This is a genomic window from Komagataeibacter nataicola, from assembly GCF_003207795.1.
GTDB lineage: Bacteria > Pseudomonadota > Alphaproteobacteria > Acetobacterales > Acetobacteraceae > Komagataeibacter > Komagataeibacter nataicola.
This window is the reverse complement of record NZ_NIRT01000018.1, coordinates 1-57,671: the sequence shown is the minus strand read 5'-3', so window position 1 is coordinate 57,671 and position 57,671 is coordinate 1. Positions and strand designations below refer to the sequence as shown.

The following is a 57,671-nucleotide window of genomic DNA, read 5'->3' as shown; positions in this document are numbered from 1 at the left end:
ATTCCCCGACAATTCCCAAAGACAGCATCTGCAGGCCTGTCATGAAGAAAAGCACGATAATGACCAGCGACCAGCCGGATACATAGCCCTCTAGCATCCAGTATGCGATTGCGCACAGAACGAGCAGGACCGAAATGGCGCCGATTCCCGCACCCACAAATGTAATCAGCCTGAGGGGGCTGACTGTCATGGACGTGATGCCCTCCATGGCCAGGGCAATCATTTTCCGTAAAGGATACTTGGAAATGCCGGCCTTGCGTTCCTTGCGGTCGTAAAAAACTTCTTCTGCCGGAAAGCCGACGAGGGGCACAAGGCCGCGAATGTAGATGTTGCGTTCATGATATTCCAGCAGGGCCGCGCAGGCACGCTGGCTGAGCAGGCGGAAATCCGCATGATTGAAAACCTGCTTCACACCCATAAAGGTCATCATGCGGTAGAAGAGTTCCGCTGTCGTGCGCTTGAAGGCCGTATCGGTCTGGCGGGAGGCCCGCACGCCATAAACGACTTCATGTCCAGCCATATAAGACTGCACCATCCTGCCGATGGCGTTGATGTCATCCTGCAGGTCGGCGTCGATGCTGACAATGGCATCGGCCTGCGTCGCGTTGGCCAGGCCCGCCAGAAGTGCCGCCTGGTGGCCCTTGTTGCATGAGAGCTTGAGGCCACGGACAAAGGAGTGTTCTTTTGCGGCCGCACTGATCTGCTGCCATGTATCATCCCGGCTGCCATCGTCAACGAACAGGATGTAACTTTCCGCCTGTACCAGGTTCTGCCGGATCATGTCATTCAGATAATCCCCCATTTCGCGCAGGCAGAAGGGGAAAACTTCTGACTCATTATAACACGGGATGACAATGGCAAGACGCGGAGCGGGGTTGGGCTTCAGGTTCATATATTTGTATATCTATAACGATGGAGGGGAATATATAAATAAAAATGATTGACTTTTGTATATGCATTTAATTGTGCGGAAAGTCAAAAAATAATCTGGTCATGGACCGCCATCCGTCTGGTCCCCTCAGCACATGCAGGTCCGGCTGTATCCGCCACACAGGCAGGAGATGCGGGGCGCGGAGCGTGCATGAACGGAACATGAAGGGCAGGGCAGTGTTCTGTCTCCGCAACCCGCACGCATGACACGACATAGCCGTAGCTGGCCGGGTATTTTATCGGTGCGGCAAAATGGAAGTGTTAAGGAACTTTTTGCTTTCTGTCCCTACCTTTGGCCCCATCAATAGACAGAGCGTGCAACGCAAAGGGGTGCCGTGGGCCATCCAGACCAAGCAGGTGATGGCGTCGGGGGGCAGGCCGCGCCACGGCGCGCGCCGGAACTGATCCGCCTGCAGGCCGTGCTGTGTGCGGCGCGCTTTCATGGCATTGACCTCGACGTGCGCGATTTTGCCGCGGAGGAGGGCGAGGCAGCCCCCTCCATTCCCGCCCTGGCGCGCTGGGTGGAGGAAAACGGCGGCACGGCACGGGGCATGCGCCTGCAATGGGCCGACCTCGTGCGCCTGCGTGACGTGCCGCCGGTGGTGCTCATGTTTGCCGATGGCTCGGCGGGGCTCATGGTCGGCGTGGATGAAGCGGGTGGCGTGGTCTGGCTGGCCGATCCTTTCGCCAGCCCCGATACGCCGCCGGTGGCAGTCGATGCCCTGCGGCTTGAAGCCGTGTGGACGGGCGACGTGCTGCTGGTGCGCGGGCAGCGTGACAGCACGCGCCCCGAACCCCCGGTCGATTTCGCGTGGCTGCGCCGCCTCGTGCTGGGCGAGCGCAGGCTGCTGCGTGATGTGGTGCTGTCCTCCATGGTCATCAGCGTGCTGGCCATCTTCCCGCCGCTCATCGTCATGCAGGTGATCGACCGGGTGGTGACCTTCCATTCCATGGCCACCCTGGTCTCGCTCACCGGTCTTGTCGTGGTCATGGCGGTGTATGAAATCCTGCTCACCCACGCGCGGCGCGAGATCACGCTGGTACTGACCACGCGGCTGGACACGCGCATCTCGCTTGCGGTGTTCGACCGGCTGCTGGCCCTGCCGCTGGAGTTTTTCGAGCGCGAGCAGGCAGGCAACATCATTGGCCGCATCAGCGCCATCTACAAGGTGCGGCAGTTCATGACCGGCAAGCTGCTGGGCACCTTCCTCGACCTGTTCACCCTGCTGGTGGTGCTGCCCTTCCTGTTCTGGCTCAGCACCGCGCTGGCATGGATGACCGTGGTGAGTGCCGCGCTGATCGGTGTCATCATCCTGCTGGCCATGCCCACCGTGGGGCGGCTGATCAACCGGCAGGTCCGCGCCGAGATGGCCCGCAGCGCAGCACTGTATGAAACGGTGGCCGGCATCCGCACCGTCAAGACACTTGCGCTCGAGCCGGTGCGCCGCGCGGTGTGGGATGAAAAGACCGCCGATGTCGTCACCGCCTCGCTCGATGCCGGGCGCATGGGCAACTGGGTGGGCACGGCGGTCATGCCACTCGACCTGTTCATCAATCGCGGCATTATCCTCATCGGGGCATATATGGCCATTACCTCCACCACGTCGGGCATGGAGGCGGGCGCGCTGATGGCGTTCATGATGCTGGGCGGCCGCGTGGCCTCGCCGCTGGTGGGCATGGCCCGCCTGATCGATGACTTCAACGAGGTGCGTGCCGCACTGGCCGAGACCGGCTCCGTCCTCAACCGCCCGACCGAGACCCGTGCGCTCACCACCGGCCTGCGCCCGCCGCTGCACGGGGCGCTGTCGTTCAGCAATGTGTGCTTTACCTATCCCGGCGCCGCCGCGCCTGCGCTTGATGACATTACTTTCAGCGTGCCTGCGGGCACCATGCTGGGGCTGGTGGGGCGCAGCGGTTCGGGCAAGTCCACCATCACGCGCCTGCTGCAGGGGGTGAGCCGCAGCTATACCGGTCATCTGCGGCTTGATGGCATCGACCTGCGCGAGATCAACCTGACCTATCTGCGCCGCTCATGCGGCGTGGTGCTGCAGGACAACTTCCTGTTTCGCGGCACCATCCGCGACAACATCATCGCCGGTCGCCCGGGCCTGACGCTCGAGGATGTGGTGCGTGCCGCCCGCCTTGCGGGGGCGGAGGAATTCATCGAGCGCATGCCCGCAGGCTTCGATACCTGGATCGAGGAGGGCTCGACCAACATTTCCGGCGGCCAGCGCCAGCGCCTTGCCATTGCGCGCGCGGTGATCTCCGACCCCAAGCTCATGATCCTTGATGAAGCCACCTCCGCGCTCGACCCCGAGAGCGAGGCGGTGGTCAACGCCAACCTGCGCCACCTCGCGCGCGGGCGCACCATGGTGATCGTGTCGCACCGGCTGGCCTCGCTGGTGGAATGCCACCAGATCTGCGTGCTTGACCACGGGCGTGTCGTCGATATCGGCACGCATGCCGAACTGCTGGCGCGCTGCACCATCTACCGCACGCTGTGGATGCAGCAGAACAACCTGCCCGAAACCGGTGACAACGCCGCAGCGCTTGCCACTATCCAGGGCGATGCAGCATGAGCGGGCAGGCGCTGATCCCCCCGCCTGATGCGCAGGGCGGCCCTGCGGAAGGAGCGATCCTGTCGGTGCTGCCTCCGCCCACGGCGGATGTGCCAACCGACCTGCCACCCGCGCTGCTGTCCTTTTATTCGCCAAGTGCGGCACTGGTTGGCCTGCCACCATCGGATGCGGCGCGTTACGTGGTCTGGCTGATCGCGGCACTGGCGGGGGCGGCGCTTCTGGTCATGACCTTCCTGCCACTTGACCGGGTGGTGAGCGTAAACGGCAGGCTGACCCCGTTTGACGAGACGATGGTCATCCAGCCACTCGAAACCGCGATCATCCGCTCGATCGACGTGCATGAGGGCGACAGCGTGCGCAAGGGGCAGGTGCTGGCCCGTCTCGACCCCACCATGACCGATGCTGATGTGACCAACCTGCACCGGCAGGTCATGGCCTATCGCGCCGAGGTGGCCCGCCGCACCGCCGAGGCCGCGGGCCAGCTTTACAGGGCGGATGTCAATGACCCCGCTTCCGTGCAGGAGGCGGCGGCCTTTTTGCGGCGTGAAGCTGAATACACGGCCCAGATGGCCAATTACGACCGGCAGATCGCGGGGCTGAAAAGTGAGTTGCAGGGCTATGAGGCCAGTGCCGCGATGTATGCCGCCCGCGCCCGCGTGGCGCGTGATGTGCAGGACATGCGCATGCGCCTGCAGCACGAGCAGGTGGGCAGCAGGCTTTCCACGCTCGCGGCGCAGGACAGCCTGATGGAGGTGGTGCGCTCGCAGGTTTCCGCCCGGCACGAGGCGGACAGCACGCGCGCCCGCCTTGACGGCATGGTGGCGCAGCGTGATGGCTATGCCAGCAACTGGCACGCCACCGTGTATCAGGATCTTGCCCTGGCGCAGCACCGTCTGGCCGATGCCGAGGGCAGTTACAGCAAGGCCATGCTGCACCACGACCTTGTCATCATGCGTGCCGAGCGTGATGCGGTGGTGCTGAGCATCGCCCATCTTTCCGCAGGTTCGGTCATACAGGCCGCCAGCCCTCTCATGACACTGGTGCCCGCTGCCGCCCGGCTTGATGTCGAGGCCACGCTGCGCGGGGTGGATGCGGGTTATGTGCGCGCGGGCGATCATGCGCTGCTCAAATTCTCGGCCTTCCCCTACACGCAATACGGCGGGGGCGACGCCACGGTGCGCGTTATCAGCCCCGATGCGTTTACCGATGCATCAGGCCACGCAGGCGGCAGCGGCGCGCAGACGGGTGATGAGGATGGCGATCCGATGAACGCTTTCTACCGCGTGCGCCTGTCCATCGACCGTTATACCCTGCATGGCGTGCCGCCCTTCTTCCATCCGCAGCCCGGCATGCCGGTGGAGGCGGATATCCATATCGGGCGGCGCACCATGATGCAGTATCTGCTCAACCGCCTGCTGCCTGCCGTGACCGACGGCATGCGTGAACCCTGAGCGGGGGCAGGATGTACAAGCTGCTTTCGCGCTGGCGCGAGGGATTCTCCGCGCAGGGCCGCCTGCAGCGGGCCAGAAACTGGCTGGAGCAGGAAGGCCGCGCCCCGCAGGGTTTCGCCCTGCTGGGCAGACTGGCGCAGGATGGCATGGTGGCGGCGCAGTACCAGGTGGCCCGCGCCTATCTTGAAGGCCAGGGCGTGCCGCGCAGCCCGACCGAGGGTGTGCGCTGGATGCACCGCGCCGCAACCGCCGGACATGCCGAAGCCTGTTTTGCCATGGCGCTCATGCTGCTGGTTGACCCGCCGGATGGCAGGGGGGGCGATGGCCTGCTGCCCACGGCCCTACCCGCAGGCATCGAGTGCTGGCCCGATCCTGTTGCTGCAACCGGGTGGGCAGGGCGTGCGGCCACTCTTGGCCTGCCCGATGCGCAGGCGCTCTATGGCTATCTGCTGGCCTGCGGGCCTGACAGCGTGCGTGATGTGCAGGCGGCGCGCCTTTGGTGCGCGCGCGCGGCGCAGGCGGGGTGCCCGCAGGGTGATCTGGGGCTGGCGGTGGCCCATCTGGCGGTAGAGGCGCCGGGCACCGACCCCGATGCAGTGGCAGCGCTGAACCGGGCGGCGGAAAGCGGCCTGCCCACCGCGCAATACATGCTGGGCCTGTTGCACGAGCGGGGCTGGGGTATGACGCGTGACACGGGTCAGGCCGCGCTGTGGTACGGGCGGGCGGCCGCACAGGGCGTGCGCCCCGCGCAGGCCCGCTATGGCGCGTTGCTGCTGCATGACCGGGCGGATGGCCCGCGCAATATGCTGATGGCCGAGACATGGCTGCGCCGCGCGGCCCTTGGCGGCGACCGCGAGGCCGCCGCCCTGCTGGGCGACCTGCATGCACGCGGCGAGGCGGCGATTCCCGCCGATCATGAAGCCGTTGCGTGGTACCGCATGGCAGCAAGGCAGGATCATGCGCTGGCCTGCCGCATGCTGGCCGTGCTGTACCGGCAGGGGCGCGGCGTGGCGGCTGACCCTGAACTGGCCCGCCAGTGGCTGGAACGCGCGGCGGAACTTGGTGACGTAACCGCCATGAGCGACCTCGCCGCCCCCCTGCTGGCGGGCAGGGCGGAACAGGCCACCACCACCCCCGCACTGGTTGATTTTGAACCGGCGGCACAGGCGGGTGATCCGGTGGCCATCTTCAACCTCGCGGTCAGCCTGCATGCCGGCGTGGGGCGACCCGTGGACCGCGCGGCGGCAGCCCTGTGGATGGAACGCGCTGCCCGCGCGGGTGTGGTCAATGCCGCTTACTGGCATGGCCGCATGTTGCTGGAGGGCGATGGTGTGGCGGCTGATCCCGCGCGCGCGCGGCAATGGCTGGAGCAGGCGGCGGCGCAGGGCCTGCCCGAGGCCTGTCTTGTCGCAGCCCAGCTCCGGCTGGAGGGGCGCGGCGGCCCGCGCGACCATGCGGGGGCGCTGGCGCTGTATCACAAGGCCGCCGCTGCTGGCCGGGCGGAGGCCATGTTCTCCCTCGGTGCGCTGTATGGCGGCGGCCACGACGTCACGCCCGACCGGTCGCAGGCGCTGCACTGGTTCATGCAGGGGGCCGTGGCGGGCCACGCGCTGGCGCAGCTTATGGCGGGGCGCTATCTGGCGCGCGGACTGGCCGGGCCTGTGGACCGCGCACAGGCCCGTCACTGGCTGGAACAGGCCAGCGCACAGGGGCTGGATGCGGCACGGGCCGAATGCGCGCAACTGGCGGGCGGATGACCCGACGCGTGCCCCACACGGCACCTGACAACGTGCCGGAGGTGGAGGTCAGTGCCGCCATGCGGCAGGCATGGCGGCATGCGGCGGGCGGCCGGCACGGGCAGGCCGTAGCGTGGATGGCGCGTGCGGGCCGCATGGCCTCGGGTGACCGGGCAGTCCGCTTCGCGCAGGCGGCGGTGCTGCTGGGCGCGGGGCAGGCGGCACAGGCCGCGCACGCGGTTGAGCAGGTCATGGCGGCACAGGAATTCCGCGCAGGGCTGAAACTGCTGGTGCTGGCCCTGTGCGGGGCCGGGGCATGGAGCCGTGCGGCGGCGGCACTTGAACGGTTTTTCATCCGTTATGGTTTCGATCCCGATCTGTGCCGCGCGGCGGCGCTGGTGTGCCAGCGCACGGGGCGGCCCGGCTGGTGCGCGCCAGCGCCCGATGGCGTGCTCCATTGGGGAGGGCTACCCGCAGGCGAGGTGCCCGACATGGCGCTTGATGGCCAGCCCTGCGCCCTGCCGCCGGGCGGTAGCGCGGTGCTTCCCCCCTACTGGCGGCATGTGCGTGAGATCAGGGTGCGCCATGCGGGTACAGTGCTGCTGGGTGGCCGCCCCGCCCCTGTGGCGCTGGGCGCAACGCTGGGGGCGATGTGGCCCGATGACCATGGCCTTGCGGGCTGGGCGCTCTTGCCCGCAAGGCCCGATCATCGCCCCGAACTGCACCTGATCGACGCCCGTGGCAGGCGCAGCCTCACGCTCGGGCGCGGCAGGGTGGGCCGACACGACAGCGCGGCTGGTCCCGGCCTGCCGGTGTGGACGTTTCATGTGCCGTGGCAGGCTCTGGCAGCAGGCGGCAGCGTGCGGGTCGTGCGCCCTGACGGGCAGGATGTAACCGGCTCGCCCCTGCCCATAGGGTTGCCCGCCGCCCGGCCCGTATTTCCCGCCATGCGGGGCCATGGCGCGGCGCCGGTGCGCGTGCCAGCCGCTGCTCCACGCTGCCGAGTGGTGATTCCCGTCTATGCCGACCGGGCCAGCACGCTGGCCTGTATCGACAGCGTGCTGGCCAGCCTTGATGCTCCGGCGCGTTACGCCACGGACATCATGGTCGTGGATGACGCCACGCCGGACCCTGACCTTGCCAGCGCGCTGGACGACCTTGCTGCGGGCGGACGTATTCATCTGCGCCGCCATGCGCGCAATCAGGGCTACCCGGCCGCGATCTGCACCGCGCTGGCGGATGCACGGAGCGATGACGTGGTGCTGCTCAACAGCGACACATTGGTGGCGCCGGGCTGGCTGGAGGAGATGCGGCACGTGGCCTATGCCCGTGCCGATACGGGCACCGTCTCGCCGCTTTCAAACGATGCGACCATCCTGACATGGCCCGACCCCGCGCATCCCGCCCCGCTGGTGGGTGGGCCTGCGGCGGTGCGGCGGCTGATGGCCGCCGCCCGCCGCGCCAATGGCGGGCAGGATGTGGAGATTCCTACCGCGCACGGGTTCTGCATGTTTATCCGCCACGACTGCCTGCGCCAGACCGGCACTTTCCGCCCCGAACTGTTTGGCCGTGGCTATGGCGAGGAAAATGATTTCTGCATGCGTGCCCGCCTTGGCGGCTGGCGGCACCGGGCGGCGGTGGGGGTGTTCGTGGGGCATGTGGGGGGCGTGTCGTTCGGTGGTGCGCGCGCTGACCTGCTGCGGCGCAATATCTGGATTCTGAACCGGCTCTTTCCCGGTTATGACGCGCTGGTGGCGGCCCATATTGCCGCTGACCCGCTGCGGGCGGCGCGGCACAGGCTGTCGGTGCTGGTGTGGTGCCGGGGCGTGGTGGCGGCAGGACTGGTGGGGGCGGTGCTGCTGGTCAGCCATGGCGAAGGCGGCGGCGTGGCCCGCGTGGTGCGGGCGCGGGCGCGGCACTGGCTGGCGGCGGGACGACTGCCGGTGGTGCTGGACCCGGCCCCCGACGGATTCGTGCTGCGTGATGGCAGGCCCGAGGCCGGCTGGCCTGATCTGCATTTTGCATGGCCTGCCCACGAACCGGCCCTTGTCGCCCTGCTGCGCGGGCTGGGCGTGGCGCAGATCGAGATCCATCATCAACTGGGCCACGATACGCGTGCGCGCGCCTTATGCCGCGTGCTGGCGCTGCCCTATGATTACTATGTGCATGACTATGCCGGGCTATGCCCGCGTGTGACGCTGGTGGGGCCAGCGGGGCGCTATTGTGGCGAGCCGGATGGCGCGGGATGCGCGGCCTGCGTGGCCGTGCTCGGCTCGGTGGTGGGGGAGCGCGACGTGACGCGCCTGCGCCGTGAGACCGCGCGCGAACTGGCCGGTGCGCGGCGGGTGATCGTGCCCTCGGCGGAGGTTGCGCTGCGGCTGGGCCGGTATTTTCCGCACGTTACGCCCCATGTGCATGCGCTGGAGGATGACGGCCCCACGCAGTCCCTGCCGCAATTTGCCGCGCGGGATGCAACGCCCGCCGCCACTGACCTGCCCCCACGCAATGAGCGCTGCCGGGTAGTGATCGTGGGGGGGATCGGGGTGGAGAAAGGCCATGCCATCGTGCTCGCTGCGGCACGGGATGCGCGGGCGCGCGATCTGCCGCTGGAATTTGTGGTGGTGGGCCACACGGCGGATGACGCCGCCTTGATGGAAACGGGCCGCGTGTTCGTGACCGGCCATTATGACGAGGCGGATGGTCTGGCGCTGGTGCGGGGCTGCGCGGGCGATGTGGGCTTTATGCCCGCGCTATGGCCCGAGACATGGTGCTTCACGCTCACGCTGCTGTGGCGGGCGGGGCTGCGGGCCGTGGCGTTTGATATCGGCACCGTGGCGCAGCGCATCCGGGCCACGGGGCGGGGGGCGTGCGTGCCGCTGGGGCTGCCTGTTCACCAATTGAATACGTTTTTGCTGTCTTATGCACGGGCCGGGTATGACGTGAGCCGCCCGGTGTGTTCCTGACCACTCCCAAGAGGCCCGCCTTGACCTATTCCGCCCCTGTCCGTGCGTCCGTACCGTCCTTTTTGTGGGCGGGGCGGTCATGATGCAGACCGCAAGCGAACCAGCCTCCATGGCAAAGCCCGATACCGTGCAGGCCAAGGCACGGCTCATGCGGCTCGAAGCGGGTCTGTACTGCCTGTTTCATGCCGCCCTGTCTGCCCCCATGTCCTTCGGGAAGCTGACAGGCATGCGCGTCAGCACGCCGCCGGGAAGCGATGGGGTGCGGGTCAGCACGTTTGATGCGCAGGGCTGGATCGGGGCGAGTGCTGGGGCCGCCCTGGTCATGGTGCCCGCAGGCGGGGGGGCGGTGCTGGTCACGACCTATCACGAGCACGATGCGCCCGGTGAACTGCCTGCCCTGCAGATTGTCCGCCTCGGCAGTCCGGCTGCGGCCCGTCCCGCTGCAAGCCAGCCGGCACGGGTGGCGCAGGCCGCACCCGCTCCGGCAGCGGGGAGCATGATTGCCCATATCCAGCACCGGGGCGATGTGCAGGCAGACCTGGGGGCATGGATGGGGGAGAGCGGGAGCGGACACTGGCTGGAGGGGTTTGCCATCCAGCCCGCTCCCGGTGTTGCGCCAGCCGATCTCGAATATCAGGCCATACTGGGGCAGGACTGGTTCTCGCCGTGGGTGAGCGGGGGCGCGTATTGTGGCAGCCGGGGCATGGCGCTGCCCCTGCTTGGCCTGCGCGTGCGGCTGAAAGGGGCGGCGGCTCAGGCCTGTGAATGCCAGGTGGAGGCCAGCTTTACCGATGGCAGCCGGATCGGGCCGGTGGTCGATGCGCCGGTCATGGCCGCGACACAGGCTCCGCTTGAGGCCTTTCGTGTGGTGGTGCGCCCCCGGGTTGTGGCTGAAGCGGTCATTTCCGCGCCACCACCGGTTGATGACCATTCGGTTGATGACCGTGTGGAAGCGCAGTTGCTCGATGCGCTGTCCCCGCCGGTGGCCCCGGCGGCGCCTGTGGCGCGGGTCAGGCGGGGCAGGCGTGTTCCGCCCCAGCGGCCCGGCAGGATGCCCCTTGCCGCAGGAGAGCAGGAGGTCGTGGAGACCGTACGTGACGCTGCACCGCCTGAAGAAACGCAGCGGAAGGATTCAGGGCGGGCACAGGCCAGCCCGGATCAGCCCGTGCCCTGGTGGCACCGCAAACCCGGCAGCGCCACGGCGGCTTCGCCCGGCCGCTCGCCCCGTCGTGGTGGGGCAACGCCGCGCAGGTCCCGCGTGCTGGCCGGTTCATGACCGCAGGCAGCGGGCGCGGGGGGCTTGCATGAAATATCTGTTCGTGCACCAGAATTTTCCGGCCCAGTTCCTTCACCTGCTGCGCGACCTGCGGGGGCAGGGCGGCAACGAGATCATTTTCATCAGCGAATCAGGGACTTCCCACATGGCAGGCGTGCGCCGGGTGTCCTACCGCCTGCCACCCGCGCCGGAACTGGCCGCGCCGGGGCCGGTGGCGGAACTCGCACGCGCCATGCAGCGTGCGGCGGCCGTGGCGCAGGCGGCGCGCACGCTGCGGGATCTGGGTTATGTGCCTGACATCATCATCGGCCACCATGGCTGGGGCGAGATGCTGGACCTGCCCGATGTGTATCCCGGCGTGCCGCTGCTGGGCTATTATGAGTTCTTCTATCACCCCACCGGGTTGGATGTGGGGTTTGATCCTGAATTCCCCCCGCCCGTCGATGTGGCACCCCTGATCCGGGCGCGCAATACACTCAACCTTCTGGCCCTGGCCCTGCCGGGATGGGGGCATACGCCCACGCGTTTCCAGCACGCGACCTATCCTGACTGGGCGCGCCCGCGCCTGACCCTGCTGCCTGAAGGAGTGGATTTGCAAGAATGCGCCCCGGACCCGCAGGCCCGCCTGCGTCCCTTCACGTTGGGCAATGCGGTGGTGCAGCCCGGCGAGAAACTGGTCACCTATGTTGCGCGTGACCTTGAGCCGTACCGGGGGTTTCATGTGTTCATGCGCGCGCTGCCCCATATCCTGCGGGCGCGACCCGATGTGCGGGTGGTGCTGGTGGGTGGCGACGGGGTCAGCTATGGCGCCCCCGCGCTGGGTGGGCAGACATGGCGGCAGCATATGCTGGCCGAGCTTGGCGGCGTGCTGGACATGCGGCGCGTGCATTTCGCGGGGCGGGTAAAATATGATGACTTCCGCCGCCTGCTTCAGCGATCGGACGCGCATGTCTATCTGACATACCCGTTCGTGGCGTCATGGTCCCTGCGTGAGGCCATGGCCTGCGGCTGTGCGATCGTGGGTAGCCAGACCGCGCCGGTAGAGGAATTTTTGCAAGATGGCCGCACCGCGCGGCTTGTGCCCTTCCTCGCGCCACGGCGCATTGCGCAGGGCGTGGTGGAACTGCTGGAGGATGAAAGGCTGGCGACAAGACTGCGGGCCAATGTCCGCGCCCATGCCGTAAAAACGCTGGCCATGCAGGACTACATGGCGGGCTACCACCGGCTGATTGGAGAACTCACCCACGGTGGCAGCCGGCTGACCAATGCCGCCTGATAAAGACGATAAAAGTTTCTGGGTGCCGCCTTTTTTCAAAAAGGCGGCGTTTTTCGAAGCTTTCTGAAAAAAAACTTCACCAAAAACTTTTATCGGCCATCTTACTTGCCAGCGACGGCCTTGACGGATTCAAGGATCACTTCGCCTGCAACCTTCTTGTCGGCCCAGCCTGCAACCTTGACCCACTTGCCCTTTTCGAGGTCCTTGTAGCGGGTGAAGAAGTGCTCGATCTCCTTCAGCACGATCTCTGGCAGATCCTCGAGCTTTTCCACGTTGGAATAGTACGGGTGCACCTTGTCGTGCGGCACGCAGATGATCTTTTCGTCCTGGCCGCTCTCGTCTTCCATGCGCAGCACGCCGATGGGGCGCGCACGCACCACAACGCCCGGCACGACGGCGGCGGGCATCAGCACGAGCGCATCGGTCGGGTCGCCATCGGCGGCCAGCGTGTTGGGAATGAAGCCATAGGCCGCCGGATAGACCATGGGCGTGAACAGGATGCGGTCCACCACCAGCGCGCCGCTATCCTTGTCGATTTCGTACTTGACGCCTGAACCCTGCGGAATTTCGATCACGACGTTGATGTCGTTGGGTACGTCCTTGCCGGGGGAAATCTTCGATACATCCATTGCTGTTCAGGCCTCCTGCTGCCTGTCATATGCGTTAAGGGCTGCCCCGGAGCGGGGCGGCATGAATTAACGGGGAATGACGGTATATCTCCCCGCGTTTCCTGTGCAAGTCATGTTCCGTGACAGGGGGGGGCACCATGAGCCAGATCATGAACCTGTTTTTTTTATGGCGATATCGTCTGTGCCACGGAAAAAATTACGCACAAAAAGGCATGTTGATCTTGCCAAAACCCGCGACATGCGCGAGATCAGGGGCTGCCTGCGCGCCCGTAGCTCAATTGGTTAGAGCGGGCCGCTCATAACGGCTTGGTTGCGGGTTCAAGTCCTGCCGGGCGCAGGCTTTTGAGCACGCGGCACGGTGGCCATGGGCCGATGCACCCCCACGCCGTGCGGTGGGTGATTTGCCATTTTCTTTCAGTTTATCAGGAGCCGACCGTCATGGCCGCCACGCAATATGTCTATGTGATGAAGGACCTGACCAAGGCGTATCCGGGTGGGCGTGAGGTCTTCAAGGGCATTACCCTGTCCTTCCTGCCCGGCGTCAAGATCGGTGTGCTCGGCGTCAACGGCGCCGGTAAATCGACGCTGCTCAAGATCATGGCGGGCGTGGAAAAGGAATTCGGTGGCGAGGCCTGGGCCGCCGAGGGCGCGCGCGTGGGCTACCTCGAACAGGAGCCCAAGCTCGACGAGAGCCTGACGGTTGGCGAGAACGTGGCGCTGGGCTTTGGCCCGCTGAAAAAGGCCGTGGACCGCTTCAACGAGATCTCGATGAAGTTCGCCGAGCCCATGTCCGATGACGAGATGAACACCCTGCTGGCCGAACAGGCCGAACTGCAGGAAGTGATTGACGCGGGCGATGGCTGGGAACTCGACCGCAAGCTCGAGATCGCACTCGAGGCCCTGCGCTGCCCGCCGGCCGACAGCCCCGTTGAAAAGCTCTCCGGTGGTGAGCGCCGCCGCGTGGCGCTGTGCCGCCTGCTGCTTGAAAAGCCCGACCTGCTGCTGCTCGATGAACCGACCAACCACCTTGATGCCGAGAGCGTATCATGGCTGGAAAAGACGCTGCGTGATTACGAAGGCACCGTGATGGTCATTACTCATGACCGTTACTTCCTCGATAACGTCACCAACTGGATTCTCGAACTCGAGCGTGGCCGTGGCTATCCGTTCGAGGGCAACTACTCCTCCTGGCTGACCCAGAAGCGCAAGCGCCTGGCGCAGGAGGAAAAGGAAGAGAGCGCCCGCCAGCGCGCCCTTGCCGCCGAGCAGGAATGGATCGGCTCCTCGCCCAAGGCCCGCCAGGCCAAGAGCAAGTCGCGTATCGCGCGCTATGAGGAAATGCTGGCCCAGAACAACGAGAAGGCGAATGGCGTTGCCGATATCGTCATTCCGCCCGGGCCGCGCCTTGGCAGCACGGTGATCGAGGCCGAGGACCTGCGCAAGGGCTTTGGCAACCGCCTGCTGATCGATGACCTGAACTTCAAGCTGCCGCCGGGCGGCATCGTAGGCGTGATCGGGCCGAACGGCGCGGGCAAGTCCACCCTGTTCAAGATGATTATGGGGCAGGAAACACCCGATAGCGGCAAACTTGTCATTGGTGACACGGTCAAGCTTGGCTATGTGGACCAGTCGCGCTTCAGCCTTGATGACGACAAGACCGTGTGGGAGGAAATCTCCGGCGGGACCGACGTGATCTACCTTGGCAAGCGGGCCGTGCCGTCGCGCGCCTATGTGGGGGCTTTCAACTTCAAGGGCGCGGACCAGCAGAAGAAGGTGGGCGTGCTCTCGGGTGGTGAGCGCAACCGCGTGCATCTGGCCAAGATGCTGCGGCAGGAAAGCAATGTGATCCTGCTCGATGAGCCGACCAACGACCTTGATGTCGATACGCTGCGCGCGCTGGAGGATGCCCTGGCCGAATTCGCGGGCTGCGCGGTCATCATCAGCCATGATCGCTGGTTCCTTGACCGTCTGGCCACCCATATCCTTGCCTTTGAGGGCGACAGCCACGTGGAATGGTTCGAGGGTAACTTCCAGGCCTATGAGGAAGACAAGCGCCGCCGCCTTGGCCCGGATGCGACCGAGCCGAGCCGCATCAAGTATCGCCCCATCGAGCGCTGATTCTATTTGCCATCGGCCCCATTATCTGCCTTCAATAAAGGCCGGGTTTTACGCACCGGCCCTGGGGAGGCAGTAATGGGATGTCGATGTCACATACAGACAGGCCACCTGCAGCTTGATCCGGTCTCATGGACCGACCTTGAGGACGTGGTGCGGCTGAAAGCCAGCGCTGGCGTGACCGGGCGGCTGGCTGGCGGCGTATGCAACCGCGTGCTGAGCGAGCAGGATATGCTGACCGACCTCATGACATGGGGCCGTGAGGGCGTGGGCATGTTTACCGTGCGTCAGCAGGGCCGTTTTATCGGGCTGGCAGGTGTGCAGCCTTCTACCACCGCGCCTGACTGCCATGAATTACAGTTCACCATGGTCGCGGATGTGCGTGATACGGCGCTATCACGCGAGGCGACAACCACGGCGCTGGCCTTTGCGCATGATGGTGGGGTGAGTCGGGTCATCGCCTATGTGCGTGAACATGACATCGTGGCCCGGCAGGTTTTTGGCGGCGCGGGCATGAGCGTGTGCACGGATCAGCCTGAACGCTGCGGGCCGGATATCCTGCTCTATCACAGCCTGCGGGGCGCGCCCTTACGGGCCAGCCTGCATTAGGGCTGGCCTGAAAAGCCAGCATGGGTAGTGTCTGGCGCGGCTTTTTTCATAAAGCTTCAGGCGCGATCTTGTTCAGGCATTCCAATCCGGTCAATTTTTCAAACGACGTTCCGGCTGCGTACGGAAGAAATCGTTTTTTATCCGTATTGTTTCTATAAACTCGTCTCCTTGATTCTCTGGGGAGATTGACGGGTGAAAATACTTTCTGCAGCGCTGGCCTGCCTGCTGTGTTCCGTGGCGGTATCGGCCCATGCGGCTGATCCGGTGCTGGTCATTCATGGTGGGGCAGGCGTGATCCGCAAGGATATGACGCCCGCGCGTGAAAAAGCGGTTACGGCAGCCCTTAAACGCGCATTGCGCACCGGTTATGCCAGGCTGAAAACCGGCAGGCCCGCGGTCGAGGCCGTTGAAGCCGCCGTGCAGGTGCTTGAGGACAATCCGGAATTCAACGCAGGCAAGGGTGCGGTTTTCACGCATGATGGCCATAACGAGATGGATGCCGCGATCATGGATGGCGCGACATTGCAGGCCGGGGCCATTGCGGGTGTTACGCATGTGCGCAACCCCATAGCGCTGGCGGCTGCTGTCATGGCGCATTCGCCCCATGTGTTTCTGATTGGCGATGGGGCGGAAGCCTTTGCCAGAACGCAGGGCGTGGCCCTGGTTGATGCTGCCTATTTTCGCACTGACCGGCGCTGGGCGCAGTTACAGGCGGCGCTGGAAAAAGACCGGCAGAAGCAGGCGCAGGAAGCCGATACCCATCATGGCACGGTGGGCGCCGTGGCGCTTGATCGCAACGGGCATCTGGCGGCAGCGACCTCAACGGGCGGCCTGACGGACAAGATGTGGGGCCGCGTTGGCGATTCGCCCATCATCGGTGCGGGCACATACGCCAATGCAGGCTGCGCCATGTCGGGCACGGGCTGGGGCGAATATTACATCCGCACGGTGGCGGCCCATGAAATCTGCATGCGGGTGACGATGATGCACCAGCCACTGGCCCAGGCGGCTGATGATGTCATCAACCACGAAATTCCTGCCCTTGGCGGTGATGGCGGCGCGATTTTGGTGGATGACAGGGGTAATATCGCTATGCCTTTCAACACGGATGGCATGTACCGGGGCTGGATCACGCATGATGGCGTGGCCCATGTCGCCATTCTCAAGGGATCCTGATGGCTTTCTGAAGCCGTCTGGCGTCCTCCGTTCTTCGTGGGGGAACAGACGGTTTCAGGTCATATATTTATGATGGCGACCCGGATGATTGTGGCAGGACACATTTCTTCTGCTTGCCCTGACAGATATCCCTGAACCGCCAGGGCTCCATATCCGGATGGGCCTGCCTGAATTCATAGTAATCGTACAGCTCCCTGTAATGGTAATCTGTATCTTCTGTATTTTTATTTATAAAGTAATCCATGTAATTTTTACTGACGGTCGGGTGCATGGCTTTATAAAGAACAAAAAAATCAAATAAAGCAATGAGTATTGCAATGGGAATAATCAATTTGTTTGACATGGTGATGCCGCTCCCGCCTAATGTATGTAATGTGAATCGTTAAACCACATTGCTGAAACGATTATGTTCAGAACAAAAAGACCCAGAACAGCATAATTGGTGAATTTTTTACTTTTATGGTCAAATATCCGGGTGAAAATCATAACAAATAAAGGGTTGCCCATGATGTATCGGTGTAGTGATTCGAGGCCGGAACTGATGGCGCACAGGAACGTGACTGTCAGGATCGATGTTTCCAGGTACATCCGCTTTTTAAAGCCGTAATATAGGAAGAACATATCGATAAAAGCCGAGATCAGCCCGTTGATCCGGTGCCCATGCGTAATGGCGTCCATGAGCCACAGACCGGGAAACTTGAACTCACGCCCCCAACTGCGCTCCAGGTGCGAGAAGGCCAGCGCATCACCGCTCAGATAATAGAGATAGAGCATATAGGCAGACAGCCCCAGGCTGCCCGCCATGATGGAAAAGCCCCCGTTTAAAAAATCATTCAGATTTCGTGCCCTGATCGCCTCAACCATGAGATAGCCCCCGCATGTGCCCACCAGCATGATGCCCGTGGGGCGGGTGAGGGTGGCAAGGAAAGAACACAGGAAGAGCGGTATGTATTTTTTCTCTTTTGCAAAATAAACGATGCAGATCGTTATGAGCGCATAAATACATTCAGAATATTGAACTTTGCACCATAGGGAGAATGGTGACAGACAGAGCAGTAATATAAATAAAATATATTTTTGGCTATCAACAAATTTCTTGTAATATAGTGCTGCGAACGCCACCATGAAAAAGAATAGTGTCTGGTTGAGCAGCAGCGCCGCGCCTTCGGCAGTCAGGCCCGTCAGATATTTCAGGCCAGCGGCAAGGCTGGGAAAAAGCGGGAAAAATGGCCATGCAGCCATGCCTATATGGCGAAGCGACAGATAGGTATCGGTCTGGTAGCCATGCAGGATGATGTCCCTGTACCACATACAGTCCCATTTGCAGGTACTATAGGTGAGACCACCAAAAGGAATTGTTTCAAGATCAAAGATCGCAAGCGAGAAGGCCGCTATAATAAACGAAAAAAAGAGAAGTTTATTCGCTTTCAGAATTTTTTTCATCTTGGCGTTCTCTTTGTTTTGATAGTGATATAAAAATAATTTCTTTTTATATGGGTATAGTCGTCATGTATTGGGTTGCGCCATGTTGTTTTGAATAAATGGTTCAGGCATCGCCCGTCGCCCCGTTATGCTGGCAGGACAGAATGGCACGGTGTTCCGGCAATGGTGAAAAATTCCCTGATCTCATGAAGCTACAGATACAATACTATGCATAAGGCTAATTTATGGAGAGGGAATCTGGGTACACTTTCCGCGTCATCGCAAAAAATACTGGCCCCGAAATCCCCTGCAACATGGGCAGCAGGCTTCATGTATCGTGCCCTGTAGTGGCCCCCCTGTGGCCTGTTGCCTATCCGGTTGGAAAATGATGGGGACAGGGCATTTGCCAGCAGGGGGAGCAGGTGGTCATCATCATTAAAAAAGCCTGCACGAAACCGGCTTTTTCATGACACGCCCGTTACAGGGTGCAATCAGTGATGGTTGGCGATCTGCTTGTCGAGCGCACGCAGCAGGGCATCCACGTTGCCGCCATTGCGCGCGATGAAGGAGCCGTAATCCTGCCGCTGCGTCAGGCGCAGGCTTGCGCCTTCACCCACCACGTCCACCACCTTGGGGCTGCCGCTGGCGGTGCTGATGATCCACTGCGTATCGGCACCCGGCTGGCCAGGGCGGTTGATGACGGTGGACACGGCCGTGTCATCACCCGAAGGTGCGCTTGAGCCCACCACGAAGGTCACGCCGCGGTAGTCGCCAATCTTGTCGGTAATGGCGTTGACCAGCACCTGATGGAACAGCTTGATGTAGCGGGTCTGCTGGTCCGGGGTGGCGGTGCGCCAGTAGCGGCCAAGGCAGTAGCGGCCGATGGCGTCAACATCCACATACTGTTCGAGCAGGGGCAGGATGTCCTGCTTTTTCTTTTCCAGCGAGATGTCGCTGTTGACCACGCCAACGAGTTTGCTGCCAAACATGGTGACGAAGGAACGGGCCTGCGCGCCGGCATCAACCGCCCATGCTGAAGCAACAGGCATGGTGGCGAGTGTTGCCAGCAGGGCCAGTGCGTGGCGACGGGGGATGAATCTCTGCATCGCTGTGTCCCTTTTTGGTTATTTCGTGTGGTACCAGTCAGGCACGGTGGCCCGGTGGTCGTTCTTGATGGCTTCCGCCATGGCCTTGCGCTGCTGCTGGTAGGCGCTGCGGATGGTGGCGTAGGGATCGAGCGAATCCTTCATCACCTGGTCAAGCGCATCGACATTGGTGGCCATGCCGTTGATGGTACCCATGATGTTATAGGCCCAGTTGAAGGTCAGCAGCCCGTAGCCACGTGGCACGTAGTTCCATGGCGAGAGGCCCACATCGATGCCGTAGCCCACGCCGTCACGGAAGGAGGACGGACCCAGCACCGGCAGGAACAGGTATGGACCCGAAGGCACGCCCCATGTGGCCAGCGTCAGGCCGGCATCGTTGTCATGGTGCTTGTAGCCTGCGTAGTTCGCCACATCGATCAGCCCGCCAATGCCCACGGTCATGTTGATGCACCAGCGCACGAAGGCATCACCCGCGCGGCGGGGGCGGCCCGCGCCCACGTCGTTAAAGAACACCACAGGCTCGTTCATGGTCTGGTACAGGCCGCCAAACGCGTTGCGCAGCGGGCGCGGCACGGCCCAGATATAGGCCTTGGCCACCGGGCGCAGGGTGTATTTGTTGGCCCACATGGTCAGGCCGAAGGCCTTGCGGTTCAGCTTTTCGTAGCGGTCGTTGGCTTCCTTGTATTCAGCCAGTGCGTCCGGGTCGGTGGGCGGCGGGGCCGCGCATGAGGCAAGCCCCAGCAGGCCCAGCATCACCCCCACGACGCGCAGCGCCGGACGACGCGGGGACGGGAACGGGCGGGACGACCAAGAATTCGATCCTGTCTCTGCGCGCATACTCGTTTCCGCTTCCCTCTGTCTTTGCGTCACCGTCATGCTGGCATGGCGGGGTGGCCCAATGTGTTTGCAAGAATCCTGAACCGGGCGATGCCGCCCCTTTCTCGCGTCACTCTCTAGCATGGGATGGCTGTTGTGCAATCCGCTAGCCCGCTGATGAAGGAAGATTGTGGCTGCCCTGCAGGATGCACATGGGGCCGAACCCGGCCCGGACAGCCCTGGCGAAGGGGGATGCTGGCAGAATTGCCGCGTTGGGTGTGACGTAAAATCCACATCATCTCAACGCCACCGCAGCGGAGCGGTGGCAGAAGATCACACTTTGTTGAACATGTCCTTCAGCCCTGGCGGACCAGCCGGGGCGCGATTTCGGGGAACATCCCGGCAAGCTCACGCGCCTCGCGCTTGCTCAGCCCGTGGGCTGCGGGGTCGATATCCTGCCCGCCCATGGCCGCGCGCAGCACGCGCAGCGCCGGGCCGGACAGGAGCACGGCATCGCGCATGTAATCGGTAAACGCCTCGTAGGTCAGCGGCGCCCATTTTTCCACGATCTGCAGGATGGCGTCGGCATAGGCGCGGATTTCGTACTGGGCGTGGCTGTCGGCGCGCAGCCGCAGGAAGTGCAGCAGGTTCCACAGGTTAATCTGCCAGTAGAACTGGGTCATGATGTTGACCGGCAGGTTCATGCGCGCAAGTTCACGGGCGATGGCGGGGCGCGAGGGGTCGCGCTGCTCGCCGTTTTCATCCTCGTTGAGCAGGTCGAGATAGTGGTCGTAGCACCGCGAGGCGTCATCGCGCAGGATGTCGAGCACCTGCTGCGCCTGCTCGGGCGGAAGGGCATCGGCGCGGCCCTGCTTGTTGGAGGTGGACTGGGCGGCGATATCCTCGGGGCGGGGGAAGTAGAATTCCTTCTCCAGCACGGAATAGCGCGCCGAGTATTCATTGATGCTGGCGGTGCGGTGGCGGAACCACTGGCGCGTAACGAATATCGGTGCGCGCACATGCAGCTTGAGCACGGCCAGCTCGAACGGGCTGGTGTGGCGGTGGCGCATGAGGTAGCGGATCAGGCCGCGGTCATCGGATGTGCTGCGCGTGCCCTTGCCGTAGGAGACGCGCGCACCCTGCACGATGCCGCTATCGCCGCCCATGTAATCCACCGCGCGCACGAAGCCGGTCTCGAGCACGGGAATGGGAGAGTACAGCACGTCTTCCACCGCGGGCACGACAAGGCGGCGGGTCTGGGCCCATCCGGCGCGGGCTGCCTCGATTGCCGATTTCTGCTCGCTGGAAAACATGTGTCCTACCGCCTCGTTCATATACATCACCACAGGGACGCGGGGCATACCATATCCTCGCTGGCCTGTGCAGGTCTGTCCTGGAGCGTTTTCCTATGCCGCCATCGCGGCGGTATCATGGCGCAGGGTCACGGCGGGAACCAGCCATTTTGCCGGTTGCAGCCTGCATCCACCCCTTGCCAGATGCATGGTGAGTACTTATGTTGAAAAGTGCAGGAGGGGCTTGCCCCTTGGCTATGGCGATAAACGGCGCGTGGAATAAGTGTTGTGGACCCGGGGGCGGTACCCGGCGTCTCCACCAGTTTCCCCCCTGATGGGGAATATGGGGACGAAACAGGCTCGACACGCATGGTAAAGACCCGCCTTTTGCCCGGCATTGTACCACCGTTATCGGGCTAAATTACAAGTGCCAACGATAACTCAGAGGTGCTCGCTGTCGCTGCATAAGCGATAAGCGCGGTTCGGGAGGGCACCGGGCAACAGAAGCCCTCCCACTTTTTCCTGTGCTCATGTTAGGTTGATGGTGCGGTATCCGCTTCGTGAAGGGATGCCGCGCGCCCGTGGCTTGCCATGCCCTGAAGTTTGACGCACAGCTTGATGCTGTGGCACGGCGTGGTCCGAACCCGCATGTCTGCAAAAATCCGTTCCGGGTCAGCATCACCCGGGCGGATGTACGGAGAAGTCCGAAATGTCCGATGATCACGACGAGGAAAACGGTTTTGACGCCGCCATCCCCGACAGCCTCATGCCCTATGATTCCTGGATCGAGGATTCATACCGCCATGTCATGCTGCGCGCGCTTGATTACGCCGCAGCCCACGGCCTGCCCGGCGATCATCATTTCTACCTGACATTCAGGACCGACTGGCCGGGCGTTGAAATACCCGACCGCCTGCGCGCGCAGTACCCCCACGAGATCACGATCGTGCTCCAGCACCAGTTCTGGGATCTCAAGGTGGACCGTGCCCGCCAGATTGTCTCGGTCGGGCTGTCGTTTGGCGGCATTCCCTCCACGCTGGTGATTCCGGTGGCCGCCATCTCCGCCTTCGCCGATCCGCATATCCGCCTTGCCCTGCGCTGCAGCGTGCCCGAGCAGCCGCCAGTGGCCGCCGTGCCCGAGGGCGAGAACGTGGTGCCGGTACAGCCCGCGGCCACCGCGCAGGCGGCCGCACCCGTGCCGGAGGAAGCCGCGGCGGAGAAGGACAGGGGCGAAGGCTCGCAGGTCGTAAGTCTTGCCGCCTTCCGCAAGCGTGGGCCGGGCGGGCCGGGCTGAGCCACATCAACCATCCGGGTGCGCCGGATGCACCGGACGCGCCCTGATCACCACAACGCCGCCACCTGGAACCAATCCGGGGGAATAAGGCAGAGGAGAGTGTCCGTTGAACGTATCCGCACCCGCGCGCAAGCCATTCGTGTATGGCCCGCTCTTTCCGTTGCATGATGATGATACACCGTGGAAGAAGCTTGAGATCGAGGGAATCACCACCTCGGTCCTCGCGGGCCGCACGGTGGTCCATATCCGCCCCGAGGCGCTGACGGCACTGGCCGCGCGCGCCTTCAATGATGTGGCCCACCTGCTGCGTCCCGGCCATCTTGCGCAGCTTGCCAGGATCCTGAAAGACCCCGAGGCGTCGGAGAACGACCGCTTCGTGGCGATGGACCTGCTCAAGAACGCGTGCATCGCGGCTGGGGGCGTGCTGCCCATGTGTCAGGATACCGGCACGGCCATCGTGTACGGCAAGAAGGGCCAGCGCGTGTGGGTGGATGGCAATGAGGAGGAAGCCTTCTCGCGCGGGGTATATGATACCTATACCGGCACGGCGCTGCGCTATTCGCAGATGGCCCCGGTCTCCATGTTCGAGGAAGTGAACACCGGCACCAACCTGCCGGTGCAGTTCCATATTTCGGCCACACCGGGCGACTACCACGCCGAGCAGATGGACCTGATGTTCATCGCCAAGGGCGGTGGCTCGGCCAACAAGACTTTCCTGTTCCAGGAGACGCGGGCGCTGCTCTCGAACAAGGAAAACCTGCTGAAATGGCTGGACGGCAAGATCCGCACGCTCGGTACCTCGGCCTGCCCGCCCTATCATCTCGCGGTGGTGATCGGCGGCATGTCCGCCGAGCAGAACCTCGAGACCGTCAAGCTCGCCTCCACCCGCTGGCTCGACAGCCTGCCCACCGAGGGCAGCGCGCATGGCCATGCCTTCCGTGACCTCGAGATGGAAGCGGAAATCCACAAGCTGACCCAGCGCCTCGGCATTGGCGCGCAGTTTGGCGGCAAGTATTTCTGCCACGACGTGCGCGTGGTGCGCCTGCCGCGCCATGGCGCGTCGCTGCCGGTGGGGATCGGGGTGTCGTGCTCGGCTGACCGGCAGGTCAAGGCGCGGATTACGGGCGATGGCGTGTTCCTTGAACAGCTCGAGACCGATCCGGCCCGCTTCCTGCCCGAGACCACGGATGATGACCTCGAGGGCGAGGCGGTGCAGATCGACCTCAACCAGCCAATGGACGAGATCCGCCGCAAGCTCTCGCAGTATCCCGTGCGCACGCGCCTGTCGCTGACCGGCACGATGGTGGTGGCGCGTGACATCGCGCACGCCAAGTTCCGCGAGCGGCTGGAAAAGGGCGAAGGCCTGCCGCAATACCTCAAGGACCACCCCGTCTATTACGCTGGCCCCGCCAAGACGCCCGAGGGCATGCCCACCGGCGCGTTCGGTCCCACCACGGCGGGCCGCATGGACAGCTATGTGGCCATGCTGCAGAAGGCGGGCGGCTCCTATGTCATGCTGGCCAAGGGCAACCGCTCCAGGGCGGTGCGCAATGCCTGCCATGAATATGGTGGCTTCTACCTCGGCTCCGTCGGCGGGCCTGCGGCCCGTCTTGCGCAGGACTGCATCCGCAAGGTCGAGGTGCTGGAATACCCCGAACTGGGAATGGAAGCGGTGTGGAAGATCGAGGTCGAGAATTTTCCGGCCTTTATCGTGATCGACGACAAGGGTAATGATTTTTATGATGGCCTGACCGGCTGAACGTTACCCTGATGGGGCGTCCGGCCTGTCTGTGTCGGGCCGGGCAACCGAAGGTTAGGGAGCGCCATGCGTTTTACCGTCGATCGTCTTGACCACCTTGTGGTGAGTGTGCGGGACCTTGAGGTCTCGGCCTCGTGGTACCAGCGCGTGCTGGGCATGGAGCGCGAGGAATATGGGCGCAACAACCGCACGGCGCTGAAATTCGGCGGCCAGAAAATCAACCTCCGCCCTCACGGGGCCGAGGGCTGGGTTACGGCGGAAGATGCGCTGCCCGGCACCAATGACCTGTGCTTCACCACCGCGCTCAACAGCGTGGATGTGATTGAACACCTGGAAAAATGTGGCGTGCGCGTGACCGAGGGGCCGGTGGCCCGTCTTGGCGCGCTCGGGCCGGTCACCTCGGTCTACTGCCACGACCCTGATGGCAACCTGATCGAGATTGCCTCGTATCAGGGGTAATATCCGATAAAAGTCTCCGGATGCCGCCTTTGTTAAAAAGGCGGCATTTTTTTAAAGCTTTTCCGAAAAAAAGCTTCACCAGAAGCTTCTGTTATTTTGGCTTCTTGCCATACACGGCCGTAAGTTTTGCCGAGCCAAGGCTGTGCTGGTTGATCACAAACCCCACCATCGCCCCCGAGGCATCGCTCGGCAGTTCGATCTGCGCGATATCGAGCGCGTGGACGGTGAAGATGTAGTGGTGCTCCGGCCCCGGCGGGGGGGCGGCGCCACCATAGACATTGCCGCCAAAGTCGGTGCGGGTCATCTCGGCGTGTTCGGGCAGGTTGTTGTCGCCCGAGCCGGCGCCTGCGGGCAGCGAGGTCACGCTGGCCGGGATGTTGATGACAACCCAGTGCCACCAGCCCGAGCCGGTGGGCGCATCGGGGTCGTACATCGTGATGGCGAAGCTCTTGGTCCCGGCGGGCGGGTCCTGCCATGCCAGCGGCGGCGAGATGTTGCCACCGCAATAGCCCATGCCCTCAAACACCTGCGCTTCAGGCAGGCGGTCGCCATCGTTGAAGGAGCGGCTGGTCAGTGTAAACGTCATGTCTGTTTCCTGCTTTTCGCGCCACGGGTGGCGCGAATAGGGGGAGGGTAATGGCGCCTGGAATTACCAGTTCTGGCTGATCAGCCAGAATTCTTCCGAGGTCAGGGTAATGACCTGGTCGTTGTTCTTGCTCTCGGCGGCGGCGCGGGCCAGGGCCTCGATGCGCTGGATCATGATGGTCTTGCGCTGGTGGGCCTCGCTGCGGTCTTTTTCTTCCACCGTCTCCAGTACATTCAGCGCGGTCTTGCAGGCGCGGGCGATACGTACGGCGTCAAGGGCGGCGTAGGACATGGGGGGTACTCCATAAAATTCGCGGCATCCGGCAGCGCCGGGTGCGGGATGGGAAAATTCCCGTGCGGGAATCGCTGCCGCATTGTGGCTTTCCCGGCTGCGTCTGTCCAACACCGCCATGCAGCAGGCGGGTGGGCCCCCTCGATCCGGCGCGCAGGGAGAATATCGAAAACAGGACAAAAGCTTCGCCAGAAACTTCCTTATGCCCTGCGGCGCATGCCATGGGCGGGCTTTTCCAGCAGCGTCTTTGTGTGGCGGGCAAGAGTTCGTACTGGCAACCGGGGTGCGGATTCCGTAAAGGGTGCCGCATGACGGATCTGGTTTCTGATTTCGACTTCACCCTCCCGCCCACGAGCATTGCCGACCACCCGGCCCGCCCGCGTGACAGCGCGCGCCTGCTCGATGTGCCCGAGGCAGGCCCCTTCATCGACCGCCACGTGCGCGATCTGCCGGGCTGCCTGCGCGCGGGCGACATCCTGGTGGCCAATGACACGGCGGTGATCCCGGCCCAGCTTGCCGCCATGCGGGGCGAGGCGAAGATCGGCATCACACTCGACCGTATCCTGCCCGATGGGTCATGGCATGTGCTGGCCCGCAACGCCCGCCGCCTGCGCCCCGGTGATACGCTGACCTTTGGCCGCAGCCCTGTCACCGCCCAGGTCATCAGCCGGGGCGATGCGGGTGACGTGACCCTGCGCTTCAGCGCCGAGGGCGCGGCCTTCGACCAGTTCCTGCATGATGCGGGCAAGCTGGCCCTGCCCCCCTATATCGCCCGCCCCGATGGCCCGACCGAGGAAGACCGCAGGGACTACAGCACCATCTTCGCCCAGCACCGGGGTGCTGTGGCCGCCCCCACGGCGGGGCTGCACTTTACGCCAGACCTGCTCGCCGCACTCGACAGGGCCGGCGTGATCCGCCAGACCCTGACCCTGCATGTGGGCGCGGGCACCTTCCTGCCCATGCGCAGCGACCAGATTTCCGCCCACCGCATGCATGCCGAGCGCGGCACCATCTCGCCGCATGCGGCCCAGCGCATCAACGCCGCGCGGGCTGCGGGCGGGCGCATCATCGCCGTGGGCACCACGTCGCTGCGCCTGCTCGAGAGTGCGACGGACGAGAACGGCATCGTTCATCCCTTCCATGGCGAGACGGCCATCTTCATCCGGCCCGGCTACCGCTTCCGCGCGGTGGACATGCTGCTGACCAATTTCCACCTGCCGCGCTCGACGCTGTTCATGCTGGTCTGCGCCTTTGGCGGCTATCACCGCATGCAGGCGGCCTATGCCCATGCCATCGCCAGTGGCTACCGCTTCTATTCCTATGGCGATGCCTGCCTGCTGCACCGCACCGAAGGAGACCTGCCATGACCACCTTCCGCTGGCGGCCCGAAGCCCGCTCCGGCCACGCCCGCGCGGGCTGGCTCGATACCGCGCACGGCACGGTCGCCACCCCCACCTTCATGCCCGTGGGCACGGTGGGCACGGTCAAGGCCATGACGATGGACAGCGTGCGCTCCACGGGGGCGGGCATCGTGCTGGGCAACACCTATCACCTCATGCTTCGCCCCGGCGCCGAGCGGGTGCGCGCGCTTGGCGGGCTGCACCGGTTCATGGACTGGCCAGGGCCGATCCTGACCGATTCGGGCGGGTTTCAGGTCATGTCGCTCGGCCCGCTGCGCAAGCTCGACCAGGATGGCGTAACTTTCCGTTCGCATATTGATGGCTCGAAGCATCGCCTCACGCCCGAGCGCTCGACCGACATCCAGTACGCGCTCGATGCCACCATCAGCATGTGCTTTGACGAATGTCCCGCCCTGCCAGCCGCACCCGAGGTGATTGCAAAATCCATGCGCATGTCCATGCGCTGGGCCGGGCGCTGCCGCGAGGCCTTCGTGCAGCGGCCCGGTTATGCGCAGTACGGCATCATCCAGGGGGGCACCGAGCCCGAACTGCGCGCCGAGAGCGTGAAGGCGCTGACCGGCATCGGCTTCGAGGGTTACGCCATTGGCGGCCTGGCGGTGGGCGAGGGGCAGGAGCTGATGTTCTCCACCCTCGAGGCCACCGTGCCGCTCATTCCCGATGGCAGCCCGCGCTACCTGATGGGGGTTGGCACGCCCGATGACCTGCTCGGCGCCGTGGAGCGCGGGGTGGACATGTTCGACTGCGTCATGCCCACGCGGGCGGGGCGCACGGCGCGCGCCTATACCGAGCGCGGCACGCTCAACATCCGCAACGCCAGGCATGCCAGCGATTCGCGGCCCATCTCGCCGCATTGCGACTGCCTGGCCTGTTCGCGCCATAGCCGCGCCTATCTGCACCACCTGTTCCGCGCCAACGAGATGCTGGGGCCCATGCTGCTGACATGGCACAACATCGCCTATTACCAGCGGCTCATGCGCGGCATGCGGGCGGCCATTGTCGATGGCGGTTTCGAAGCCCACGCCACGCACCTGCGCGCGCAATGGGCCATGGATGACTGGAGTGGGGATGAAATGCCCTTTCCCGACATTCCGCCCGTGGCCTGATGGCTGGCGCGCCGCCTGATCCGGCCCGCCTTGCGGCCCGCATTGCAGCCCATGCGCGCATGCTGGGCTTTGATGCCGTGGGGTTTGCGCCAGCCCGGCTCGATGAGGCGACGCGTGCGCGCCTTGCCACCTTTGTGGAACGTGGATTTGCGGGCAGCATGGGCTGGATGGCCGAGCGCATGGCCCAGCGTGGCGACCCTGCCACCCTGTGGCCCGAGGTGCGTAGCGTGATTGCGCTGGGGCTGAACTACGCGCCGCAGGGCGATGCGCTGGCCACCACGCAGGTGCCCGATGCTGGCAATATTTCCGTCTATGCCCGCAACCGCGACTATCACGACGTGGTCAAGGGCATGCTCAAGCATCTGGCGCAGTTCGTGGTGAACGAGGGCAGGCGGGCGGGCCTTGAGGCGCAGGTCAAGGTGTTTGTCGATACCGCTCCGGTCATGGAAAAACCCCTGGCGCAGAATGCGGGCCTGGGCTGGCAGGGCAAGCATACCTCGCTGGTGTCGCGCCAGCACGGGAGCTGGCTGTTTCTGGGCGAGGTCTATACCACGCTCGACCTGCCACAATCCGCCCCCTCGGGCGGAGGATGCGGCACCTGCACCCGCTGCCTTGACGCCTGCCCGACCGATGCCTTTCCCGCGCCGGGCGTCATGGATGCGCGGCGGTGCATTTCCTACCTCACCATCGAGAACCGCGACCCGATTCCCGAGGCCCTGCGCCCGGCCATGGGCAACCGCATCTATGGCTGTGACGACTGCCTTGCCGTCTGCCCGTGGAACCGATTCGCGCAGGCGACCCGCCACATGAAGCTCGCCGCGCGCGATGATCTGCATGCCCCCGCATTGCGTGAACTGGCCGTACTGGATGATGCAGCCTTCCGGGCGCGTTTTTCCGGCTCGCCCATCAAGCGCATCGGGCGTAACCGCTTCGTGCGCAATGTGGCGGTGGCCATTGGCAATAGCGGGCAGGCTTCCCTGCGCCCGGTGGTGAGCGGCCTGTGCCATGATCCCGACCCCGTGGTGGCCGAGGCCGCGCGGTGGGCTACGCTGAGGCTGCCCGCATGAGCGACCGGCCTGCCATGCCGCTGCCTGCCCAGCGGGGTGCGCGGATGCTGCACAAGCGCAGCCTCAACCTGTCAGGCCACCGCACCAGCGTGGCGCTGGAGCCGGAGTTCTGGCACGCGCTGCACCTCATTGCCCAGGCGCGCGGGCTGGCGCTGGCAGCCCTTGTGGGGCAGGTCGATGCCGCCCGCCCGCCAGACCGGCCCCTGGCTTCCGCCCTGCGGGTGGAGGCATTGCGTGAATGGATGCCAGCCCTGCCGGAAATGGCTGGTACCGACAGGCAAGATCAGTTGGGTTGACCGGGCAATCGTGCTAGCGTCGGGGCATGGCGATCTGGGGCAAAATTTTTGGTGGCGTTGCGGGGTTCGCGGTTGGCGGCCCCATGGGCGCGGTCGTGGGCACGGCGCTCGGGCACGCGGCGGATAACGGCTCATTGCTGGAAACCCCGGCAGGCGGCTGGACCGATCGCTGGGGCCCGCGGCTCAATGCCGACCCCAACGGGGCGGCCACCTTCATGGCGGCCAAGATGGCGGCGGCCATGGGCAAGCGCGACCAGATGTACGGGCTGGTCATCATCATCCTGTCCGCCAAGGTGGCCAAGTGCGACGGGCCGGTGAACCGGGCCGAGATCGATGCCTTCAAGCGCCGCTTCCAGTTGCCGCCCGAAAACATGAAGGAAGTGGGCCGCCTGTTCGACAACGCCCGCCAGCGCACCGATGACTACAAGGCCTTCGCCACCGAACTCGGCCGCGCGTTTGCCAACAAGACCAGCATGCTCGAGGAGGCGCTCGCCGCCCTGTTCGTCATTGCCCGTGCCGATGGTGAGCTGAACATGCAGGAGGAAGCCTTCCTGCGCGGCGTGCACAGGGCCTTCAACCTCAGCCCTGGCGCATGGGACCGCGCGCGTGATGGCGGCGCCCGCCCCGGCGTAAACGAGATTGACGCCTATGAGGTGCTGGGCATTTCACGCGATGCAAGCAATGATGAAGTGCGCGTGGTCTGGCGCCGCCTCGTGCGCGAGCACCACCCCGATGTGCTGTCCGCGCGTGGCGCGAGCGAGGCCATGCGTGCGCAGGGCGAGGCCCGCATTGCCCAGATCAATGCGGCATGGGACCGGATCAAGCGCGACCGCAAGCTGTAGTCTGGTGTGGTCAGGCGGTTCTTTTTTGTAAGAAAAGAACCAGAAAACATCTGACCTTAAAAAATAAGAGAAGTTTTTGGGGGTCGCCTTTTTTCAAAAAAGCGACGTCTTCTGAAGATTTTTGGAAAAAGCTTCACCAAAAATTTTATAATTTCAGGATATTATTAAGCCTGACTTTCCAAACAGCCTCTAAAAGCTTCAGGGAATACCGCCTTTGAAAAAGGCGGCCCCGGCGGCTTCAGGAGCCTGATTTCTTTTTTTCCAGCAGCCGGCGCAGCGCCGTGCCCACCGTGTGGGCCAGCGCGCGATAGGCCTGGCCCGCCGCGCTGTCGGGTGCGGCGACCACGATGGGCGCACCCTCATCGGCGCTGGCGCGGATATCGGCCAGCAGCGGGATCTCGCCCAGAAACGGCACGCCCATCTTTTCGGCTTCCGCCCGCGCCCCACCATGGCCGAACAGCTCGGTGCGGTGGTTGCAGTTGGGGCAGCAGAAATAGGACATGTTCTCCACAACGCCCAGCACAGGCACGTTCATTTTCTCGAACATGGTCACACCGCGCCGTGCATCGAGCAGGGCGATATCCTGCGGGGTCGAGACGATGATGGCTCCGGCCAGCGCGGTCTTCTGCGCCAGGGTCAGCTGCGCATCCCCCGTGCCGGGCGGCATGTCCACCACCAGCACGTCAAGCGCGCCCCATTCCACATCGCCCAGCAGCTGGCCGATCGCGCCCATCACCATCGGCCCGCGCCAGATCATGGCCTTTTCTTCTTCCACCAGCATGCCGATCGACATGGCGGAAATGCCCCATTTATGCGGCGGGATCAGGCGGCCATCGCGCACTTCGGGCTGAGCGTTCACGCCCATCATGCGCGGCAGGGAGGGGCCATGCACGTCGGCATCCATCAGCCCCACTTTCAGTCCTTCCAGCCCCAGGCCCACGGCAAGGTTGACCGCCGTGGTGGACTTGCCCACGCCCCCCTTGCCCGAGGCTACGGCAATGACCACGCCCACACCTGCGGGCAGCGGGCCGGTGGGGGCCTTGCCCGCCTTGCCACCGCCAAGATTGAGCGGGCGGTGACCGCCGCCTGCAGCCGGTGCGGGTGCCGCTGGTGCGGGGGCCGGGCGGTGCGCGGTCAGGATGACACTGGCTCCCGTGCTGCCGGGAACCGCAGCGACAAGGGCACGTTCGAGTGCGGGCAGCAGGGGTTGCAGGCGCCCGGCCCGCGCCCGGTCGGTCGCAAGGGCGACATGGAGCACGCCGTCACGCATCATGAAGGCATCAAGACTGCCCAGATCCGTGATGCTTGCGGTATTATCAACCGTGCGTACCTGTCGCAGCACGGTTTCTATGGTTGCCCGGTCGGGACTGGTCATGGTTGCGCTCCCTGCTCTCTCGCCCGTGCGGGTATAGAAGGGGCAGGGCAGGGTGGTCGAGTCATGAAACGGTGCGCGCGGGCCACCGGCGCGCCATGACAGTGTTGCGGGGCATCCCTGCCATGATGAGAATGGTTTGCGATCCGATTTGCTGCTTTACGCTCATCGGGCGGCACCGGGGCATGGCCCGGGCGCATCGTGTTGAGGCAGGCAGGGAGCATCATGGGCATTTCCAGCGAGCGGGCGCAGGCCCCGCACCGGCGCGACCATCGTATCGACGCCCTGCGGGGGGTGGCGCTGCTCATGATGTGCATCGACCATATTCCCCAGAACTGGCTCAACCGCTTTACCATGCGCAATATCGGCTTTGCCGATGCGGCGGAGGTGTTCGTGCTGCTGGCGGGCTATGCCTCATGGCTGGCCTATGGCCGCGCCTTTGCCAAAAAGCCGGTGGCCGAGGTTCTGGCCCGCATCGGGCGGCGGTGCTGGCAGCTATACGTGTTCCAGATCGTGATGGTGGTGGTGTGTATCGCGACCATCCGCATCTGGCGGCATTTCTGGCCGGTGCCGGTTGATTTTCTGGAGCCGGAACTGGCGCATGGGCTTGATTCGGTCTGGCGGGTGCTCTCGCTCGTGGCGCTGCCGGGCAACCTGAACATCCTGCCGCTCTATATCGTGCTGCTGCTGGGCTTCGCCCCGCTTTACGCCCTGCTGCGCGGGGTGGGCACGCCGGTGGTACTGGGGTTGAGTGCAGCGGTGTGGCTGGGGGTGAATTATGACCCGCGCCTGAACTTTCCCAACTGGCTCGACCCAGATGGCTGGTATTTCGACCCGCTGGCCTGGCAGTTCCTGTTCGTGCTGGGCGTATGCGCCGCCCGGGTTGCGGGCCAGCATGATGGCAGCCTGCCGCGCTCGCGCCTGCTTGCGGCCCTGTGCGGGCTGTATCTGGTGTTCTCCGCCGTGCAGTCCTTTCCCTGGCTCGACTGGGGCTTTGCCGACCTGCGGCCCGTGGTCATGGCGCTGCCTGACAAGATGATCCTCTCGCCCTGGCGGCTGGTTGATGTGCTCGCCCTGTTCTATCTCGTGCAGTCCTCGCCGCGCGCCACGCTGTGGGCCAATACGCGGATGGGCCAGCTCATGGCGCTATTTGGCCGTCATTCGCTCGAAATCTTCACCGCAGGCACGCTGGTTGACCTGTACGGGCGGCTGGTGCTGACAAGTTTCGGCACCGGGTGGATGATGCAGGTGGTGGTGAACGTGGCGGGATTCTATGTGCTGCTGGCGGTGGCGCGGGTGAAGGAACGCCAGCGTGTGGCGGCGCGTCAGGCGCGCGCCGCAATGCCGGACACGGTGCCCGCCCGTGCCCCGTTATGCCGGGGCTGAAGCCGTGGTTTCCGCCCCCGTGAAGGGCGTGATATAGGTGCCCGTCCGATCCCGTTCAGCAGGATGTATGAGCCCCATGTCCTTTCGCGCCGCAGTCTTTTCCCGATCCTGCCTTGCCATGGGGCTGGTCACGGCCCTTGGGGGGTATGCCGCCCGCGCGGCCGATCCCGCCCCGGCGTCAACACCCGTGCCCGCGCCTGCCATGCCGGCTGCCCCCCTGCGCCTGCCCGGCGAGGGGCGCAACATGCCCGACAGCTTTGCCGACCTCGCGGCAAGGCTGCTGCCTGCCGTGGTGAATGTCTCGACTACCGAGATGGTCCGTCCCGGCGAGGATGATGACGATGGCGATGATGGCGACAGCACGCCGCAGGTGCCCAACTTCCCCGAAGGGTCGCCGTTCGAGAAATTCTTCCACGACTTCATGAACCGCCAGGACAGCCCCAACGCGCCGCCACGCAAGATGCAGGCGCTGGGCTCGGGCTTCATCATCGACCCCTCGGGCGTGATCGTGACCAACAACCACGTCGTGCGCCATGCCGACCAGATCACCATCACGTTGCAGGATAACACCGTGCTCAAGGCCCGCCTGCTCGGCCATGATGACCGCACCGACCTTGCCGTGCTGAAAGTCGACAGCCCCAAACCCCTGCCCGCCGTGCCGTTTGGTGATAGCGACCACGCCCGCGTGGGTGACTGGGTGCTGGCCATCGGCAACCCGTTTGGCCTGTCGGGCACGGTTACGGCGGGCATCGTCTCCTCGCGCGGGCGCAATATCGAGCAGGGGCCGTATGATGATTTCATCCAGACCGATGCGCCCATCAACAAGGGCAATTCCGGTGGTCCGCTGTTCAACCTCAAGGGCGAGGTGATCGGCATCAATACCGCCATTTTCTCGCCTTCGGGCGGGTCGATCGGCATCGGCTTCTCCATTCCCTCGGCGGAGGCGCAGGGCATCATCGAGCAGTTGCGCCATCATGGTCGGGTCACGCGCGGATGGATTGGCGTGCGCATTCAGGACGTGACGCAGGAAATTGCCGATGGCCTGGGCCTGAAAAGCCCCCACGGCGCACTGATCGCGGGCGTTGAGCCCAAGGGGCCTGCGGCGGTGGCGCATCTGCAGACCGGTGACGTGATCCAGAGCCTGAACGGCAAGGACATTGATGGCCGCGCCCTGCCGCGCCTCGTGGCCGGGCTTGCGGGCGGCAGTGTCGCGCATCTGGGCATCTGGCGTAAGGGCCAGCAGATGAACGTGGCCATCACCATCGGCGCCCTGCCCGAGGAAAAGACCGACAAGGCTGACAGCAAGCCCGCCAGCAAGAACCCCGCCCAGGGCAGCCTGGCCATTGCGGGCATGGGCTTTACCGTGGGCGAGATCGACGATATCGCGCGCCAGAAATACAACATGGCCGAAGGGCAGAAGGGCGTGCTGGTCACTGGTGTGACCGATGACAGCGCCGCCGCCGAGCGTGGCCTGCGCCCCGGTGATGTGGTGACCGAGGTGCAGCAGGCCGCCGTCAACACGCCCGCCGACCTGCGCCGCCAGATCGACGCCGCCCGCGCCCAGCACCGCAAGACCGTGCTGTTCCTGGTGCAGAACGCCGATGGCCTGCGCTGGGTGCCCTTCCCCCTGCCTGAGGGGAGCGGGCACTGAGCCGCATGCCTGAACGCCTGAAGAACCTGCTTTATTCCATCATGGGGCGGGGTACGTGGCGGCAGGTCGTGCGGATGAATGTCTCGCTCATCCTGTCCGGCATTGTCGCGACTGCCATCCATCTTGATGAGCCGGTCTGGGCGCTCATCACCTCGGTCATCGTGATTACCCAGAGCCGCCTGACACAGACGCTCTCGACCGGGCGCGAGCAGATTGTGGGCACGCTTATCGGGGCGGCTGCGGGCATGTCCGCCATTGCGCTCGAGCAGTATACCTCGCTCTCGGTGGGCATGGTGTTCTGGGTCATGCTCATGCCGCTTGCCGTGCTGGTGGCGCTGCGGCCCAAGATGCGGGTGGCCATTGTCACGCTCATGGTGGTGCTGCTGTTCCCCGCCACGGGCGAGCCGTTTTCGCGGCCCCTGCAGCGTATCGCCTCGATCATGACCGGGGTTGTGGTGTCGTTCGCGGTGTCGTTCTTCGTGCTGCGTGGCGAGGCGCGGCGCGAGGTGCTGGGTAATGCCGCAAGCCTGCTGCGCCGCCTGTCGGACCTGCTTTCAGGCGCATTGCAGAACCACCCCGACCATGATGCGCTGGCCACCGTCGATACGATGTGCCGCTCCCTGCTGCAGGACATGAATGACGGCGTGCAGGAGGCGGAGGTGGAGCACCCCGCCTCGCTGGCGAAGCACGACCCGCTGGTGCTGCGCCTGCCGGGGCTCTTGCGCCGGATCCGCTCGGATGCCATTTTCATCGCGCGCGCGGGCACCGAGGGTGAAACCGCCCATACGGGCGATATCCTCGCCCATGAGCGGGATATGCTGGTCGATGTGCTGGGCCAGATGGCTGCGCGGTGCGACCGGCTGGCCGCGACCCGCCGGGGCCACACCCTGCCTGATGATGACATGCGCCCCCTGCTTGACCGGCTTGAACAGCAGGAAGGGGAACACTGGACCCCTGTCATGCGTTTCGCTGTAGGCCTGCTGCATGCCGACATGCGGCTGGCCGTGCGCAATATCTGGTCGGACGGGCGCACGGATGATGGTCCGTTCCCGCTCGATGGCCACCCCATGGTGGCCGAGGCCGGATTCGAGCCTGCGGGCAAGGCTGCGTCCGTTCCCATGCCGGAGGGCCGTGGCCGTCCCTCATCATAAAGGAGTGCAAGAACACCATGCTGAACGAAACAACCCTCACCACCCTTCCCGCTGGCGTGCAGGCGCTGGCATACAGGCGCGAGGCGGTGGGGCGAGGGATCGTTCATTTTGGTGTGGGCAATTTCTTTCGCGCGCATGAGGCCTGGTACGTCAACCAGTGCCTTGGCCTGCCCGGTCAGGCGCAATGGGGCATCGTGGGCGTGGGGCTTAATGGCGGCCCGCGCGGGGAGGCCAAGGCGCGCCAGTTCCAGCAGCAGGACTGCCTGTATTCCCTGACCGAGGTGGCGGCGGATGGCGCGCGCACCGTTTCCATCATCGGGGCGCTGCGCGAATACCTGCTCGCCCCCGCCGACCCCGAGGCCGTGCTGGCTCGCCTGGCTGACCCCGAGACCCGCATCGTCAGCATGACGATTACGGAAGGCGGTTATAATATCGATGAGGAAACCGGTCGCTTCCGCCTTGATGAGGCGACCGTGAGCGCTGACCTTGCCCATCCGCACCGCCCGGCCACCGTGTTCGGTTATGTGGTGGAGGGCCTGCGCCGCAGGCGCGAGGCAGGCATGCCGCCCTTTACCGTGCTGTCATGCGATAACCTGCGCAGCAATGGCCATGTCGCGCATGCGGCCTTTGTGGGCTATGCCCGCGCGGTTGACCCCGATCTGGCTGACTGGATCGAGGCCAACGTGACCTTTCCATGCTCCATGGTGGACCGAATCACGCCTGGCGTGGACCGCGCCACGCGCCAGGCGCTGAACGATGCCAGCGGGCTGGATGACGACCTGCCCGTGCTGGCGGAGGATTTCAGCCAGTGGGTGCTGGAAGATAATTTCTGCAATGGCCGCCCCGCGCTGGAAAAGGCAGGCGTGCAGTTCGTGCGTGATGTGGCGGGCTATGAGCAGGTGAAGGTGCGCATGCTCAACGCATCGCACATCCTGCTCGGGGCTGCGGGCCTGCTGCTTGGCTACCGCTACGCGCATGAAACCGTGGCGGATGCCGACCTCGAGCGGCTGGCCAACGCCTACTGGACGCTTGATGCCATGCCCCAGATCGATGCGCCGGCGGATTTCGACCTTGATGTCTATCGCAGGCGTCTGCTCAGCCGCTTCTCCAACCAGGCGGTGGCCGATACGCTGTTGCGGATCTGTAGCGACGGGGCCTCGAAAGTGCGGGTGTTCTGGACCGATACGGTGCGCCGCTCGCTGGAGAGCGGGCATGATCTCGACCGCATCGCCTTCGGCATCGCCGCCTATCTGGAAATGCTGCGTGGCCGTGACGAGAAGGGCGAAAGCTACGCCCCCCTCGAACCCACGCTCGATGCCGATGACATGGCCCTGGTCAATGACGCCAACCTTGCGGCGGCCCTTGCCCTGCCTGCCTTTGATGGCTGGCGCGACATGGATGCGACAGCGCTCGATGCCGCCGTGGTAAAAACGCGCCGCGCCATCCGTGAACGTGGCGTGCGGGCGGTGATACAGGAACTGTAAAAAGCCTCTGGTGGCGCTTTTATTATTTTGAAATATGTCAGATGCCCAATAATGCGCGGCGCATGGGGCAGGCATCGGCGCCATAACTTGCGGTAATGGCGGCGGGCACGTCGGGCATGGGTTCAAAACCCAGATGCGCCCAGAGCGGGCGCGCTCCTTCCGCCGCCATCAGGGCCAGCCACGGCACGCCGCACAGACGTGCCTGCGCGCCGAGATGGCGCAGCGCCGCATGGGCATGGCCCTGACCGCGCAGGGCGGGATCGATGGCGATATCGTGGAGGTACCAGCAGTCAGGCCGGGCGGGCAGGCGGCCAAGATGGGTATCAAGCAGGGGCGGGCGGGCCATGCGCCACGGGTGGCTCAGCATGTAGCCGCGCACCGGCCCGTTTTCCTCGATCAGCACCATACAGCCCGTCGGGCACAGGCTGCGGCGTTCATCAAGCACCTCCGCCCGTTCGGGGCAGCCGGGGTGCATCCGGGCGGCGAGCGCCACCACTTGGGGCAGATGGCCCGGCTGCATCGGGGCCCATGAGGCCCGGGGCGGCCCCGATGGATGGGCAGGTTGGCGCATGATGGGAAAATTCCATTCCAGATAAGGATATTTCAGGTAGAAGAGGCCATTATCATAGCGGCTGCCAGGAGTATGGAAAATATGACACAGATGCGCCTGACCTTGCGGCTCGACGCGAATGGCACGCCCCTGCTCGGGCATGGCAAGATCCGCCTGCTCGAACAGATTGGCGAGACAGGCTCGATCTCGGCGGCGGCGCGGGCGATGGGCATGTCCTACCGGCGGGCCTGGCTGCTGGTCGAGGCGATGAATACCACGTTTGCCCGCCCACTGGTCAGCGCGCGACCGGGCGGCGGGGGCGGGGCCGGCCTTTCGGCGGAGGGCGAGGCGGTATTGCGCCTGTACCGTGAAATCGAGCAGGCCGCGCGTGAGGCAGTACGGGGCCCGCTTGAAACATTGGCAGGTATGTGTTCATCCACGCCGTGAAAAAGCCATCAGCACTGTTGATCACGGTTGTGGCATAAGTGCTTTTGCCCAGTGGTAAAAAATAAAGAATAGTGTGTCAGCACTTCTGAAAAGAAGAACGGACTGGAGTTGAATTAGGTGTTACGACGTAATTTCATGAAAGCGGGCACGGCCCTGTCCGCCCTGTCGGCTGTGGGGATTGCCGCACCACGCGCGGCCAGGGCAACCCAGAGCAGCAATTTTGATTCCAACACGGTTCGCACGCTGGCCCATCAACTGTCGCAGCAGGCTTACCAGCCGCCTTCCCAGTCATTGCCTGCACCGCTGCGCAACCTGAATTTCGATCAGTACAATTCCATGGCCTACCGCCCCGAACAGGCGCTGTGGCATGGCGAGAACCTCGGTTTCGAGGTTGAGTTCTTTCCCCGCGGTTATCTGTACGCGCCACGTATTGACATGAACGAGGTGATTGATGGCCAGAGCCGCCCCATTGCCTTCAGCCCCGACATGTTTACCTATAACGACCCCGCCCTGCGCGTGAATGATGATATCGGCTTTGCCGGTCTGCGCCTGCGCGCGCCCATCAATACGCCGGGCGTGATGGAGGAGTTCTGCGTCTTCCTTGGCGCATCCTATTTCCGCGCCGTGGCCAAGGGGCAGACCTATGGCCTGTCGGCCCGTGGCTTCGCCAATGGCACCGGCGACCCGACGGGCGAGGAATTCGCCCTGTTCCGCGCCTTCTGGCTGGAAAAGCCCAAGGCGGGCGTGGATAGCGTGGTGCTGCATGCCCTGCTCGACAGCCCTTCGCTCACCGGCGCGTTCCGCTTTACCATCCGCCCCGGCGAGACCACGGTGTTTGACGTGCAGTCCTCGCTTTATCCGCGCAAGGCGATTGCGGAGTCCGGCATCGCCCCGCTCACCGGCATGTTCTATTTTGACGCCAACGACCGCGCGCGCGTGGATGACTGGCGCCCCGCCGCCCATGACAGCGAGGGCCTTTCGATGTGGACCGGCAGCGGCCAGCAGTTGTGGCGGCCGCTGCGCAATCCGCGCGACCTGCAGTTCTCCGCCTTTACCGATGTGCGGCCGCACGGCTTTGGCCTGATGCAGCGCAAGCGTGCCTTCACCGATTTTGAGGATGTGGCGCTGAATTATGAAAAGCGTCCCTCGCTATGGATCGAACCGATCGGGGACTGGGGGGCAGGGGCTGTTGACCTGGTCGAAATTCCCACCCCCAACGAGGTGAATGACAATATCGTCTCGTTCTGGCGCCCACAGGAGCCGCTGGCGGCAGGCCGCGAATATGTGTTCACCTACCGCATGTACTGGGGGTGGGATACGCCGTGGCCCACGAAGCTCGCGCGCATTGCCGCCACCCGCGTGGGGGATGCGACCGATGATTCGCATACGCGCTTCTTCGACCTTGATTTTGTCGGTACGCCCTTTGAAAAACTGCCCGATAACCCGCATTTCCACCTGCAGTGCCGTGCCTCGGCCGGTGAGATCCGCAATGTGGTGGTCGAGCCGGTCACGCCCATTCATGGCTGGCGCAGCACGTTCGAGTTCGCGCCCGGCGATGCCAAGGTGGCGGAACTGAACTGCGTGCTGGCCGATGACAATGGCCCCGTATCGGAAGAATGGGTCTATCGATGGACGCCGTAGGGGCGCCACCACGCCCGGCCCGGCCGGTGCCGCCTGCCAGCCTTCTGCCGCAGGGCTGGGCCGCCCTGCCGCCTGCCGCCCCGCTCGACATGCCCGTGCGCGCGCTCGAAGCCGAGCCGGACCGGCACGGTCGCCCCGCTGTGCCCACCACGCAATGGCGGCTGATCGGGCTGCGGCGGCTGCTGGTCATTGGCGGCGCCGTGGCCATGACCGGCATGGCCGGTTACGAGATGGACCTCGTGTTCAATGCCGTGCAGCGCTCGGTGGCGGGCATGGTCATGCTGCTGCTGTTCGTCATGCTGTTCCTGTGGATCGCGCTGGCCTTTACCTCGGCGCTTGCGGGTTTTGGCTCCATGCTGGCGCATGGCGGGCTGGGCCTTGGCATAAAGCGCAGTGGCACGCTGCCGCGGGTCACCACCCGCACGGCGTTGCTCATGCCCACCTATAACGAAGATCCGGGGCGCGTCATGGCCGGGCTGCGCGCCACCATCGACAGCCTGGGCGCCACGCGGCAGGAGCGCGCGTTTGACGTGTTCATCCTGTCCGACACCACCGATCCCGATATCTGGGTGGCGGAGGAAGCCGCCTACATGGCCCTGTGCCGCGCCACGGGCTGGGGCGGGCGGCTGTTCTACCGCAGGCGCGCGGTCAATACCGACCGCAAGGCGGGCAATATTGGTGAATGGGTGCGCACTTACGGCGCGGCCTACGAGCAGATGATCACGCTCGATGCCGACAGCGTCATGTCGGGCGACGTGATCGTGCGCCTGACCTCGGCCATGGAAAATAACCCCGGCGTGGCCCTGATCCAGTCCCTGCCGGTGATCGTGAACGGGCGCACGCTGTTTGCGCGCATGCAGCAGTTCGCAGGCCGCGTCTATGGCCCGCTGATTGCCCACGGCATTGCCTGGTGGCATGGCGCGGAGGGCAATTACTGGGGGCATAATGCGGTCATCCGCACGGTGGCCTTTGCCGAGCAGGCGGGCATGCCGCACCTACCGGGCCGCAAGCCCTTCGGCGGCGCGATCCTGAGCCATGACTTTGTCGAGGCCGCCCTGATGCGCCGTGGCGGCTGGGCCATTCACATGGTACCCGCACTGAGCGGCTCCTATGAGGAGAGCCCGCCATCGCTGACCGATATCGCCATCCGCGACCGACGCTGGTGCCAGGGCAACCTGCAGCACGCCAAGGTGCTGCCCGCGCGTGGGCTGCACTGGGTCAGCCGCATGCACATGCTCATGGGCATCGGCTCCTATGTCACGGCGCCGCTGTGGCTGATCTTCCTGCTTGTGGGCATTGTGGTCTCGCTCCAGAACCGCTTCTACAAGCCGGAATATTTTGGCGATACCAAGCTGCTCTACCCGCACTGGCCACATGTCGATCCCGTGCAGGCGGAATACATGTTCATCGGCACCATGATCGTGCTGCTGGCTCCCAAGATCCTGGCCTACATGCTGCTGCTCATTGATGGCCCGCTGCGCCGGGGCTGCGGGGGGGCGATCATGGCGGCGGCGTCCATTCTGGTGGAAACCGTGATTGGGGGCCTGATCGCGCCGATTGCCATGATGATCCAGACGGCGGGCGTGCTGTCCATCCTGCTGGGGCGTGATTCCGGCTGGAATGCCCAGCGGCGTGACGCGGGCGGCCTGCAGATCATGCAGAACGTGCGGCTGTACTGGGTGCATACGGTGCTGGGCATTGCGCTGGCGGGTGCCGCGTGGAGCGTGTCCCTGCCGCTGTTCCTGTGGATGCTGCCGGTAACCCTGGGGCTGGTCTGCGCCATTCCGCTCGCCGCCCTGACCGGCAGTGAAGCCGCGGGACAGGCCCTGCGCCGTGCGCGTCTGCTGCTCATCCCCGAGGAGACGGACCCGCCGCCGGTGCTGCACGAGGCCGTGGTCTATATGGGCCAGATGGCGGGTCACCCGATACAGGAGGCCATTGCGGCCCTGCGCGCGCGCGCAGGGCTGTTGCGGGTGCATGAGATCATGCTGCCGCCACCGCGCAGGCGGGGCGACCCGATCAACCCGGCGCTGCTGGTGGGGCTGCTCAAGCTGCGTGAGGCACCTGACCTGGCCACGGCGGTGCGCGCGCTCAACCGGGCGGAAAAATCTGCCGTGCTGGGCAGCGCCGAAGGGCTGCACCTGCTGGCGCAACTGCCTTGAAATCGTCAATGCTTACGGGCGCCGCCTTTTGCAAAAAAGGCGGCGTTTCCTGAAGTTTTTTAAAGGCTGTTTGAAAAGTCAGGCTCAATAATATCCTGAAATCATAAAAGTTTTTGGTGAAGCTTTTTCCAAAAAGCTTCAAAAGACGTCGCCTTTTAAAAAAAAGGCGACACCCAAAAAACTTTGAGGTTTCAGGCGCGGCGCAGGCCGGTCAGTCTGATGACGTGCCCTGCGGGGGTGCTATGGCTTCATCGCCTTCATCCGATCCATCAACCGACATGATCGCATCCAGCGAATCGCACAGTTTCTTCTGGTTGGCGCTGGCGAGCGATCCGGGGGCGGCGCATAGCTTGGCGGCGTCTGGTACGCAGGATTCGGTGGCGTCCTCGTAGTCGGATTCCATCACGTCATGCGCCAGTGACAGATTGGGGTTGTGCGCGCTCTCGCCCGCCTCCTCAATGACCTTTTCCATCTTGTGCAGGTCGTCAAGCTTGTCGAGGCACGCCTTGCTGGCCAGGTCGGGCTTGAGGCGCAGCACATCCATGGCGCGCTGCACCTTCTGCGTGGCCAGGCTCTGCCCATGGGCCATCGTGCTTAGCGCCGCAGGCGAAAGCAGCAAGGCAACCGGCAGTGCGGCGAGGCGTAAAGACAGCTTGATGTTCACCATGACCGTTCCGTTTGTCCTGTCCCGACTGCGATGGGGCAGCGCGGGCGCATCTCCTCCCACCGGGGTGCGGCCCCGACTATGGCAGGAACCCACCTTGGGCGAAAGGTGGGGGCAGTGAGCGATGCATGCGCTCCATGCATAAAAATATCATCTGAAAGTTATTGATATAATAAGGAAGAAATCGGAATCGTGTCAAAAATTTGAAAATTCCCTTACATTCACGAGACTTTTTTAGTATAGATTATCCCCACTGAATATATTTTTCGTGTTTTGGCGGAGGTCAGAAACTATCCTGTTATTGTGAAATCGTTCGATACTGAAACGATTTTGTATATCTGGCCAATTCATGGTCTTTCCGGCGCTGGGAAATCACGGCATCGTGCGCGTTTTTCGGTGCGCTTTGTGTGTCTTTTCATCGCATTGCTATGAAAGCCGTGCCCAAAGGCGCGTTTTCCTGCCGGATTGACGACTTTACGGCTGGTCACACGCATGAACAGCAGGTCTGCCAGGCATATGCGCTGGCGTTTTGGCGCTTGTGCCGCCTGCCTGTCTCTCATGGTCGTGATCCGCACGGGTGGTTGCACACCCGACCTGTGAAACTGAGTTCCGCACTGGTGTTTCCGGAAAGCCGGACTGTGCGGACGCAGCCTGCATCGACGCTCCGCAATGAGGCGGGGCCGCTCGTTTTCGTGTCGGCTGCCTGTGAAAGAGGAGACTCTCCCCTTGAAACAGACAGACAATCTGTCCGAATCAACGTCCCTGGCCGATCGGCTTGGCATTCCGGCTCCCCTGTTCTGGGGGTTCGTCGGTCTGCTGTTCTTCATGATCGGTGATGGTGTCGAAGCTGGCTACCTGGCGCCCTATCTTGAGGGGCAGGGCATTTCATCGCGCGATACGGCGCTTCTTTTCACCATTTATGGCGTGACCGTGTCCCTGTCCTCCTGGGCTTCGGGGCCACTGTCCGATCTGTGGGGCCCCAAGCGGGTCATGTGGATCGGCCTTGCCATCTGGGGCGTGTTCGAGGTCCTGTTCCTGACCTTTGGCGTGGCCGTGAACAGCTATCCCATCATGCTGGCCGCCTACACCATGCGCGGCTTTGGCTACCCGCTGTTCACCTATGGCTTCCTGGTCTGGATTGCGGCCGCAACGCCGCCGCGCCAGCTTGGCTCGGCTGCGGGCTGGTTCTGGTTCGCGTTCTCGGGTGGGCTGCCCACGCTGGGTTCGCTGTTCGCCAGCTTCTCCATTCCGCTGATCGGCGAGATGGCGACGTTCTGGTCCTCGCTGGGTCTGGTCATGTTCGGTGGCCTGCTGGCCCTGCTCATGACGCGTGAGCCCATCGGGTCGCGCCGCCTGGCCCCCGTGGGCACCCGGCCTGCCACGATCTTCTTCAGCTCGATCAGCATCCTGTGGCGCGAGCCCAAGACGTTTATCGCCATGATCGTGCGCACCATCAATACGTCGTCGGAATATGCGTTTCTGGTGATCATGCCGGCGTTCTTCACCAAGGTCATCGGCTTCTCGCTGTCGCAGTGGCTGCAGCTTCTGTCGATCATCTTCCTGTCGAACATCCTGGTGAACCTCGTGTCCGGCATCACGGCGGACCGTCTGGGTCACCGCACCGTTGTCGCCCTGTTCGGCTGCGTTGGTGCCGCGATCACGGTGCCGCTGTTCTACTACGTGCCGCAGATGTTCCCCGGCAACTTCGCCATCGCCGCCGTGATGGGCGCGCTGTATGGCGCAACCATTGCCGCCTTCGTGCCGCTGTCCGGCCTGGTGCCGCAGATCTGCCCGAAGGAAAAGGCCGCCGCCCTGTCCGCCCTGGGTCTGGGTGCGGGTGCGAGCACCTGGGTTGGTCCGGCGATCGTGACGTGGTTCGAAAGCTGGCACGGTATCGAGGGGATCATCTGGATCTTCTGTGGCCTGTATGTGGCCTCGGCTGCACTGACGCTGGTGCTGACGGTCTCGCCTGAAGCCCGTCGCTACATTGATGAAGCCGCCGCGCGCGGTGACGTGGCGGAGGAAGTGACCCTGGGTCACTGATCCTTCCACTGTTCCTGCCCCGCAGGCTCTTTAAGGGGGCCTGTGGGTAAAGCGGGCCTGCCCCATGTGGGGCAGGCCCGCTTTTTTTATGTTGGTCAGATGCTACGTTCAGGCCGCCTGCGCGGGGTGCGTGGGCGGTCGGTGCCGCCAGGGGCCGCCTGCGTGCTGCGCCGGTCGTTCGCCTTGAGGGCGGGGGCGGCGGTCACTTCGCTTTCAAGCTGGCGGATGCGCTTCTGCACGCTTTCGCGCAGGGCGGGTGAGGTATGCGATTTCATGGAGGCCAGCGTCTCGCGCAGGTCGCGTAACTGCTTCTGCTTTTCGGCAAGGGTGCGACGGATCGGCTGGTTATCGGACATCTGTCCGTGGAATGCGCGCATGATAAGGATCCTGTGGACCTGTGGTCCAGGAAATGAGTTGTTAACCGTGTGATGGAAAGAGGCGCAGCACGCACCCACGCCCACCCGGCCCAAGTGGGCAGGGCGGCGGCGTGATGCATGATGAACCGGGGGGCTTACCCCTCGTTCAGCGCAAGCACATCGGCCAGTCCCTGTATCAGGGCCTGGCATTCGGCATCCGTGCCAATGGTGATGCGTAGCCATTGTGCAATGCGCGGGGTCCGGAAATGGCGCACAATGATCGCCCGCGCCCGCAGGGCTGCGGCAAGCTGCGCGCCATCACGGTCCGGGTGCCGGGCGAATACGAAATTCGCCCGTGATGGCAGGACCTCGAACCCCATCTTTCCCAGGCTGTCTGTCAGCCTGTTGCGTGAGCTTATGATCCTGGCGCTTGTATTTGCAAGCCATTCCCGATCTTCAATCGCGGCAATGGCTCCCACCTGCGCCAGACGGTCAAGCGGATAGGAGTTGAAGCTGTCCTTGATGCGGGTCAGGGCTGCGATCAGGTCAGGCTGGCCAATGGCATAGCCCACCCGCAGCCCCGCCAGCGCGCTTGATTTGGAGAGCGTGCGCACCACGAGCAGGTTGGGATGTTCGGCTACGAGCGGTATGGCCGTCTCGGCCCCGAAATCGACATAGGCTTCATCCACCACCACGACCGCCTCCGGGTGGTCGCGCAGCACGGTGCAAATCTCGTCCAGCCCCAGGGCGATGCCGGTGGGTGCATTGGGGTTGGGCAGGATGATGCCGCCACACGGCCTGCGATAGGCCGCAATGTCGATGCCCATCGCACTGTCGAGCGGCACGGTCTCGTGGCGTATGCCGTAAAGCCCGCAATAGACGGGGTAGAAGCTGTAGGTAATGTCGGGGAAGAGCAGGGGGGCATCGTGGTTGAGCAGCCCCTGGAAGACATGGGCGAGCACCTCGTCCGAGCCATTGCCCACGAACACGTGGTCCACCGGCACGTCATGCGCGGTGGCGATGGCCGTGCACAGGGCATGGGCCGTGGGATCGGGGTAGAGGCGCAGCGTGTCGTTGGTGGCGGCCCTGATGGCCTCGATCACTTTGGGCGAGGGGCCGTACGGGCACTCGTTGGTATTCAGCTTTATCAGGTTGGCCATTCTGGGTTGCTCGCCCGGCACATACGGGGTCAGGCTGTGTACGATCGGGCTCCAGAAACGGCTCATCGGGGTGAATTCCACAAGGTCATGAACATAAAGGCACGCCACGGCAACGGGTGCTGTGGCGGTGGGAAAAGGATGACAGAAAGAGTGGTTCAGCCCTGCGGGGCGGGGGGCGTGCGCTTCATGGCGTCAAGCAGGGCGGTGTTGCCCTGCCGGGTGGCGAACAGGCGGGCGCTGATGCCCTCGCCATCGCGCAGGTCGGGGTTGGCGCCATGTTCAAGCAGGAAGGTGACCATGGGGTCGCGGTTGAACATCACAGCAAAGATCAGCGGCGTGCGTCCTACGAAATTGGGCACATCGATGCCTGCTCCATGCGCGACCAGCACGCGCGCGCATGGCAGGTCGCCCTTGAAGGCCACGCCCGCGAGCGCCGTCGCCCCCTTGGCGTCCTGCAGGTCGGGGCTGGCGCCGCCTTCAAGCAGGGCGCGCACGGTGGGTTCGTGGCCGTTATAGGCGGCAAGGATCAGCGCGGTGTAGCCCTTGTCGTTGCGGGTATCGGGGTTGATGCCCGCCTTGAGGAATTCGGTAACGAGATCCGTCTGCCCATCCCTTGCCGCGGAAAGGAACAGGGTCTCGATTTCCGCGTTGCTGAAGGAGTCGGGTGCGTCGGCGGCGGGGTCGCCGTGGGCGATTGTCTTGCTCATGTGCCTGCCTGGCTGGTCGGATTGCGCGAAACGGGGGCGGAGGCCGGTCCCGTCATGAGCGATCGAGCATAGGACGGTTTGGCTGAAAAGAACATCGGGCAATCATGCATCATTGGGCTGATCCCACGCAATGCCGCGACACGCGCCATGGGCCATGATGCCCATCGTATCGGGCGGCAGGCCCGCGTCCTGCACGGCTTTTGCAAGGCGCGTGACCGGCTCGTCCATGGGTTCATCCGTCAGGCGGAAGGTGCCGAAATGCATGCCGATCCCGTGTCGCGCCCCAAGCTGGCGCAGGCCCGACAGGGCTTCCTCCGGCGTGGTGTGCACGCGCTCCATCAGCGCGCGCGGCTCATACGCGCCAATGGGCAGGAGGGCGATGTCGGGCGCGCCAAGGCGCTGGCGGATCAGGCGCCAGTGGCGGCCATCGGCGGTATCGCCTGCAAAGAACAGCTGGTGGCCTGCCTCGTCGCGCAGCATGAAGCCGCCCCACAGGCTGGTATTGCGGTCAAAGGGCGTGCGGGCCGCGCCATGGCGGGCAGGCGTGCAGGTGATATGGATGCCACCGGTGGTCACCGCCTGCCACCAGTCCAGCTCCATGATGCGTTTGAGTCTGGTCTTGTACATGAAATGTGCATTGGCGAGCGGTGTGACCACAAGCGGGTTGTCGCCCCGCCGCACCAGCGCCCGCAGGCTGGGCAGGTCCATGTGGTCGTAATGCGCGTGCGAGACCAGCACGATATCGATGGGTGGCAGGTCGGCCAGCCTGCGGCCGGGCGCGCGTACCCGCTTTGGCCCGAGGAAGGGCAGCGGGGAGCAGCGTTGCGAAAAGATCGGGTCGGTCAGGATGGTGAGCGCCGTGCCATCAGGCCGGGGCAGGCGGATGAGAAAGGTGCTGTGGCCGATAAAGGTCAGCTGCACCGTGTCGGGCGCGGGCTGGGCATGCGGGTCGCCGGTGGGGGTGGGGTTTTCAATCCGCGCGGGCCAGTCCGATTTCGGGCGGTTCCACTGCCATTTGAGGATGGCGAGGCGCCGCAGGCGCGCGGGCTGGGTGCCCTCGGGGCAGATGGCGGGCGGGTTGAAAAAACGCGTGCCATCCGTGTGGTCGCTGGCGGGTAGCAGGGGCATGCGTGGGTCTCCATCTGCCGGCGTATCCAGGGGCGAACAGGTGAACGGGAGGATGGGGTCGTGTCAAATTCCCTGCCTGCGGGCATGGTCGGGTGGAACTGGCGCCGGGCGTATGCGCTGGCACATATGGCGTGCCTGCCGGGCCGCCATGGCGTGGACTGGGTAACGGCTTGATGAGATGGCTTGTTCCGTCCCGAAGGTCGTGAGAAGGTACGCGCCGTGAAAAGCCTTTATCCCTGCGCTCCCTGCTGCCCGCGCGTGCATGCGGGCCGGGCGGGCGCGGGCGGTGTGGAAGAATAACAAGAAAGGGTTGTCGGCTTCCGGCACGCGGCCCGGTTTGGTCGGAACAACAACCATGGCTGTAAGGAGGCCGGTCCCTCATGCGTTCCTCGTACACATCACCCCTCATGGCTCCTGAAGGAGGTGGCGGCATGCCCACCAATATCGATACGCTGTGCATCAACACGATTCGCACGCTATCCATGGACGCGGTGCAGAAAGCGAATTCCGGCCATCCCGGCACGCCCATGGCGCTTGCACCCGTAGGCTACGCGCTGTGGCGCGACGTGCTGAACTATGATCCGGCCGACCCGCTATGGCCCAACCGCGACCGCTTCGTGCTCTCGATCGGCCATGCGTCGATGCTGCTTTATTCGCTCATCTACCTTGCCGGTATCCGCGACGTGCGCCCCGGCGGGGTCACGCATGACCGCCCTGCGCTCACGCTTGAAGACCTCGAGCAGTTCCGCCAGCTCGACTCGCTCACCCCCGGCCACCCGGAATATCACCACACCGCGGGCGTCGAGACCACGACCGGCCCGCTCGGCCAGGGCTGCGGCAATTCCGTTGGCATGGCGATGGCGGAAAAATGGCTGGCCGAGCGCTACAACCGCCCCGGCTTCAGGCTGTTTGACCATCACGTCTATACGCTGTGCGGCGATGGCGACAACATGGAAGGCGTTGCCAGCGAGGCGGCTTCCATCGCCGGTCACCTCAAGCTTGGAAACCTGACGTGGATCTATGACAGCAACCAGATCTCCATCGAGGGTTCGACCAAGATTGCGTTTACCGAGAGCGTGCACAGGCGCTTCGAGGCCTATGGCTGGCACGTTCTTGAACTGAAGGATGCCAACGACACCGGCGACCTGCGCCGCCTGCTGGCCGAGGCGAAGGCCGAGACCTCGCGGCCCACGCTGATCATCGTCCATTCCATCATCGGCTGGGGCGCGCCCCACCTTGCTGGCACGGCGGAAGCGCATGGCTCGCCGCTGGGCGCGGAGGAAATCCGCGAGACCAAGAAATTCTACGGCTGGCCGGAAGACAGGAACTTCTACGTGCCCGAAGGTGTGGCCGAGCATTTCCGTGAAGGCATCGCCACCCGCGGGGCCGCGGCCAGCAGGGCGTGGCATGAACTGTTTGCCGCCTACCGCGCCAAATACCCCACCGAGGCCGCGCAGCTTGACCACATCTTCGCGGGCACCCTGCCCGAAGGGTGGGATAAGGACATCCCTGTCTTTGATGCGGATGCCAAGGGCGTTGCCTCGCGCGCAAGCTCGGGCAAGGTGCTGAACGTGGTGGCCAAAAATTACCCGTGGATGATCGGTGGCTCGGCCGACCTGTCGCCATCGACCAAGACACACCTGACATTTGATGGCGCGGGTGACTTCCAGCCGCCGCAATGGGGCGGCACCTATGGCGGGCGCAACCTGCATTTTGGCGTGCGCGAGCATGCCATGGGCTCGATCAGCAACGGTCTCGCGCTGTATGGCATCCGGGCTTACTGCTCGGGCTTCCTGATCTTCTCCGATTACATGAAGCCGCCCATCCGCCTTTCCGCGCTGATGAAGCTGCCGGTGACCTACATCTTCACCCATGACTCGATCGGCGTGGGCGAGGACGGGCCGACGCACCAGCCCATCGAGCAACTGGCCCAGCTGCGCGCCACCCCCGGCGTGACCGTGCTGCGCCCCGCCGATGCCAACGAAGTGGCCGAAGCCTGGCGCACGCTGGTGCAGATTACCGACCGCCCCAGCGTGCTCGCACTGAGCCGGCAGAACCTGCCCACCATCTGCCGCAAGACCTATGCGCCTGCATCGGGGCTGGCAAAAGGGGCCTATGTCCTTGCAGATGCGGACGGGCGTCCCGATGTCATCCTCATGGCGACAGGTAGCGAAGTGGGGCTGATCATCAAGGCGGCCGAAAAGCTGAAGGCGGAGGGGATCAAGGTGCGCCTTGTCTCCATGCCGTCATGGGATCTGTTCGAGGCACAGCCCAAGGCCTACCGCGACAGCGTGCTGCCGCCCGACATGACCGCCCGCGTGGCGGTGGAGCAGGCCGCCCAGCTTGGCTGGGACCGCTATACCGGCCTTGCTGGCGAGACGATTGTCATGCACGGTTTTGGCGCCTCCGCCCCGGCGGGCGAACTCGAAGTCAAGTTTGGCTTCACGGTGGATGCCGTGGTGGCCGCCGCCCGCAGGCAGGCCGGAAAATAAAAAACACGCAGGCAGGCAGGACATCCAGTCCTGCCTGTCGTGTTTTTGAGCAAAGAAGTATTGGCAGTGCGGGTTTGCCGCGTTGCTGAAAAGTAAAGGAAGCACAGTCAATGAGTGCGCGTGAATCTGGTGATGCAAATCCTTTAAAGGAACTGTCGCGTCTGGGTCAGTCCCCCTGGCTGGACTTCATCCAGCGCTCCTATACCGAAAATGGCAGCCTGAAGAAGCTGGTCGATGAAGACGGCCTTAAGGGTGTCACCTCCAACCCCGCCATCTTCCAGAAGGCGATGGGCCAGGGCACCGATTATGATGCCCAGATCCGCTCCGTGCTGGAACATCACGTGGTTGACGCGGGCGCGCTGTATGAACTGCTCGCCATTGATGACATTCGGGCCGCCGCCAGGGTGCTCTACCCCGTCTATGAACAGACGAAGGGCGTGGACGGTTATGTCAGCCTCGAGGTTTCGCCCTACCTTGCGCGCAACACCAAGGGCACGTTGCACGAGGCGCTGCGCCTGTGGAAAGCGGTCGATGCCCGCAACCTCATGATCAAGATTCCCGGCACGGAGGAAGGCGTTCCCGCCATCCGCGCCGCCATTGCCGAAGGGCTGAGCATCAACGTCACGCTGCTCTTCTCGATCGATGCGTATAAAAAGGTGCTCGAAGCCTACATCACTGGCCTGGAAGACCGCCTCGGCCGTGGCGAGAGCGTGAAGGGCATCGCCTCGGTCGCGTCCTTCTTCGTCAGCCGCATCGACGTCAAGATCGACAAGGAAATCGATGCCCGCGTGGCCGCGGGCGACAGGCATTCGGCTGAACTCAAGGCCCTGCGCGGCAAGGTGGCCATCGCCAACGCCAAGGCGGCCTATGAATACTGGCGCGAAGTGACCGCCAGCCCGCGCTGGAAGAAGCTGGCCGATGCAGGTGCAAACCCGCAGCGCCTGCTGTGGGCGAGCACCGGCACCAAGGACAAGACCTATAGCGACGTGGTGTATGTCGATGGCCTGATCGGCCCCGACACGGTCAACACCATTCCGCCCGCAACGTTCGATGCCTTCCGTGACCACGGCAAGGTGGCCGAAACGCTGACACAGGACGTGGCGGGCGCGCTGCGGGTGCTTGATGAGGCAAAGAGCCTTGGCCTTGACCTTGATGGCGTGACACGCAAGCTGGTCGATGAAGGCGTTGCCTCGTTTGCCGATGCGTTTGACGACCTGCTGGGCTCGGTCGCGGCCAAGCAGGCGGCGTTTCTGGGCAACAAGGTCACCTCCACCGCGCTGAAGCTGCCCGCCGACCTGCACAAGGCTGTCGATGCGGAGCTTGAAGCCTGGCGCAAGGACGGCACCGTGCGCCGCGTGTGGGACAAGGATGCTACCGTCTGGACCGGCAAGGACGAGGCAAGCTGGCTCAAATGGCTCGACATTACCGATGACCAGGTGGCGGCCCTGTCCAAGTTCGAGGACTTTCAGGCCGAGGTGAAGGCGCGCGGCTTCCGCGATGCGCTCCTGCTGGGCATGGGCGGCTCCAGCCTCGGGCCGGAAGTGCTGGCCCAGACCTTTGGCAAGCATGAGGGCTTTCCCCACCTGTACGTGCTCGACAGCACCGACCCGCAGCAGGTGCGTGATTTCGAGAAAAAGATCGACATCAGCAAGACGCTGTTCATCGTCTCGTCCAAGTCCGGCGGCACGCTGGAGCCCAACATCCTCAAGGCCTATTTCTTCGATCAGGCCAAGAAGGTGCTCGGCGACAAGGCTGGCTCGCACTTCATCACCGTGACCGATCCCGGCTCGCACATGGAAGACGTGGCGAAGAAGGATGGCTTCTGGAAGATCTTCTACGGCGAGAAGCAGATCGGTGGCCGCTACTCCGTGCTGTCCGATTTCGGCATGGTGCCCGCCGCCGTGGCGGGCCTGCCGCTGAAACTGCTGCTCGAATCCGCCCAGCGTGGCGAGAAGTCCTGTGCCGCCTCCGTGCCACCCGCCCAGAACCCCGGCGTGGTGCTCGGGGCGGTGCTTGGCGTGGCTGCGCGCGACTTTGGTCGCGACAAGGTGACCATCATCGCATCGCCCGGCATTTACGATATGGGCGCATGGCTTGAGCAGCTCATTGCGGAATCGACCGGCAAGGACGGGCGTGGCCTGATCCCCATCGATGACGAGACGATCGGCAAGGCAAGCGTGTATGGCAAGGACCGCGTGTTCACCTACCTGCGCCTCGCCGAGGACCCCTGCCCGAAGCAGGATGCCGCCTTCGCGGCCCTGGTCGAGGCCGGCGAGCCGGTGGTGACCATCGAGCTGCATGAGCGCCGTCAGGTGCTTGAGGAGTTCTTCCGCTGGGAGTTCGCGACCGCGGTGGCCGGTGCGGTGATCGGGATCAACCCGTTCAACCAGCCCGATGTCGAGGAATCGAAGATCGAGACCAAGAAGATCACCACCGCCTATAACGAGACCGGCAGGCTCCCGCCCTACGAGCCGTTCGCCAAGGATGGCCCGTTCGCCTTCTATGCCGACCCGAAGAACGCGCAGGCGCTTGGCGGCGCCACAACGGCCCAGGCCATTCTCAAGGCGCATTTTGCCCGTGCGAAGGCGGGTGATTACGTGGCGCTGCTCGCCTATATCGACCGCGACACCTTTACGCGCGAATGGATCCAGAAGGCGCGGCTGGGCCTGCGTGATGCGCTGAAGCTGGCGACGGCGGCCGAATTTGGCCCCCGCTTCCAGCATTCCACGGGTCAGGCCTACAAGGGCGGGCCTGACACGGGCGTGTTCGTGCAGATCACCTGCGATGATGAGGTGAACCTGCCGGTGCCGGGTGAGAAATATACCTTCAGCATCGTGAAGGAAGCCCAGGCGCGGGGCGACATGGAAGTACTGGCCGAACGCGGCCGCCGCGTGCTGCGGGTGCACATTCATGGCGACCTGAAAGCTGGCCTTGAAAAACTCGGGCTTGATATCGCCCACGCGGTCTGAGCCGACCGTTTGCCCGTCCCGCCTCCGGCGGGGCGGGTTTTTTGATAGGGATCATTGGGAAATGCGCCCCCAGACGATAGGACTACGGTCCTATCCCGCTTCCAGGAGTGTTAGATCATGCAAATCGGTATTGTTGGCCTAGGCAAGATGGGCGGCAACATCTCCATCCGCCTGACCCGCCATGGCCATGATGTGGTGGCTTTTGACCGCGACCCCGCCGTTACCGCCAAGGTGTGCGAGCAGGCCGAAGGTGGCCGCGCCACTGCCGCCACGGGTCTTGCCGACATGGTGGGCAAGCTCAAGGGCCGCAGGATCATCTGGCTCATGCTGCCTGCGGGCGAGGTGACCGAGCAGGCGGTGCAGGAACTCGCCACCCTTATGGGCAAGGGCGACATCGTGATCGATGGCGGCAATTCCTTCTACAAGGACGACATCCGCCGCGCGGCCGAACTGGTCCAGAAGGGCATCGACTATATCGATGTCGGCACCTCGGGCGGCGTGTGGGGGCTGGAGCGCGGCTACTGCATGATGTACGGCGGCACCAAAGAGGCCACCGACCATGTAGATCCGATCCTGTCGGCGCTGGCGCCGGGCATTGGTGACATTGTGCGCACACCCGGCCGCGACAGGCCCGGCTTCGACCCGCGCGCCGAGCAGGGCTACCTGCATTGCGGCCCGGCGGGGTCCGGCCATTTTGTGAAGATGGTCCATAACGGCATCGAATACGGCATCATGCAGGCCTTCGCCGAAGGGTTTGACGTGATGAAGTCCAAGAACACCGATGCCCTGCCCGAGAACCAGCGTTTCGACCTGAACATGGCCGACATTGCCGAGGTGTGGCGGCGCGGCAGCGTGGTCTCGTCGTGGCTGCTCGACCTTTCGGCGAGTGCGCTGGCGGGCAACCCGGACCTGTCGAACTACAAGGGCGACGTGGCCGATTCCGGCGAAGGCCGCTGGACCATCGAGGCCGCGATTGAGGAGGCGGTGCCCGTGCCCGTCATTACCGCATCGCTGTTCACGCGTTTCCGCTCGCGCACCGGCAACAACTTTGCCGAGAAGATGCTGTCTGCCATGCGTTTCGGCTTTGGCGGTCACATTGAGGGTACGAATAACTGACCCGACGCCCAGCCGGTAACTGAAGGCCTGCCCGGATGCTAGGCATCTGGGCAGGCTCTGGCTGTTCCCCATGAAATGACAGCGCTCAATGACTGCAACCGGAACAGCCGGGGGAGGATTATAGCGAACACAGTTCAGGGACAGCAGCACAATGGAAAACATTATTGCCTCGGCAGTCTCGCAGGTGGGCGATACACACCATGAAGCCGCCCCCCGGCGCAGCCCGCCGGGTTCGTTCGTCATCTTTGGCGGCGGCGGCGACCTGACCCGGCGCCTTCTGCTACCTGCCATATACAATCTGGCCTGCGCCGGGCTGCTTGATGATGGTTTTGGCATCGTGGCCGTTGACCGCGCGGACCTGACCGACCAGCAGCTGCGCGATAACGTGCGCGCGGCCCTTGAGGATTTTACCGCCCGCCGGGGGGCCGAGGCCGTCAGCCTGCGCGAGGATATCTGGGACTGGATGCTGCCCCGTATCCGTTACGTGCAGGGCGACTTTGAAACCATGCAGACCTATCAGGCCATAGCCGATGTAACAGCGGGCCAGAACTGCATTTTCTACCTTGCCGTGGCCGCCCGTTTCTTCGGCTCCATCGTGGACCGGCTTGGCGAGGCCGGGCTGGTGCGCGAAGGGCCCGATACCTTCCGCCGCGTGATCGTGGAAAAACCCTTCGGCCACGACCTGCAATCGGCCATCGCGCTCAACACGAGGCTGCTCAACACGCTTGAGGAGCAGCAGATCTACCGCATCGACCACTATCTCGGTAAGGAGACGGTGCAGAATATCCTCGCCCTGCGCTTTTCCAACGGGTTCTTCGAGCCGCTATGGAACCGCCAGAACATCGATCACGTGCAGATCACCGCCGCCGAGACCGTGGGCGTCGAACAGCGGGCCAAATTCTATGAAGGCACCGGCGCCCTGCGTGACATGGTGCCCAACCACGTCATGCAGCTCCTGGCCATGACGGCGATGGAAGCGCCGATCTCGTTCGATGCCGATGCCGTGCGCAACGAAAAGACCAAGGTGCTCGACGCCATCCACCCCCTTGCCCCCGCCGATGTGGTGCGCGGGCAGTATGCGCCGGGCACGGTGGGGAAAAAAGCCGTGCCGGGCTACCGGCAGGAGCCGGGTGTTGACCCCCATTCCCTGACCGAGACTTACGTGGCCATGAAATTCGGCATTGATAACTGGCGCTGGGCGGGGGTGCCGTTTTACGTGCGCACCGGCAAGCGGCTGGCCGCGCGCAAGACCGAGATCGCCATCCACTTCAAGTCCGCGCCCTATGCCCTGTTCCGTGACACGCCGGTGGACAAGCTGGCCCCCAACATCATGGTCATCCACATCCAGCCGACCGAGGGGGTAACCATGCAGTTTTCGGCCAAAATTCCCGGCCCCTCGGTCAGGCTGGGTGGCGTGCGCATGAAGTTCGATTACGCCGAATGGTTCAGCGAAGGGCCGAGCACGGGATACGAGACCCTGATCTATGACTGCATGATTGGCGATGCCACCCTGTTTCAGCGCGCCGACAATATCGAGGCGGGCTGGCGCGCCGTGCAGCCGGTGCTGGACTGGGGGCAGGATGCCCGCAGCCTTGCCTTCTACGCCGCAGGCAGCGAAGGGCCGGAAGCCGCCGATGCCCTGCTGGCCCGCGACCACCGCCACTGGCTTAAAATTGGATGATGCCCATGACCCCACCCGTTTCCCGCCCGCATGCCGTCAGGCTTGTGGTGTCCGATATCGATGGCACCCTGATTACGCCCGAGCGCGTGCTTACCCCCGCCGCCTACAAGGCGGCGGATGACCTGCGGGCGGCGGGCATCAGGCTCAGCCTGATCAGCAGCCGTGCTCCACGCGGCATGATGCAGTTTGTCCGTGCGCTTGATATCCGCGAGCCCATCGCGGGGCTTAATGGCGGCCTGATCTGCGCGCCGGATGGCACCATCCGCGAGCGCCTGTCGCTTGAGCCGGTGGTGGCGCAGAGGGCGGTTGAATTCCTGATCGACCACGGGGTCGAGCCATGGCTGTTCATTGGCCATGACTGGCTGGTGCGCCGTGATGACACGCCACAGGTCGCCCATGAGAGTGAAGTGGTGCAGACCACGCCCGTGCGGGTGGATGATTTTGCGGGTCATTATGTCAACGTGGGCAAGATCATGGGGGTGGCCAGTGATCCGGCAGCGTTGCCGGGGGTGGAACGCGACCTTGCAAACATGCTGGGAGGGAAGGCGAGCGTACACCAGTCCTCGTCCATTTACCTTGATATTACGCACCCGCAGGCGAACAAGGGCTATGCAGCAAAAGAACTGGCCAAACTGCTGGATATTGATATCCGGGATACGGCATGCATCGGGGATATGAACAACGACATCCCCATGCTGAAGGAAGCGGGGGTCAGCATCGCGATGGGCAACGCGCTTGATAACGTCAAGGCCCATGCCCGCTTCGTGACCCGGCCCAACACCGATGATGGCTGGGCCTACGCGATGGAAAACTTTGTCCTGCCCCGCCCCTGAGGGGCGCGGCACAGAAGGGAGAGGCGACATGCCCCACGACGCAGCCGGAACGCCAGCAGGCCAGATCAGGCTGGTGCTGGCCGATGTGGATGGCACACTGGTCACGAAGGACAAGATCCTGACCCCACGCGCCATCCGCGCGGTCGAACGCCTGCGCGAGCGGGGCATTCTGTTCACCATTACC

48 protein-coding genes, 1 tRNA gene and 1 other RNA gene (1 of these 50 running past the window's edge) are annotated in these 57,671 nt (G+C 64.0%); 33 read left to right on the top strand and 17 right to left on the bottom strand.

Annotated elements, in window-relative coordinates; translation table 11 throughout:
- Positions 1-802: the 5' portion of a glycosyltransferase family 2 protein gene (locus CDI09_RS10925; RefSeq protein WP_408884494.1), read on the bottom strand. Its footprint begins 98 nt before the window's first position; only the first 802 of its 900 coding nucleotides appear in the window; its start codon is at positions 800-802; the stop codon falls past the left edge of the window.
- A gap of 463 nt (positions 803-1,265) precedes the next feature.
- Between CDI09_RS10925 and CDI09_RS10920 the strand changes: the two genes are divergently transcribed.
- From CDI09_RS10920 to CDI09_RS10895, 6 genes are all read left to right on the top strand, one after another.
- On the top strand, positions 1,266-3,509 hold the full coding sequence (locus CDI09_RS10920) for a peptidase domain-containing ABC transporter (protein WP_078525338.1): 2,244 nt from the start codon (positions 1,266-1,268) through the stop codon (positions 3,507-3,509).
- On the top strand, positions 3,506-4,960 hold the full coding sequence (locus tag CDI09_RS10915; RefSeq protein WP_078525336.1) for an HlyD family type I secretion periplasmic adaptor subunit: 1,455 nt from the start codon (positions 3,506-3,508) through the stop codon (positions 4,958-4,960). The genes CDI09_RS10920 and CDI09_RS10915 overlap by 4 nt, the downstream gene beginning before the upstream one ends.
- Before the next feature lie 11 nt (positions 4,961-4,971).
- Positions 4,972-6,717, top strand: coding sequence for a tetratricopeptide repeat protein (locus tag CDI09_RS10910; RefSeq protein ID WP_078525334.1), 1,746 nt, complete (start codon positions 4,972-4,974; stop codon positions 6,715-6,717).
- On the top strand, positions 6,714-9,659 hold the full coding sequence (locus tag CDI09_RS10905; RefSeq protein ID WP_249034019.1) for a glycosyltransferase: 2,946 nt from the start codon (positions 6,714-6,716) through the stop codon (positions 9,657-9,659). The genes CDI09_RS10910 and CDI09_RS10905 overlap by 4 nt, the downstream gene beginning before the upstream one ends.
- A 79-nt stretch (positions 9,660-9,738) precedes the next feature.
- Complete coding sequence (locus tag CDI09_RS10900) at positions 9,739-10,935, top strand: hypothetical protein (RefSeq protein ID WP_146220872.1); 1,197 nt, start codon at positions 9,739-9,741, stop codon at positions 10,933-10,935.
- 28 nt (positions 10,936-10,963) lie between these two features.
- The gene (locus CDI09_RS10895; RefSeq protein ID WP_078525332.1) at positions 10,964-12,211 is read left to right on the top strand and encodes a glycosyltransferase family 4 protein; all 1,248 of its coding nucleotides are present in this window, start codon (positions 10,964-10,966) and stop codon (positions 12,209-12,211) included.
- Between the two features lie 101 nt (positions 12,212-12,312).
- Here the strand turns inward: CDI09_RS10895 and ppa are convergent, their stop codons facing one another.
- Positions 12,313-12,840 carry an inorganic diphosphatase gene (gene ppa, locus CDI09_RS10890; RefSeq protein ID WP_061272287.1) on the bottom strand — a complete coding sequence of 176 codons (528 nt, stop codon included), beginning with the start codon at positions 12,838-12,840 and terminating at the stop codon, positions 12,313-12,315.
- Positions 12,841-13,103: 263 nt separating this feature from the next.
- Between ppa and CDI09_RS10885 the strand changes: the two genes are divergently transcribed.
- The 4 genes from CDI09_RS10885 (at position 13,104) to CDI09_RS10870 (ending at position 16,740) form a co-directional block, all read left to right on the top strand.
- Positions 13,104-13,177, top strand: a tRNA-Ile gene (locus tag CDI09_RS10885).
- Between the two features lie 101 nt (positions 13,178-13,278).
- A complete protein-coding gene (gene ettA / locus CDI09_RS10880; RefSeq protein WP_078525330.1) occupies positions 13,279-14,958 on the top strand; it encodes an energy-dependent translational throttle protein EttA in 1,680 nt (559 codons plus the stop codon).
- A 75-nt stretch (positions 14,959-15,033) separates the two neighbouring features.
- Positions 15,034-15,564, top strand: a complete 531-nt coding sequence (locus CDI09_RS10875; RefSeq protein ID WP_078525328.1) for a GNAT family N-acetyltransferase — start codon at positions 15,034-15,036, stop codon at positions 15,562-15,564.
- A gap of 192 nt (positions 15,565-15,756) precedes the next feature.
- Entirely contained in the window at positions 15,757-16,740 is a 984-nt protein-coding gene (locus CDI09_RS10870) for an isoaspartyl peptidase/L-asparaginase family protein (RefSeq protein ID WP_078525326.1), read from the top strand.
- 67 nt (positions 16,741-16,807) lie between these two features.
- Here CDI09_RS10870 and CDI09_RS10865 read toward each other — a convergent pair whose 3' ends face one another.
- The 5 genes from CDI09_RS10865 to thyX form a co-directional block, all read right to left on the bottom strand.
- Entirely contained in the window at positions 16,808-17,083 is a 276-nt protein-coding gene (locus CDI09_RS10865; RefSeq protein ID WP_078525324.1) for a hypothetical protein, read from the bottom strand.
- 17 nt (positions 17,084-17,100) lie between these two features.
- Positions 17,101-18,183: a hypothetical protein gene (locus CDI09_RS10860; protein WP_078525322.1), complete on the bottom strand. Its 1,083-nt coding sequence runs from the start codon at positions 18,181-18,183 to the stop codon at positions 17,101-17,103.
- A gap of 470 nt (positions 18,184-18,653) precedes the next feature.
- Entirely contained in the window at positions 18,654-19,268 is a 615-nt protein-coding gene (locus tag CDI09_RS10855; RefSeq protein ID WP_078525321.1) for an MlaC/ttg2D family ABC transporter substrate-binding protein, read from the bottom strand.
- Between the two features lie 18 nt (positions 19,269-19,286).
- A complete protein-coding gene (locus tag CDI09_RS10850) occupies positions 19,287-20,021 on the bottom strand; it encodes an MlaA family lipoprotein (RefSeq protein WP_236944667.1) in 735 nt (244 codons plus the stop codon).
- A gap of 419 nt (positions 20,022-20,440) precedes the next feature.
- Positions 20,441-21,397, bottom strand: coding sequence for an FAD-dependent thymidylate synthase (gene thyX, locus CDI09_RS10845; protein WP_110571326.1), 957 nt, complete (start codon positions 21,395-21,397; stop codon positions 20,441-20,443).
- A 172-nt stretch (positions 21,398-21,569) separates the two neighbouring features.
- Between thyX and ssrA the strand changes: the two genes are divergently transcribed.
- The 4 genes from ssrA to CDI09_RS10825 all read left to right on the top strand — a co-directional run bounded on the left by ssrA (position 21,570) and on the right by CDI09_RS10825 (position 24,888).
- Positions 21,570-21,893, top strand: a transfer-messenger RNA (tmRNA) gene (gene ssrA / locus CDI09_RS10840).
- 192 nt (positions 21,894-22,085) lie between these two features.
- Positions 22,086-22,670, top strand: a complete 585-nt coding sequence (locus CDI09_RS10835) for an SspB family protein (RefSeq protein ID WP_078525319.1) — start codon at positions 22,086-22,088, stop codon at positions 22,668-22,670.
- A gap of 106 nt (positions 22,671-22,776) precedes the next feature.
- Positions 22,777-24,429 (top strand): fumarate hydratase, encoded by a 1,653-nt coding sequence (locus CDI09_RS10830; protein WP_078525317.1) that lies wholly within the window; start codon positions 22,777-22,779, stop codon positions 24,427-24,429.
- Between the two features lie 66 nt (positions 24,430-24,495).
- On the top strand, positions 24,496-24,888 hold the full coding sequence (locus CDI09_RS10825; protein ID WP_061272305.1) for a VOC family protein: 393 nt from the start codon (positions 24,496-24,498) through the stop codon (positions 24,886-24,888).
- A gap of 91 nt (positions 24,889-24,979) precedes the next feature.
- Here CDI09_RS10825 and CDI09_RS10820 read toward each other — a convergent pair whose 3' ends face one another.
- Positions 24,980-25,474, bottom strand: a complete 495-nt coding sequence (locus tag CDI09_RS10820) for a kinase inhibitor (RefSeq protein WP_078525315.1) — start codon at positions 25,472-25,474, stop codon at positions 24,980-24,982.
- Between the two features lie 63 nt (positions 25,475-25,537).
- Complete coding sequence (locus CDI09_RS10815) at positions 25,538-25,765, bottom strand: hypothetical protein (protein ID WP_078525313.1); 228 nt, start codon at positions 25,763-25,765, stop codon at positions 25,538-25,540.
- Between the two features lie 308 nt (positions 25,766-26,073).
- On the opposite strand from CDI09_RS10815, the gene queA reads away from it, so the two are divergent.
- From queA to CDI09_RS10790, 5 genes are read left to right on the top strand one after another with little or no spacing between them, the layout of a single operon-like run.
- Positions 26,074-27,132, top strand: coding sequence for a tRNA preQ1(34) S-adenosylmethionine ribosyltransferase-isomerase QueA (gene queA, locus CDI09_RS10810; RefSeq protein WP_078525311.1), 1,059 nt, complete (start codon positions 26,074-26,076; stop codon positions 27,130-27,132).
- On the top strand, positions 27,129-28,289 hold the full coding sequence (tgt, locus tag CDI09_RS10805; protein WP_078525310.1) for a tRNA guanosine(34) transglycosylase Tgt: 1,161 nt from the start codon (positions 27,129-27,131) through the stop codon (positions 28,287-28,289). Before queA ends, tgt begins: the two co-directional genes overlap by 4 nt.
- Entirely contained in the window at positions 28,289-29,356 is a 1,068-nt protein-coding gene (gene queG / locus CDI09_RS10800) for a tRNA epoxyqueuosine(34) reductase QueG (protein ID WP_078525308.1), read from the top strand. Before tgt ends, queG begins: the two co-directional genes overlap by 1 nt.
- Positions 29,353-29,652 carry a ribbon-helix-helix domain-containing protein gene (locus CDI09_RS10795; RefSeq protein ID WP_078525306.1) on the top strand — a complete coding sequence of 100 codons (300 nt, stop codon included), beginning with the start codon at positions 29,353-29,355 and terminating at the stop codon, positions 29,650-29,652. The genes queG and CDI09_RS10795 overlap by 4 nt, the downstream gene beginning before the upstream one ends.
- 26 nt (positions 29,653-29,678) lie before the next feature.
- On the top strand, positions 29,679-30,494 hold the full coding sequence (locus tag CDI09_RS10790) for a TerB family tellurite resistance protein (protein WP_078525305.1): 816 nt from the start codon (positions 29,679-29,681) through the stop codon (positions 30,492-30,494).
- Positions 30,495-30,732: 238 nt separating this feature from the next.
- Here the strand turns inward: CDI09_RS10790 and CDI09_RS10785 are convergent, their stop codons facing one another.
- Positions 30,733-31,869, bottom strand: a complete 1,137-nt coding sequence (locus CDI09_RS10785; RefSeq protein ID WP_078525303.1) for an Mrp/NBP35 family ATP-binding protein — start codon at positions 31,867-31,869, stop codon at positions 30,733-30,735.
- Positions 31,870-32,091: 222 nt separating this feature from the next.
- On the opposite strand from CDI09_RS10785, the gene CDI09_RS10780 reads away from it, so the two are divergent.
- The 4 genes from CDI09_RS10780 to CDI09_RS10765 all read left to right on the top strand — a co-directional run bounded on the left by CDI09_RS10780 (position 32,092) and on the right by CDI09_RS10765 (position 37,538).
- Complete coding sequence (locus CDI09_RS10780) at positions 32,092-33,252, top strand: OpgC family protein (RefSeq protein ID WP_078525301.1); 1,161 nt, start codon at positions 32,092-32,094, stop codon at positions 33,250-33,252.
- 76 nt (positions 33,253-33,328) lie between these two features.
- On the top strand, positions 33,329-34,903 hold the full coding sequence (locus tag CDI09_RS10775; RefSeq protein WP_078525299.1) for a DegQ family serine endoprotease: 1,575 nt from the start codon (positions 33,329-33,331) through the stop codon (positions 34,901-34,903).
- Positions 34,904-34,908: 5 nt separating this feature from the next.
- A complete protein-coding gene (locus tag CDI09_RS10770) occupies positions 34,909-36,054 on the top strand; it encodes an FUSC family protein (RefSeq protein WP_078525298.1) in 1,146 nt (381 codons plus the stop codon).
- A gap of 17 nt (positions 36,055-36,071) precedes the next feature.
- Complete coding sequence (locus tag CDI09_RS10765) at positions 36,072-37,538, top strand: mannitol dehydrogenase family protein (protein WP_078525296.1); 1,467 nt, start codon at positions 36,072-36,074, stop codon at positions 37,536-37,538.
- Between the two features lie 37 nt (positions 37,539-37,575).
- Here the strand turns inward: CDI09_RS10765 and CDI09_RS10760 are convergent, their stop codons facing one another.
- Positions 37,576-38,109 carry a GNAT family N-acetyltransferase gene (locus CDI09_RS10760; protein ID WP_078525295.1) on the bottom strand — a complete coding sequence of 178 codons (534 nt, stop codon included), beginning with the start codon at positions 38,107-38,109 and terminating at the stop codon, positions 37,576-37,578.
- Between the two features lie 81 nt (positions 38,110-38,190).
- Here CDI09_RS10760 and CDI09_RS10755 point away from each other — a divergent pair, with 81 nt between their 5' ends.
- From CDI09_RS10755 to mdoH, 3 genes are all read left to right on the top strand, one after another.
- Positions 38,191-38,535, top strand: a complete 345-nt coding sequence (locus CDI09_RS10755) for a winged helix-turn-helix domain-containing protein (protein ID WP_061272474.1) — start codon at positions 38,191-38,193, stop codon at positions 38,533-38,535.
- A 135-nt stretch (positions 38,536-38,670) separates the two neighbouring features.
- A complete protein-coding gene (locus CDI09_RS10750; RefSeq protein WP_078525293.1) occupies positions 38,671-40,176 on the top strand; it encodes a glucan biosynthesis protein in 1,506 nt (501 codons plus the stop codon).
- A complete protein-coding gene (mdoH, locus tag CDI09_RS10745; RefSeq protein ID WP_078525291.1) occupies positions 40,164-42,338 on the top strand; it encodes a glucans biosynthesis glucosyltransferase MdoH in 2,175 nt (724 codons plus the stop codon). Before CDI09_RS10750 ends, mdoH begins: the two co-directional genes overlap by 13 nt.
- A 211-nt stretch (positions 42,339-42,549) precedes the next feature.
- Here mdoH and CDI09_RS10740 read toward each other — a convergent pair whose 3' ends face one another.
- Both CDI09_RS10740 and CDI09_RS17755 read right to left on the bottom strand, forming a co-directional pair.
- Positions 42,550-43,005 carry a hypothetical protein gene (locus tag CDI09_RS10740; RefSeq protein WP_236944652.1) on the bottom strand — a complete coding sequence of 152 codons (456 nt, stop codon included), beginning with the start codon at positions 43,003-43,005 and terminating at the stop codon, positions 42,550-42,552.
- Positions 43,006-43,349: 344 nt separating this feature from the next.
- Entirely contained in the window at positions 43,350-43,562 is a 213-nt protein-coding gene (locus CDI09_RS17755) for a hypothetical protein (RefSeq protein ID WP_146220871.1), read from the bottom strand.
- Between the two features lie 166 nt (positions 43,563-43,728).
- Between CDI09_RS17755 and CDI09_RS10735 the strand changes: the two genes are divergently transcribed.
- A complete protein-coding gene (locus CDI09_RS10735; protein WP_078525290.1) occupies positions 43,729-45,045 on the top strand; it encodes an MFS transporter in 1,317 nt (438 codons plus the stop codon).
- A 95-nt stretch (positions 45,046-45,140) separates the two neighbouring features.
- On the opposite strand, the gene CDI09_RS10730 is transcribed toward CDI09_RS10735, so the two are convergent.
- The 4 genes from CDI09_RS10730 to CDI09_RS10715 form a co-directional block, all read right to left on the bottom strand.
- On the bottom strand, positions 45,141-45,422 hold the full coding sequence (locus CDI09_RS10730) for a hypothetical protein (protein WP_078525288.1): 282 nt from the start codon (positions 45,420-45,422) through the stop codon (positions 45,141-45,143).
- A gap of 134 nt (positions 45,423-45,556) precedes the next feature.
- A complete protein-coding gene (gene hisC / locus CDI09_RS10725; protein ID WP_078525287.1) occupies positions 45,557-46,627 on the bottom strand; it encodes a histidinol-phosphate transaminase in 1,071 nt (356 codons plus the stop codon).
- 89 nt (positions 46,628-46,716) lie between these two features.
- Positions 46,717-47,268 (bottom strand): ankyrin repeat domain-containing protein, encoded by a 552-nt coding sequence (locus CDI09_RS10720; protein ID WP_078525285.1) that lies wholly within the window; start codon positions 47,266-47,268, stop codon positions 46,717-46,719.
- 102 nt (positions 47,269-47,370) lie between these two features.
- A complete protein-coding gene (locus CDI09_RS10715) occupies positions 47,371-48,396 on the bottom strand; it encodes an MBL fold metallo-hydrolase (protein ID WP_078525284.1) in 1,026 nt (341 codons plus the stop codon).
- Between the two features lie 431 nt (positions 48,397-48,827).
- Between CDI09_RS10715 and tkt the strand changes: the two genes are divergently transcribed.
- From tkt to CDI09_RS10680, 6 genes are all read left to right on the top strand, one after another.
- On the top strand, positions 48,828-50,888 hold the full coding sequence (tkt, locus tag CDI09_RS10705) for a transketolase (RefSeq protein WP_205836703.1): 2,061 nt from the start codon (positions 48,828-48,830) through the stop codon (positions 50,886-50,888).
- Positions 50,889-50,998: 110 nt separating this feature from the next.
- Positions 50,999-53,857: a bifunctional transaldolase/phosoglucose isomerase gene (locus CDI09_RS10700; protein ID WP_078525279.1), complete on the top strand. Its 2,859-nt coding sequence runs from the start codon at positions 50,999-51,001 to the stop codon at positions 53,855-53,857.
- A 117-nt stretch (positions 53,858-53,974) separates the two neighbouring features.
- On the top strand, positions 53,975-54,973 hold the full coding sequence (gnd, locus tag CDI09_RS10695) for a phosphogluconate dehydrogenase (NAD(+)-dependent, decarboxylating) (protein WP_078525278.1): 999 nt from the start codon (positions 53,975-53,977) through the stop codon (positions 54,971-54,973).
- A gap of 151 nt (positions 54,974-55,124) precedes the next feature.
- On the top strand, positions 55,125-56,654 hold the full coding sequence (gene zwf / locus CDI09_RS10690) for a glucose-6-phosphate dehydrogenase (RefSeq protein ID WP_110571324.1): 1,530 nt from the start codon (positions 55,125-55,127) through the stop codon (positions 56,652-56,654).
- Positions 56,651-57,487 carry a Cof-type HAD-IIB family hydrolase gene (locus CDI09_RS10685; protein ID WP_078525274.1) on the top strand — a complete coding sequence of 279 codons (837 nt, stop codon included), beginning with the start codon at positions 56,651-56,653 and terminating at the stop codon, positions 57,485-57,487. The genes zwf and CDI09_RS10685 overlap by 4 nt, the downstream gene beginning before the upstream one ends.
- 28 nt (positions 57,488-57,515) lie before the next feature.
- Positions 57,516-57,671, top strand: a 156-nt coding sequence (locus tag CDI09_RS10680) for an HAD family hydrolase (protein ID WP_170120495.1), incomplete at its 3' end; no start/stop codon positions are given.

Bases quoted from the DNA above. Each gene is read 5' to 3' on its own strand.
- CDI09_RS10915 (WP_078525336.1), top strand. From the start codon at position 3,506: ATGAGCGGGCAGGCGCTGATCCCCCCGCCTGATGCGCAGGGCGGCCCT.
- CDI09_RS10910 (WP_078525334.1), top strand. From the start codon at position 4,972: ATGTACAAGCTGCTTTCGCGCTGGCGCGAGGGATTCTCCGCGCAGGGC.
- CDI09_RS10905 (WP_249034019.1), top strand. From the start codon at position 6,714: ATGACCCGACGCGTGCCCCACACGGCACCTGACAACGTGCCGGAGGTG.
- CDI09_RS10900 (WP_146220872.1), top strand. From the start codon at position 9,739: ATGATGCAGACCGCAAGCGAACCAGCCTCCATGGCAAAGCCCGATACC.
- CDI09_RS10895 (WP_078525332.1), top strand. From the start codon at position 10,964: ATGAAATATCTGTTCGTGCACCAGAATTTTCCGGCCCAGTTCCTTCAC.
- ppa (WP_061272287.1), bottom strand. From the start codon at position 12,840: ATGGATGTATCGAAGATTTCCCCCGGCAAGGACGTACCCAACGACATC.
- ettA (WP_078525330.1), top strand. From the start codon at position 13,279: ATGGCCGCCACGCAATATGTCTATGTGATGAAGGACCTGACCAAGGCG.
- CDI09_RS10875 (WP_078525328.1), top strand. From the start codon at position 15,034: ATGGGATGTCGATGTCACATACAGACAGGCCACCTGCAGCTTGATCCG.
- CDI09_RS10865 (WP_078525324.1), bottom strand. From the start codon at position 17,083: ATGTCAAACAAATTGATTATTCCCATTGCAATACTCATTGCTTTATTT.
- CDI09_RS10860 (WP_078525322.1), bottom strand. From the start codon at position 18,183: ATGAAAAAAATTCTGAAAGCGAATAAACTTCTCTTTTTTTCGTTTATT.
- CDI09_RS10855 (WP_078525321.1), bottom strand. From the start codon at position 19,268: ATGCAGAGATTCATCCCCCGTCGCCACGCACTGGCCCTGCTGGCAACA.
- CDI09_RS10850 (WP_236944667.1), bottom strand. From the start codon at position 20,021: ATGCTGGGCCTGCTGGGGCTTGCCTCATGCGCGGCCCCGCCGCCCACC.
- thyX (WP_110571326.1), bottom strand. From the start codon at position 21,397: ATGTTTTCCAGCGAGCAGAAATCGGCAATCGAGGCAGCCCGCGCCGGA.
- CDI09_RS10835 (WP_078525319.1), top strand. From the start codon at position 22,086: ATGTCCGATGATCACGACGAGGAAAACGGTTTTGACGCCGCCATCCCC.
- CDI09_RS10825 (WP_061272305.1), top strand. From the start codon at position 24,496: ATGCGTTTTACCGTCGATCGTCTTGACCACCTTGTGGTGAGTGTGCGG.
- CDI09_RS10820 (WP_078525315.1), bottom strand. From the start codon at position 25,474: ATGACGTTTACACTGACCAGCCGCTCCTTCAACGATGGCGACCGCCTG.
- CDI09_RS10815 (WP_078525313.1), bottom strand. From the start codon at position 25,765: ATGTCCTACGCCGCCCTTGACGCCGTACGTATCGCCCGCGCCTGCAAG.
- queA (WP_078525311.1), top strand. From the start codon at position 26,074: ATGACGGATCTGGTTTCTGATTTCGACTTCACCCTCCCGCCCACGAGC.
- tgt (WP_078525310.1), top strand. From the start codon at position 27,129: ATGACCACCTTCCGCTGGCGGCCCGAAGCCCGCTCCGGCCACGCCCGC.
- queG (WP_078525308.1), top strand. From the start codon at position 28,289: ATGGCTGGCGCGCCGCCTGATCCGGCCCGCCTTGCGGCCCGCATTGCA.
- CDI09_RS10795 (WP_078525306.1), top strand. From the start codon at position 29,353: ATGAGCGACCGGCCTGCCATGCCGCTGCCTGCCCAGCGGGGTGCGCGG.
- CDI09_RS10790 (WP_078525305.1), top strand. From the start codon at position 29,679: ATGGCGATCTGGGGCAAAATTTTTGGTGGCGTTGCGGGGTTCGCGGTT.
- CDI09_RS10785 (WP_078525303.1), bottom strand. From the start codon at position 31,869: ATGACCAGTCCCGACCGGGCAACCATAGAAACCGTGCTGCGACAGGTA.
- CDI09_RS10780 (WP_078525301.1), top strand. From the start codon at position 32,092: ATGGGCATTTCCAGCGAGCGGGCGCAGGCCCCGCACCGGCGCGACCAT.
- CDI09_RS10775 (WP_078525299.1), top strand. From the start codon at position 33,329: ATGTCCTTTCGCGCCGCAGTCTTTTCCCGATCCTGCCTTGCCATGGGG.
- CDI09_RS10770 (WP_078525298.1), top strand. From the start codon at position 34,909: ATGCCTGAACGCCTGAAGAACCTGCTTTATTCCATCATGGGGCGGGGT.
- CDI09_RS10765 (WP_078525296.1), top strand. From the start codon at position 36,072: ATGCTGAACGAAACAACCCTCACCACCCTTCCCGCTGGCGTGCAGGCG.
- CDI09_RS10760 (WP_078525295.1), bottom strand. From the start codon at position 38,109: ATGCGCCAACCTGCCCATCCATCGGGGCCGCCCCGGGCCTCATGGGCC.
- CDI09_RS10755 (WP_061272474.1), top strand. From the start codon at position 38,191: ATGACACAGATGCGCCTGACCTTGCGGCTCGACGCGAATGGCACGCCC.
- CDI09_RS10750 (WP_078525293.1), top strand. From the start codon at position 38,671: ATGAAAGCGGGCACGGCCCTGTCCGCCCTGTCGGCTGTGGGGATTGCC.
- mdoH (WP_078525291.1), top strand. From the start codon at position 40,164: ATGGACGCCGTAGGGGCGCCACCACGCCCGGCCCGGCCGGTGCCGCCT.
- CDI09_RS10740 (WP_236944652.1), bottom strand. From the start codon at position 43,005: ATGGTGAACATCAAGCTGTCTTTACGCCTCGCCGCACTGCCGGTTGCC.
- CDI09_RS17755 (WP_146220871.1), bottom strand. From the start codon at position 43,562: ATGAGAGACAGGCAGGCGGCACAAGCGCCAAAACGCCAGCGCATATGC.
- CDI09_RS10730 (WP_078525288.1), bottom strand. From the start codon at position 45,422: ATGCGCGCATTCCACGGACAGATGTCCGATAACCAGCCGATCCGTCGC.
- hisC (WP_078525287.1), bottom strand. From the start codon at position 46,627: ATGAGCCGTTTCTGGAGCCCGATCGTACACAGCCTGACCCCGTATGTG.
- CDI09_RS10720 (WP_078525285.1), bottom strand. From the start codon at position 47,268: ATGAGCAAGACAATCGCCCACGGCGACCCCGCCGCCGACGCACCCGAC.
- CDI09_RS10715 (WP_078525284.1), bottom strand. From the start codon at position 48,396: ATGCCCCTGCTACCCGCCAGCGACCACACGGATGGCACGCGTTTTTTC.
- tkt (WP_205836703.1), top strand. From the start codon at position 48,828: ATGCCCACCAATATCGATACGCTGTGCATCAACACGATTCGCACGCTA.
- CDI09_RS10700 (WP_078525279.1), top strand. From the start codon at position 50,999: ATGAGTGCGCGTGAATCTGGTGATGCAAATCCTTTAAAGGAACTGTCG.
- gnd (WP_078525278.1), top strand. From the start codon at position 53,975: ATGCAAATCGGTATTGTTGGCCTAGGCAAGATGGGCGGCAACATCTCC.
- zwf (WP_110571324.1), top strand. From the start codon at position 55,125: ATGGAAAACATTATTGCCTCGGCAGTCTCGCAGGTGGGCGATACACAC.
- CDI09_RS10685 (WP_078525274.1), top strand. From the start codon at position 56,651: ATGATGCCCATGACCCCACCCGTTTCCCGCCCGCATGCCGTCAGGCTT.